Origin of the sequence: Rhodoplanes sp. P11 (genome assembly GCF_964266735.1) — a bacterium.
GTDB classification, from domain to species: domain Bacteria; phylum Pseudomonadota; class Alphaproteobacteria; order Rhizobiales; family Xanthobacteraceae; genus Rhodoplanes; species Rhodoplanes serenus.
In genome coordinates, this window is sequence record NZ_CAXWGY010000001.1 from 450,146 (window position 1) to 506,913 (window position 56,768).

Below are 56,768 nucleotides of genomic sequence, written 5' to 3' on the forward strand. Positions count from 1 at the left end.
CCGGTCGGATCGGTCAGCGCCGCCGAGTAGGAGCCCGAGATGTAGGGGATCTGGTCCTGCGCCACGAAGCTCGTCAGCGCCTCGGTGTCGGCGGTGCCCCAGCCGACGATCGCTGGCACCTTCTCGCCCGACCACTTCTTGTAGAGGGTGACGGCGCGCGGCACCTGATAGCCGTAGTCGGTGGTGTCCGCCTTGACCCGCTTGCCGGCGATGCCGCCGTTCTTGTCCACCCAGGCGAAGGTGTCGACCACCCCCTGGGCGAAAGGCTTGCCGACGTCGGCGGTGCCGCCCGAGAAGTCGGCGAGGTGGCCGATCAGGATGGCGTCGTCGGCGCGTCCCGTGCCGGCGGCGACGCACAGCAGCGCCGCGATCGAGGCGCTCAGAAGCGCAAGTTTGGCGATCATGGTTGGTTTCCTCCGAGGTTCTTGTGGCAGGTGAAACGAGCCGCCCGTCTTCTTCTTCAGTACGAGAACGGGTAGAGCTTCCAGTAGGCCTTGATCTGCCGCCAGCGGTGGGCGAGCCCGTCGGGCTCGAACAGCAGGAACAGCACGATCACCAGGCCGATGGCGATCTCGCGCAGGAACGAGATGTTGGTGCCGAGGTCGAGGGCGCGGTCGAGGGCGCTGCCGCTCACCGCGGAGGTGAGCCACTCCATCGCCTCGGGCAGCAGCACCATGAAGACGGTACCCATCAGGGTTCCCATCACCGAGCCGAGCCCGCCGATGATAACGATGGCGAGGAACAAGATCGAGCGGTCGATCCCGAACCCTTCGTTGGAGACGACCTCCTGGTAGTGGGCATAGAGCGCACCCGCGACGCCGGCGAAGAGGGCGGCGAGCCCGAACGCCAGCGTCCGGTACTTCGTCAGGTTGATGCCCATCATCTCGGCCGAAAGGTAATGGTCGCGGATGGCGACGAGGGCGCGGCCGTCCCGGCTGCGCAGGAGGTTGGTGACGAGCAGGTAGCTCAGCACCAGATAGGCGAGGACGACGTAGAGGTAATTATGGTCACCGCGGATCACCCAGCCGAACAGCGAGAACGGGGCGGCGGTCGCCGGCACCACGCCGCCGGTGAACCATTCGGCGCGGGCGAAGAAGTCGAGCAGGATGTACTGCGCCGCCAGTGTCGCGATGGCGAGATAGAGGCCCTTGAGGCGCGCCGCCGGCAGGCCGAACACGAGGCCGACCAGCGCGGTGACGACGCCGGCGAGGGGGATCGCGAAGAACACCGGCACGCCGAGTTTGCTCGACAGGTAGGCCGAGGTGAAGGCGCCGAAGCCGAAGAAGGCGGCGTGCCCGATCGAGATCTGGCCGGTGAAGCCGACCAGCAGGTTGAGGCCGAGCGCCGCGATCGCCATGTAGCCGATCTGGATCAGCAGACTGAGCCAGTATTGGGTGAGCACGAACGGCGCGCCGCACAGGACGACCACGGCGAGGAACGCGAGATTGCGCGACGTGGCGGTCGGGAAGATGGTGGTGTCGGCCGCGTATCTGGAGCGGAAGTCGCCGGCCGGGATCAGGCTCTGCATCGCCATGTCAAATGCTCCCACGCGGTGTTTCGGCCGAAGGAAGGAAGAACGAGCCCCACCCCCCGACCCCTCCCCGCCGTTCGCTGGTGCGAACGGGGTGAGGAGAGTGGAAGCGCTTCCGCTCCCCTCGCTCCTTAACGCCGAAGCGCGTCTGGTCTCCTCGCTCCAGAGAGCCGAGGCGTCTCGTCTCCTCTCCCCCGCGCGCCGAGCGCGTGGCGGGGAAGGGGCGGGGTGCGGGTGGAGGGCTTCCAACGGTAACGACTCTGTCGGATGTTCCGATCCGGCGCCCCATCCTCACACCCGCTCGATGTCCTTGGTGCCGAACAGCCCGTACGGCTTGATCATCAGGATGATGATCAGCACGTAGAACGGCGCGACCTCGTAGAGATTGCCCCAGTGCAGCCACTGGCTGTCGACGAAATGGGCGAGATTTTCCAGTATCCCGATGATGACGCCGCCGAGCACCGCGCCGCCGACGCTGTCGAGACCGCCGAGAATCGCGGCGGGAAACACCTTGATGCCGTAGCCCGACAGCCCGGACGAGACGCCGTTGACGACCGCCACCACCACGCCGGCGACCGCCGACACCACCGCCGAGATCGCCCACGCCATCGCGAACACGCTCTTGACCGAGATGCCGAGCGACTGCGCGACCTGCTGGTCGAACGCGGTCGCCCGCATAGCGAGGCCGTGCTTGGACACCGAGAAGAACCATGCCATGCCGCCCATCATGGCGATCGACACCGCGAGGCTCATCAGGTAGACGGTCTGGATCTGCAGGCCTAGCACGTCGATCGCCTGAGTCTGGAACACCGGCGGGAACGGCTGCAGGTTGGTGCCGAAGATCCATTTCATTAGCGCCTGGAACACGGTCGACAGGCCGATCGTGACCATGATGACCGAAATCACCGGCTCGCCGATCATCGGCCGCAGCACCAGCACCTGCAGCGCGATACCGAATAGCAGCATGAACAGAAGCGTGACCGGCATGCCGAGCCAGAACGGTACCTGGAAGCGGACGAGGAGCCCCCAGCACATCCAGGCGCCGATCAGCAGGAACTCGCCCTGCGCGAAGTTGACCACCTTTGTGGCCTTGTAGATCAGCACGAACGACATCGCGACGACGCCGTAGAGCGTGCCGACGATCAGGCCGTTGACGAGGAGCTGGACCAGGAGCGCGGTGTTCATTGCCTGTCACTCTGCCGCGACCGCGGCCACCGGGGCCGCCGCCGTTCCGCCCACGAGATCGACGACCGCCAGCCGCGTGCGGATGCGCTGCGTCGTGCTGTCCTGGAAGCGGATCACGGTGTCGACCGGAATTTCGCGGTCGCCGCCGTAGAGCGCCTCGATGATCGTGGCGTAGCGCTCGTTGATGACGCCGCGCCGTACTTTGCGGGTGCGCGTCAGTTCGTCGTCGTCGGCGTCGAGCTCCTTGTAGAGGAGGAGGAAACGCGCGATGCGCTGGTGCGGCGGCAGCGTCGCGTTGACGCCCTCTACCTCGGCGCGCAAGAGGTCGTAGACCTCGGGCTTGGCGGAGAGGTCGGTGTAGGTCGTGAAGGCGATGCGGTTCTTCTCGGCCCACTTGGAGACAATCGAGAAGCGGATGCAGATCATCGCGGCGATCGCCGACCGGCCGGCGCCGAGCACCACCGCCTCGGCCACGTAGGGCGAGAACTTCAGCTTGTTCTCGATGTACTGCGGCGAGAACTGGCTGCCGTCGGAGGTCTCGGCGAGATCCTTCTTACGGTCGATCACCACCAGCCGGCCGTTCGGATCAAAGTAGCCTGCGTCGCCGGTGTACATCCAGCCGTTGCGGATGTCGGCCGCGGTCGCCTCCGGGGCCTTGAAGTAGCCGTGGAACATGTTGGCGTGCCGCGCCACCACCTCGCCGAGGCCGTTCTTGTCGGGCTCGTCGATGCGGATCTCGACCTCGTTCGACATCGCGACGCCGACCGAGTCGGGATCGACCTCGCCGACGCGGTGCGTCACGTAGGCGCCGAGCAGCTCGGTCTGCCCGTAGATCTGGCGGAGCGGCACCCCGAGCGCGAGGAAGAAGCGGAACGTGTCCGGGCCGAGCGCGGCGCCGCCGGTCGCGGCCGAGCGCAATCGCGTGAAACCGAGCCGGTCGCGCAGCGCCCGGAACACCAGGATCTCGGCCAGCAGCGAGCGGTTTCCGCGCGCCTGCGCGGCGAGTCCGGCCTTCAGGCCGATCTCGTAGAGCTTCCGCTTGAGCGGCGTCGAATCCATGATGCGGGCGCGCACGTCGGCCGCGATCGCCTCCCACACCCGCGGCGCGAACAGCACGAAGGTCGGCGCGATTTCACGAAAATCGTGCATCATCGTGTCGGGTTCTTCGACGAAGTTCACCGTCATGCGCGACAGCAGCGCCTTCCCGAACACGTAGACCTGCTCCATGATCCACGGCAGCGGCAGCACCGAGACGTAATCGTCGCCGGGCTCCTTCGGGTCGCAGCCGAGATACGCGGCGGCGTGCCGGAGCGTGCGCACCGCCGACAGCATGGCGATCTTGGGCCGCGCCGTGGTGCCGGACGTGGTGCACAGCACGGCCACGGCTTCCCCCTCGGTCGCGTCGACCAGGCGGTCGTAGAGGCCGGGCTCGCGGGCGTGCCGGTCGCGGCCACGCTTCGCCAGCGCCTCGGCCGAGAGGAGCCGCGGATCGTCGTATTTCCGCATCCCGCGCGGGTCGGAATAGACGATGTGTTTCATCGAGGGCACCCGCTCGCCGACGCCGAGCAGCTTGTCGACCTGCTCCTCGTCTTCGGCGAACACCACCTTGGCCTCACCGTTGCTCAGGAGGTATTCGAGTTCGTCCTCGAGCACGTCGCGATAGATGCCGAGGCTCATCGCGCCGAGCGCGTGGGCGGCGATCTGGCCGGCCACCCAGTCGGGACGGTTGTCGCCGATCAGCCCGATGACGTCGCCGCGGCCGATCCCGAGATCGAGCAGTCCGAGCGAGAAATCGCGCACCCGGGCGTGGTAGTCGGCCCAGGAAAAGCTCTTCCAGATGCCGAGATCCTTCTCGCGCAAAGCGACGTCGTCCGGATTCTCGAACGCGTTGAGGCGCAGGAGCTTCGGAAAGGTGTCGGCCTGCGCGATGCGACTTGCGTAGTCGATCATGCGCCGACCCGTGCGTCGGTCTCGGCCGCCGTTTCGGCAGCGGGCGGGGCGGCGGCGCGCGCGCCCTCGTCGTCGGTCTCGCCCAGATAGGCGCGCTTCACGTGCGGGTCGGCGAGCACGTCGGCGGGCAGGCCCTCGGCGATCTTGTAGCCCAGCTCCAGCACCATCACTCGGTGCGAGATGTCGGCCACCACGCCCATGTCGTGCTCGATCATGATCACCGTCATGTCGAACTCCTCGTTGAGGTCGACGATGGTGCGGGCCATGTCCTCCTTCTCCTCGAGGTTCATGCCGGCCATCGGCTCGTCGAGGAGGATCAGGGTCGGCTCCAGCGCCATCGCGCGGGCGACCTCGACGCGCTTGCGCAGCCCGTAGGACAGCGTGCCGGCGACCGCCTTGCGGACCGACTGGAGGTCGAGGAAGTCGATGATCTCCTCGACCCGCCGGCGATGCTCGAGTTCCTCCTTGCGGGCGCCGAGCCAGTAGAGCGCCCCGGTGAGGAAGTTGTTCCTCAGCAGGTGATGGCGCCCGATCATGATGTTGTCGAGCACCGTCATGTGATGGAACAGCGCGAGGTTCTGGAACGTGCGGCCGATCCCGAGCGTCGCCCGCGCGTTCGGCAACTGCCCGGAAATATTGGTGCCTTTGAAGAGAATCTGACCTTCGCTCGGGACGTAGCGGCCCGAGATGCAGTTGACCATCGAGGTCTTGCCGGACCCGTTCGGTCCGATGATCGAGAACAACTCGCCCGGGGCGACCGAAAAGCCTACCCCGTTCAGCGCCCGAACTCCGCCGAAGCGCAGCGACACCCCGCGCACCTCCAGGAGCGGCGTCTGTGCCGTCATCCCTGTGCCCTCCTCCCGGCGGCCTCGGCGAGACACACGGGCGCATGGCCCGTTGGCGCCCCGGTGCCGCAAAACGCGTTTCTCACCCCTCGCGAACCTGATCGGTCCGTCTTCGGCGGCATGGCGCCGCTCTTGTGATCGTGGAGCCCGGTTGTTTCCCCGCGCTTTTCCAGATGGTGCCCAGCTTCGCGCCGGGAATCAAACTGTAAGAAGCAATTCGGAACTCATCCCATGGTCGCAGGTGCCCCGCGGTGCGGCACGGGTCGCCGCAGGTGTGCTGCGATGCAGCACGGGTCAGATGAACTGTTCACGACCCGACCGTTCTTTAGCTCGCGCCGGCTGACGGCGACGCTCCAGACCGAGTGGTGGCGGATCAATCTCAGCAACTTGGTCGGTTTCCGTGTCGATCCACCCGCGCCTGCCGGCGCGCTTTTCGTCACGCTCGCCAGCCGACGTTTCACACTTTCGGCACGAATTTCACTTGCAACCACCCCGGAAACTAACGCACGTTAGTCGGTAACACAAGGCCGGCGAACGGCCGTGAGGATCGCGGGGAAGGAGACTGATCATGTCCGACAGCCTGCCAAACCGCCAGCCGAACAGCCTGCCGGGCCTCGGCCTTCAAGGACTGGACTTCGGCCTCGGCGAGACCGCTGACGCCCTGCGCGCCGCAGTCGCCCGCTTCGCCGCGGACGAGATCGCGCCGCGCGCCGCCGAAATCGACGCGACCAACACGTTCCCGGCCGACCTCTGGCGCAAGCTCGGTGACCTCGGCCTGCTCGGCGTCACGGTCGAGGAGGAGTTCGGGGGCGCCGGCGTCGGCTATCTGGAACACGTCGTGGCGATGGAGGAAATCAGCCGCGCCTCGGCCTCAGTGGGTCTCTCTTACGGCGCGCACTCCAACCTTTGCGTCAACCAGATCCGTCGCAACGCTTCGCCAGAGCAGAAGCGCCGCTACCTGCCCCGGCTGATCTCCGGCGAGCACGTCGGCGCACTGGCGATGTCCGAGCCCGGCGCAGGCTCGGATGTCGTCGGCATGCGCCTGAAGGCCGACAAGCGCGGCGACCGCTACGTGCTGAACGGCTCGAAGATGTGGATCACCAACGGCCCCGACGCCGACGTGCTGGTGGTCTACGCCAAGACCGACCCCGCGGCCGGGCCGCGCGGCATCACCGCGTTCCTGGTCGAGAGGGGATTTGCAGGTTTCTCCAGCGCGCAGAAGCTCGACAAGCTCGGCATGCGCGGCTCCAACACCTGCGAGCTGGTGTTTCAGGACTGCGAAGTACCCGAGGAGAACGTGCTCGGCGAGGTCGGGCGCGGCGTCAACGTGCTGATGAGCGGCCTCGATTACGAGCGCGCCGTGCTGGCCGCCGGCCCGCTCGGCATCATGCAGGCGTGCCTGGATGTCGTGTTGCCCTACGTCCACGAGCGCAAGCAGTTCGGCAAGGCGATCGGCGAGTTCCAGCTGATGCAGGCCAAGCTCGCCGACATGTACACGGTGACGAACGCCGCGCGCGCCTACGTCTACGCGGTGGCGCGGGCCTGCGACCGCGGCCAGGCGACGCGCAAGGACGCGGCCGGCGCGATCCTGTTCGCCGCCGAGAAGGCGACCTGGATGGCGCTGGAGGCGATCCAGGCGCTCGGCGGCAACGGCTACATCAACGACTATCCCACCGGCCGCCTGCTGCGCGACGCCAAGCTCTACGAGATCGGCGCCGGCACCAGCGAGATCCGGCGGATGCTGATCGGCCGCGAGCTGTTCGACGAGGCGGCCTGAAGGGAGCACGAGGCGTGCCGGCGATCGACTCGACCCTCGACCCCACCTCTGCCGAAGCCCGCGCAAATACCGCAGCCATGCGCGCGCTGGTGGACGACTTGCGCCAGACCGCCGGGCGCGCCCGCCTCGGCGGCGACGAGGTCGCGCGCAAGCGTCACCTCGCCCGCGGCAAGCTGCTGCCGCGCGACCGCATCCGGGCGCTGATCGATCCGCTGTCGCCGTTCCTGGAGGTCGGCCAGCTCGCCGCGCACGGCCTGTACGGCGGCGAGGTGCCGTCGGCCGGCATCGTCACCGGCATCGGCCGCGTCGCCGGTCGCGAGTGCATGATCATCGCCAACGACGCCACCGTGAAGGGCGGCAGTTACTTTCCGATGACCGTGCAGAAACACCTGCGGGCGCAAGAGATCGCGCTGCAGAACCGGCTGTCGTGCATCTATCTCGTCGACAGCGGCGGCGCCAACCTGCCCAGCCAGGACGAGGTGTTCCCGGGACGTGATCACTTCGGCCGGATCTTCTTCAACCAGGCCACCATGTCGGCCGAAGGCATCGCCCAGATCGCCGTGGTGATGGGCTCGTGCACGGCCGGCGGCGCCTATGTGCCGGCGATGTCGGACGAGACCGTGATCGTCCGCAACCAGGGCACCATCTTCCTCGCCGGCCCGCCGCTGGTGAAGGCCGCGACCGGCGAGGTTGTCAGTGCCGAGGAGCTCGGCGGCGCCGACGTGCACAGCCGCACCTCGGGCGTCACCGACCACTACGCCGAGAACGACGCGCATGCTCTCGGCATCGCGCGCCGCATCGTCGCCAGCCTCAACGCGGTGAAGCGGCCGGCGGTCGAGCTGCGCCGGCCGGTCGAGCCGCGCTACGCCGCGGACGAGGTTTACGCCGTCGTGCCGGCAAATCTGCGCACGCCCTACGACGTGCGCGAGGTCATCGCGCGTATCACCGACGGCAGCGAGTTCGACGAGTTCAAACGGCTCTACGGCCCGACGCTGGTGTGCGGCTTCGCCCATGTCTGGGGCTATCCGGTCGGCATTGTCGCCAACAACGGCATCCTGTTCTCGGAGAGCGCGCAGAAAGGCGCGCATTTCGTCGAGCTGTGCGCGCAGCGCTGCGTGCCGCTGGTCTTCCTGCAGAACATCACCGGCTTCATGGTGGGCAAGCGCTACGAGGCCGGCGGCATCGCCAAGGACGGCGCCAAGATGGTCACGGCCGTCGCCACCGCCGCGGTGCCGAAGTTCACGGTAATCATCGGCGGCAGCTTCGGAGCCGGCAACTACGGCATGTGCGGCCGCGCTTATTCGCCGCGGTTCCTGTGGATGTGGCCGAACGCGCGCATCGGCGTGATGGGCGGCGAGCAGGCGGCCTCCGTGCTGGCCACGGTGCGGCGCGAGGGCATCGAGGCGCGTGGCGGCTCGTGGTCGAGTGACGACGAGGAAGCGTTCAAGGCGCCGGTCCGCGCGCAGTACGAGACCCAGGGCCATCCCTATTATTCCAGTTCGCGCCTGTGGGACGACGGCGTGATCGACCCGGCCGACACGCGGCGCGTGCTGGCCCTCGGCCTCTCGGCCAGCCTCAACGCGCCGATACCGCAGACCCGCTTCGGCCTGTTCCGGATGTAGGTAACGATGAGCAGCACCTTTCAAGAAGCGGTGGACGCGCGCGGCATCGCCAGGCTCACCCTCGACCGCCCCGATCGCCACAACGCCTTTGATGACGCACTGATCGCAGACTTGACGGCAGCGCTGCGCCGCCTCGGCAATGACGCCAGGGTCCGCGCCGTGGTGCTGGCGAGCCGCGGTCGCAGCTTCTCGGCCGGCGCCGACCTCGACTGGATGCGGCGGATGGCAACCCTTTCGTTCGAGGCGAACCTGAAGGACGCTCGCGGGCTGGCGGAGTTGATGCACACGCTCGACCGGGTGCCCAAGCCGACCGTGGCGTTGGTGCAGGGCGCGGCCTATGGCGGCGGCGTCGGGCTCGTTGCCTGCTGCGACGTCGCCATCGCCTCGGAACGTGCGAGCTTCGGCCTGAGCGAGGTCAAGCTCGGGCTGACGCCTGCAACCATCAGCCCCTATGTCATCGCCGCCATTGGCGCGCGCTGGGCCCGCCGCCTGTTCCAGACCGCCGAGGTGATTTCGGCCTTGCGCGCAAAGGATATCGGGCTGGTGCACGAGGTGGTGCCCGAGGATGCGCTGGAAGCCGCGGGCGAGACGGCACTGAGCGCGATCCTGCAGGGTGCGCCGGGCGCCCAGGCCGATGCCAAGGATCTCGTCTTCCTGTGCCAGGGGCGGTCGTTGGATGGCGCGCTGGGGGAAGAGACCTGCCGGCGCATCGCGTTGCGCCGCGCCTCCGGGGAAGGCCGCGAGGGCATCGCGGCTTTCCTCGACAAGCGCCCGCCCGCGTGGCGGCGCGAACCCTGAGGTGGCGCCATGTTCCGCAAAGTCCTCATCGCCAACCGCGGCGAAATCGCCTGCCGGGTGATCGCCACCGCCCGCCGGCTGGGCATCACGACCGTCGCCGTCTATTCCGAAGCCGATGCATCGGCGCGGCACATGCGGCTCGCCGACGAGGCGTGGCCGATCGGGCCAGCATCTGCCCGCCAGAGCTATCTAAATGCCGAGAAGATCCTGGAGGTCGCCCGCCGCTCGGGCGCCGAGGCGATCCACCCCGGCTACGGCTTCTTGTCGGAGAACGCGGCGTTCGCGGCGGCCTGCGCGGCGGCAGACCTGGTTTTCATCGGCCCGCCGGTGGCGGCGATTCGCGCCATGGGGTCCAAAGCCGAGTCGAAAGCGTTGATGGAGCGCTCCGGCGTGCCGCTAGTGCCCGGCTATCACGGCGCCGACCAGCACCTCGCGGTGCTCGAGGAGGCAGCCGAGCGCATCGGCTATCCGGTGCTGATCAAGGCCTCGGCCGGTGGCGGCGGCAAGGGCATGCGAATCGTCGCTTCACCGAGCGAGATCCAGGCCGCCATCAACGGCGCCAAGCGCGAGGCGCTCGCCTCGTTCGGCGACGACCGCGTGCTGGTCGAAAAGTACCTGACCCGGCCGCGGCACATCGAGATCCAAGTTTTCGCCGACACGCAGGGGCACACCGTCTCGCTGTTCGAGCGCGACTGCTCGATCCAGCGCCGGCACCAGAAGGTGATCGAGGAGGCGCCCGCCCCCGGCATGGATCCATTGCGGCGCAAGGCGATGGGCGAGGCTGCGGTCGCGGCGGCACGCGCGGTGGGCTACGTCGGCGCCGGCACGGTGGAGTTCATCGCGGAGGGCGACGCCTTCTACTTCATGGAGATGAACACGCGCCTGCAAGTCGAGCACCCCGTGACGGAGATGGTCACGGGCCTCGACCTCGTGGAGTGGCAGCTGCGCGTCGCGGCCGGCGAGCCGCTGCCGCAGGGTGCGGATCACCTCGATCTCCGCGGCCACGCCATCGAGGCGCGGGTGTACGCCGAGGATCCGGCGCGGGATTTTTTACCCGCGGTGGGGACGCTCGCCCACCTGCGCCAACCTTGCGAGGTGCCGGGCCGGGTGCGGGTCGACACCGGCGTCGTCCAAGGCGACCAGATCACCCCCAACTACGACCCGATGATCGCCAAGCTGATCGTGTGGGGGGAGGACCGCGTGACCGCTGTGCGTCAACTGGCAGTGGCGCTGGCCGAGTACGAGGTGGTGGGCGTCACCACCAATCTCGGCCTGCTGCGCACGATTGCGGCGCATCCCTCTTTCTCGGCGGGAGCGTTCGACACCAGCTTCATCGCCCGCCACGCCGCCGACTTGATGCCCGCGGCAGAGGACGACGCGCTGGATGCCGCGGTGTGGGCCGCGGCCGCGCTGACCACCGTACACGCGGAGCGCGCCGCCATCGCAGCGCAGACCGCGGCGAGCGGCGATCCGTGGTCGCCCTGGGCCGCGGGCGATGCGTGGCGGATGAACGGCGACGGCTATCAGGACCTGCACTTCCGCCACGGCGATGCTCCCGCCGTCGCGCTGCGCACTCATCCGCTCGGTGAAAGCGGTTTTCGCCTGCACCTGCCCAGCGGATCGGTCCAGGCGACGTTGGCCGAGGACGAGGCGGGGACGCGCGTCGTCCTCGACGGCGTGTCGCGGCGCTTCCGCGTGGTTCGCCGCGGCGCCGAGCTGACGGTGATCTTCTCCGGCCGCAATCACGTTCTGATGCAGGAGGATCCGCTCGCCCCGCCGCGCACTGACACGGCGGGCGCCGAGCGCGTCACCGCCCCGGTGCCGGGCCGGGTCGCCCGCGTGCTGGTCGAGCCCGGCGACGTCGTCGAGGCCAACGCGGCGCTGGTTGTGATCGAGGCGATGAAGATGGAAATCACGCTGCGCGCGCCGCTCGGTGGCACGGTCGCCGAGGTCCGCCACACCGAGGACGACATGGTCGAAGAAGGCACCGAGCTGGTCACCTTCGCAACAGATGCCGCCGCGGAGGCGGTGCCATGAGCTATCCGGCGCGGGTACGCGTGGTCGAGGTGGGTCCTCGCGACGGGCTGCAGAACGAACCCGGGATGGTGCCGACGGACGCCAAGGCTTCGCTTATCGAGGCCCTCGCCGATGCCGGCCTGACCAGCATCGAGGCCGGCAGCTTCGTGTCGCCGAAGTGGGTGCCGCAGATGGCCGACACGAGCGCGGTGTTGGCCCGGCTGCGCCCGCGGCCGGAGGTCGCGTACCCCGTGCTGGTGCCGAACCTGCAAGGGTTGGAGCGCGCCCTCGCCTGCGGCGTGCGCGAGATCGCGGTGTTCGGCTCGGCCTCCGAGAGCTTCGCCGAGCGCAACATCAACTGCTCGATCGCGGAGAGCTTCGAGCGCTTCACGCCGGTCGTGGAGCGCGCGCAAAACGCCGGCTTGAGGGTGCGCGGCTATGTCTCCTGCACGCTCGGCTGCCCCTACGAGGGCGAGATTTCCGCAGATGCCGTGGCCGAGGTCGCAAGCGCCTTGATCAAAATGGGCTGCTTCGAGGTCTCGCTCGGCGACACGATCGGCGTCGGCACCCCGCTTAAGGCCCGGCGGATGGTCGAGCGCGTGGCGACCGATGTACCACCCGAAAAGCTCGCGCTGCACTTCCACGACACCTTTGGCCAGGCGCTCGCGAACATCCTTGCCTGTCTGGAGCTGGGCGTTGCGGTGATCGACAGCGCGGTCGCCGGCCTCGGCGGCTGCCCCTATGCGCCGGGCGCCAGCGGCAACGTCGCGACCGAAGATGTCGTCTACATGCTCGGCGGCATGGGTATCGCGACCGGCGTCGATCTGCGCGCCCTCGCCACGGCCGGGCAACTCGTCTCGCGCCAGCTCGGCCGGGAACCCGCCTCGAGAGTGGCGCGGGCGCTGGCCGCCCGGCAGCCGCCCGAAACAAGCAAGACTCAGGGAGGATGCGATGGCCAAAGAGTCGATCCGTGAGGCGCCGAGCTACGTCAGTGGCACGGCCGAGGAACCGCTGCTCGGCTTCACGATCGGCGAAGCGCTGGACCGCGCCGCGGCAAGTTGGGGCGACGAGATCGCCCTGATCGCGCGGGGGCAAAACATCCGCTGGACGTGGCGCGAGCTCAAAGAACGCGCGGAGGCCTTCGCCGCGGGCCTGCTCGCGCTCGGCCTCGAGCGCGGCGAGCGCATCGGCATCTGGTCGCTCAACCGCGCGGAATGGACGCTGACCCAGTTCGCCGCGGCAAAGGCGGGGCTGATCCTGGTCAACATCAACCCGGCCTACCGATCGACCGAGCTGGAGTTCGCCCTCAACAAGGTGGGCTGCAAGGCCCTGGTGACGGCGACCGCGTTCAAGACCAGCGATTATTTGGGGATGGTCAACAAGCTGGCGCCGGAGCTGGCAGCCTCGGAGCCGGGTCGGCTGACCGCCGAGCGCCTGCCGCACCTGCGCATGGTGATCCAGATCGGAGGGCCGGCCGTACCGGGCACTCTCCTCTTCGAGGAGATCGGGACAAAAGGCGGCGCGGCCGAGCGCGACACGCTGCGCCACCTCGCCGGCCGGATTCAGTTCGACGACGCCGTCAACATCCAGTTCACCAACGCCACCACCGGCTCGCCCGAGGGCGTGACGCTGACCCACCACAACATCCTCAACAACGGTTATTTCATCGGCCGCGCCCTCCGGCTGACGAGGGCTGACCGCATCTGCATCCCGGTCCCGCTCTACCACTGCTTCGGCATGGTGATCGGCAATCTCGCGGCGCTGACGCATGGTGCCACCATGGTCTATCCCGGCGAGGGCTTCGACCCGCTGGCGACGCTGGAAGCCGTTCAGGCGGAAGGCTGCACGGCGCTCTATGGTGTGCCGACCATGTTCATCGCCGAGCTGGACCATCCCGAGTTCGCACGCTTCGACCTCGGCTCGCTGCGCACCGGCGTGATGGCCGGCGCGCCGTGCCCGATCGAGGTGATGCAGCGCGTCGTCGAGCGTATGAACATGCGCGAGGTCACCATCTGCTACGGCATGACCGAGACCAGCCCGGTGAGCTTCCAGAGCGCCGTCGACGATCCGCTGGAGCGGCGCGTCACCACGGTCGGCCGGGTGCATCCGCACCTCGAGGTCAAGATCGTCGACGCCGAGGGCCACGTGGTGCCGCGCGGCCGGCCCGGCGAGCTGTGCACCCGCGGCTATTCGGTGATGCTCGGCTATTGGGACGACACCGGGAAGACGGCGGAGGTGGTCGACGCGGCGCGCTGGATGCACACTGGCGACCTCGCCACCCTCGACGCCGAGGGCTTCTGCAACATCGTCGGCCGCGTCAAGGACATGGTGATCCGCGGCGGCGAGAACGTCTATCCGCGCGAGGTCGAGGAGTTCCTGTTCCGCCACCCCAAGGTCCAGGAGGTGCAGGTGTTCGGCGTCGCCGACGCCAAGTACGGCGAGGAGCTGTGCGCCTGGATCCGGCTGCGGGAGGGCGAGACGATGTCAGACGACGAGGTGCGTGCCTTCTGCGAGGGGCAGATCGCCAACCACAAGATCCCGCGCTATATCCAGTTCGTCGACGCGTTCCCGATGCCCGTCACCGGCCAGACCCAGAAGTTCATGATGCGCCAGACGGTGGAGGACCAGCTCGGCCTTAAGCGCGCCGAGACGGCGTGAGACGCTTTCCGGGTGATGGACTCAGGTATCCGGGAACGGTGGCGCCTGGATGACCTGGAGCGTCATGAATCGGGCCGAGGTTCTCGATCGAGTCCGGGTCCGCGTGCAGCCGATCACCGTGGGAAGCGGAAGACGCTGATCTGCTTGCGGAGGGCGGCCGGGCAGGCGACGAGTGGCCGCGAAAGGCGCCGAGCATCGATCGCAACGGACTTCTGTTCAGGCGGTCCGGACACCGGCAGGCCGCGTCGACCGGGGGTCGGCCGCCCCCGGCAGTCGGCCGATACAGCCGTGCAGCACCATGTGGGTGTGCAGCTCCACCACCTCGGCCTTGGTCAACCGGCCTTCCGGCTTGTACCAAGTGCAGGCGCCGGTCAGCATGGCCAGGATGGCGTAGGCGGTGACGCGGGTGTCGCGGATCTCGAACTCGCCGGCCGCCACGCCCGCGTCGAGTAGCGCGATCAGCCGACCCTCGTAGGCCCGGCGCATGGCGACGATCGTCGCGTAATGGGAGGGCTCCAGCGCGCGCAACTCGAAGTTGGCGATGAACACCTCCTGTTTTTTTTCCAGATGATAGAGGATGTGGTGGGTGATGAACGCGTAGAGGCGCTCGGACACAGCCGCCGGCGCGGCACCCAGCGCGGCATCGGTTTGCGCCAGCAGAGCCTCCATGTGCTCGCGGATCAGGTCGAACAACAGGTCCTGCTTGGTGCGGATATGATTGTAGAGCGAGGCGGCCTGGATCCCGACTTCGGCCGCCAACTCGCGCAGGCTCATCGCCTCGAAGCCGCGGCGATAGATCAGCCGTAGCCCGACGCGTCGGATGGCGGCAGCCGTGCGCTGCCCATTAGACCCGGCCTTGCGGCCCATCGTCCCTCCCCTCGGGGCTCCCTCGAAACGGACACCCCCACGCGGCCGAAGCCCGCAGATCGAGTCTAACACTTTGCACCCAAGGTTGACGACGGCGAGGATTTGCGTTGATCGGCAGTCCAGACGAAGGGGTCGGCATCGCAGGATGCAGACATCGCTGCGAAGGCACGTAGCCGACCGTCAACGGTCGTCACAAGAACACCGACTTGGCCGCGTTGCTACCCTGGAATTGGCGTCCTTTCGTTCCCGTCGCCCGCGCCGCTTGACCCTGGCCGCGCCAACCGTTGCACACCAAGTCCGAACCCTCGGCGGCGTCGGGCGCGCTTTCGCGGGCCTGGTCGAGGGCGAGATCGGCGTCCGCCAGCGAGAAGCCCGTCACCGACCCGTCGAAGTCCAGGTCGATCAAGGCTTGAAGCTCGATCGCCAGGATCTCGGTGTCCCACCCCGCGTTCAAGGCGAGCTTGTTGTCGGCGAGGACATAGGCGCGCCGCTCGCCCGCCGACAAATGGGACAGCTTGAGGGTCGGCACTTCCCCGAGTCCGAGCTGGGCGGCCGCCATCACCCGGCCGTGTCCAGCGATGATCTCGCCGTCGTCGCTGATCAGCACCGGGTTGGTGAAACCGACCGCTTGATGCTGTCGGCGATCTGCCGGACCTGCTTCTTCGAATGCCGTCGGGCATTTCCGGTATAGGGCCGCAGCGACGATGTCCGTCGCATCTCGATCTTGGGCGCAGAAACCGACACGGCACCACACTCCGAACAACGTGTACACATTGCGGCCGCCCATCGACCCGGCGGCCCCGGAGGACTCGATTCGCCTCTTGTTCCCGATTCGCACAGAATCAGAAGACAAACGCCACTATTCTAGAATTACAAAGCTGCCTGCACCACCAGCCGATCGGCGAACGCGCGACCGTCTCGACAAACCGTGACGCAAGTTCCGGCCAGATCGAATCCGAATGTCCGTTCTTCGGGCTGATCGAGCGCCTCGGCGGCGAGCCTCGCCCGCGCCTGGCCCTATATCACCACGGCGCTCCGCTGCACCGGCTGGAACGTCTTTCCCAAGCTCTCCACCCGCGGGTCGATCTTGTCGGCCGGACCGAGGTCGAGGATGAGCACATGATCGTGGTCGGTGCGGATGATCTCCTCCAGTCGCAGCGCCAGCTCGACGCGGCGACGCGCCGTCAGCCGGCACTGAAAGACCGAGAGCTGGAGCCAGCGGCCATAGCCATGCATCAGCTTGAACACCCGGCGCCACCGCTTCTCGTCGGCGATGTCGTAGGTGACCACATAGAGCCGCTCCTCGATCACCCTCGCCTCCCGCGGCCGAGATGGGCCGGCCCGCGCGATCCGGCGTCACGCGGCAACCGTCGCCGCTCTGCGTCGCCCGCATCGAGAACAGGCGACGCGGATGCGGAGATCGCGGCGCCCCCGGCCATCTCTCAGCGCACCAGATAGTGCGGATAGGCATCGATCTCGCCGGCGAGATGGCGACCGAGCAGCCGCGCCTGCACCTCGAGCAGCCGCCGCATCGCCACCCGATAGCCGAACACCGGATGCGTCACCTCCTGGTCGAGGCGGCGCTCGTAGGCGGCGATGAAGGCGCGCTTGGCGACCGGCTTCAGGTTGACGGCGGGGCCGGCGGCGTAGAAGCCGTCCGGCTTCACCTCGCCGTTGTTGATCACCTGGATGACGGTCGAGTCGGCGAGGATCGGCCGGAACGGCTCCATCATGTCGAGAGCGAGCGCGGCGCGGCCGAAGCGCGGCTTGTGATAGAAGCCGAGATACGGATCGAAGCCGACGCCCGACAGCACCGTGTGCCAGGTGCGGGTGAGCAGCGCGTAGGCGAACGACAGCATGGCGTTGACCGGATCGGCGGGCGGGCGGCGCGTACGCTTGTCGAACGCGAAGGCCGGAAAGCCGCGAGCGGTCTCGCCCAGCATGGTGTCGAACAGCCGGAAATAGCGCGCCGCCGCCTCGCCTTCGATCCCCAACAGCTCCGCCTCGGTCGGCACATGCAGGGCACGGTCGGCGAGCCGCGCCATCGCCTCGAGGGCGCCGTCGCGGACGGCCTCGTCGCCGGCCTTGAAGTTGCGACGCAGGAAGACGCGGGCGTTCCTGATCTTCGCCGCCACGAGGGTGCGCGAAAAGGCGAGCGCGCGGCGCTCGTCGAAGGCGGCGCGATACTGAACGATGCGCAGGCTCACATTGCGGTGGCCGGTCGACACCGTATGGCCCAGCACCCAGCCGCCCGCCGACGCCCAGGTGACCGGAATCTCCTCGCGCAGCAGCGCCGCGACGGTCGGCCCGGTCACCGACACCGGGCCGTGCAGCACCAAGGCGGAGACCTCGCCGATCGGCACCTCGGCCTTCTGCTCGTCGGTCTCGATCACCAGCGTCTCGCCGGATTTTCGCACCCGCGCGCCGGGCTCCTGCACATAGAGCGGCAGCGCCGCGTCGGCGGATGGGTTGAGCGGGCGCGGCGCCAGGCCCTTGCGGAAGAACGACACCTCGTCGGGCAGGCAGATGCCGGCGAGCGAGCACTTGGTGCATTTCGGGCTGTCGAGCAGCGGCGGCGGCAGCCTGCCGGCGGCGGCCGCGAGACGGAGCTGCGCGATCGCGGTGCGGGTTTCTCCGCGCAGCGCCTCGTCCAGCGCGACGCGCACCCGCTCGCGCGAGCCGGCGTACCAGATCGCGCCCTCGGTCACACGGTAGCCGGCGTCCTCCAGAATCAGCGCCTGGGCGCATACCTGCACGCGCTCCGGCGCGTAGGCACCCTCGGCGACATGCGGCCGCTTGCCCTTCTTGGTGTCGACCGGCGTGACGGTGCCGTCCTCGCCTTCCACCAGGTCCATCTTGGCGACGATGCCGAGCCTCTCCGAGGCAAGCATCACGGAGCGGACCGAAAAGTCGGGCTTGTCGTCGACGGCCTCGGCGGCCGGCAGCCGCCCGCCGCCGGCGTCGACACGCACATGGGCGCGGCGTCCCTGCTCGGTATCGTCCGAGTCGGCCCACTCGCCGTCTACCCATTCGAGGAACGCGAGCCGCGGGCAATAGACCCACTCGTTGACCATGCGCACCGGCACCAGCGGCGTCTCGGCCGTCGCCGGCGGCGCCGGCAGGTCGAACGAGAGCTGGGTCGCCATGACACACCCTTGGGTCGCAAAATCAGCCGACGACTCATTAAAGCGGGAGGCGCCGGCAGCGTCCAGCCCCCACCCCGCACATCAGTCGTTCGCCGCCTGGGCTACTCCACCCCCTCGAACGCGCCCATCCCGAAGTGACGGTGGCGCCCGAGGCAGAATGGACCTTCGACCGCCACCGCGAAAGCGAGTGTGGCGAGCCAGCCGCAACGGTCGAACTGAGGTGCCTCACGCCGCACCGTCCAACCAGCGGGCGCCTGGTGCAGCACTTCGATCCGCGGCGTCGGCAGGTCGGCTCGGCGGCATTCGCGAATCAGGTCGGCCGCGACGACGCTCTCCAGATCGCCGCCCTTGGGAAAGCGAGTGAGCAAATAAGGGGTCCGGCTTCGCCAGACCCGCCCCTGCGCCGGCACTGCCGCCGTGACGGCCACCACTGTCGCCGCGCGGACGCCGTTGCGCACGACGACGTGCAGGCTGCTCACCAGCCGGCCGACGTCGCGGGTTTCCCGCTCGGACGCCCCCGGCGGCACGATGATCTCGACGGCGTCGATGCGGCCATCACGGTCGGCATCGTACGGCACGATGAACAGATGCGCGGGAGCGCCTGCGCGAAGCACACCACCACTCGCGTCGTGACCGGACAACCAGCTCGGCAAGGCGTCGCCATGATCGACCCGCCATCGTCCCATCAGCGCGGCGCGAACCGCCTCGGCGAAGCTCAGCGCGTCGGTGGTCGGGATCGGCTGCGCCGTCTCGACGGCAAGCCGCCATCGCCGGGGCTGAAGCTCGTCGCGGGCCGGGGCCATCAGGCCGAGCCCGACGAAACGACCGTCCCCGATCACCAGCGGGGCCCGCACGGGCTCTTTCAACGCGATCTCCAGATGCCACAGGCGCGCGGCGTCGAACCGCGAGCCGGCCGAGAACGCCTCGGCGCGCGCACCGCGAGCCGAGAACGGCTCGCGCTGAAGACGGACGACTTCGGCACGGCGCAGCCCGGCATGCCGCAGCGCGTCGTTCACCGCCGCAGCCGCCGCTCCCTCGCGTTCGCGGCGCGCCGCTCCGCCGACACGGCCGGCTGCCCGGCGGATCGGCAGCGCCACCGGCGTGACGGTGCGCCACACAGTGGCGGCATCGCGCTCGGCATGACGGCCAGGACGGTAGTGGCGCAACATCGCCGTGTCGTCGGATCGCACCAGCGTGGCGGCGCGGTGGTCGACGACCTCGCCGGTGTCCGGGTCGACTCCGAGATCGAGGCCGGAGAACGCCCAGGCAACATCGGCGGCCGGGATCGGGCAATCGGGCGGCACCTCCACCAGAACGCGGCGGATCGACGGATCGGTCTGCGCCATGCCGATCGACGGCAACGGCACGATACGCACACGCTGTGGCTTGTCGGCCTCGCCGGCGCCGCGGCCGATCAGCAGACGCTCGACCTGTGCGGCTCGCGCCGATGTCGCATCGTGCAGGAGGCGCGCCGCCGCGAGATCGCGGAGCCGCGCCGCCAGCTCGGCACAGCGTTCGAGCGGCCACGGACGGAACGGGCGGCCGCTGTCCGGCGGTGCGGCGAGCTCGAACAGGACCCGGGTCGGCGGGCAATCGTAGGCGACCATGCGGAAGCGCGCCGGCGGCGCCTGGCGCAGTTGTCCGCTCACCTTCAGCCGGCCGGCGAACCCTTGGTGCCTTATGACCAAGGACTGGAGCGAGCCGCTGCTGGGACAGCGTAGCGTCACCCCCTCCCGGCCCCCCCTCGGGCGATGGACGGGGCCCGCATGACGGGCGAGGCGCTCCTCCAGTGTCTCGACGGAGACCACCTCGGCGCGGGCAAACGCCATGTCGACGCCGCGACCGAACTGATACAGGCGCGCAGCGATCCGGCCGATCGTCGCCAGCTCGGTCTCGGCAAGCCCCTCGACCGGCCAGGCGACGAGAAATACGCCCGGCGCCTCGAACAGCATCGGCTGCACCCGCTTCGGTGCGCGAATGCTGCCGATGCGGGCGGGATCGCCGCCCACCGTGTCGAGATCGTTGTTGGGAACGTAGAGCTTGACGGCTTGGCCCGGCCGGCTCCGCGGCACCGCGACGATCGGGGCCGGCGCACGCTCCAGCGCCTCCAGCGCAGCCTGCTCGGCCGGACCGATCGCCGCGCCGCGCGCTGCGGCGGCGACCAGCGCCTGGAACAGCCGGAACGGCGAAGGCGGCCATTCGTCCGCACCGTGCCAGCGCGCGTCGTGCAGCCTGATCTCGAACAGGAGAAAGCGACTCATCGTCATTATCCCGCGACGGCCTTCGTCTTCTTTGAGGCCTTCTTGCCGTCCGCCGTGCCGTCCGCGAGATCCGCCTTCGCGGCCTCCTTGTCGAAGCTCACTGTCCGGGCCTCGGCCACGCCGAATGTTTTCGCTCGTGCGGCCGCATAATCCAGAGCTTCACGTGACGTCAGTGCGACCGGAGACCGGACACCCTGGCGATCGACCACGACCCATGCGCCGTGGCTGGCCGGGTCCGGTGTCAGCAGACAGCCGACGCGCAGGAACCCGTCCAGCGGCTCGGCGGCGGCGACGAGGCACAAGCCGAGGATATAGCGGCGCAGGGCGTCGATTCGATCACCTTCGAGCCGTCGCAAGGCGATCAGATTGATGGTGACATCACGCCAGACGCCACCGCGGGCCACGATGCCGCCCGGCTGGTCGCTCGCCGGCACATGGACGAACCCGCGCTGCGCCAACGGGCTCTTGGTGTTTCCCTCGGCCTTGGCCTTGTCCTCCGCGTCGAAGACATCGAGCGCGGAGTAGTCGAGTGGCGGATTGTACTGAGCCGATCGCTTCAACACGTCGACGTCCCAGGCTCGAATCACGGACTGGATGATTCGTGGCAGCTTGGCGCCCTCGCCGCGGGAGTCCCACGCCCCGAAGACCAGCGAGGTGGGTGCCAGCCTGGCGATGGGCTCGGCATTGCCTCTCTGAAGCGACGCGAACGCCGCCTGAGCCTCGCTGCGCAGTGCCGTGGAACGCACCAACGCATCACCGAGCCGGTGGCCGGCATCGAGCACCGACACGCTCTTGCCGTTGCCGAGAACAACGTCGATCTGCGGCACCAGAGCCGACAGCGGCGGCGTCTTGAACAGCGGCTCCATCCGGTTGGCTTGAGCCCCGACCGAGTCGATGGTGGCAACCTTGGTGCCGTCCGAGAGCGGATCGATGTTGTAACCGACATCCGCATAGGTCGGCGGGAAGATCACGGGGGGCGGCCCTTCCCCGGTGTCCTCGACGGACCGCAGCTTCTGGCGTAGGTGCAGCGCCACCGGCCCGCGCGGATCATCCGCCCAGGTGTCGATCAGCTCGTGCGTCGGCGAGACCGGCTCGGTCATCGGGACATCTCCTCTTCGGCAAACGAGATTGCGCGAGCCTGGCCCTCTTGGCCGGGCCACAGAAGTCTCATCGAGAACCGTCGCGTGCGGAACGGCGCTGTCGCCCCGCCCAGTGCGGCGCGCGCGAACGGCGGCGGCACGACCTCACCGATCACGCCGTAGCGATAATGCAGCTTGTCGATGCGGAGCGGTCGCGCATGGGACAGACCGACAGCGGCGAGAACCTCGACCAGCGGGTAGCCGACGATGGCCATCGAAGGGTGGGCGTTCACCGTGAAGCCCAGCCCGATCGCAACATAGTCTTTCCGTAGATCGAAGCGCAGCGAACTCGATTGCAACGCCGATGCGTTGAACGGATCACTGATCGCCGCCGCGGTGACATCCTCAGGCCAGGCAGCGATCTGCTCGAGCATATCGCGAACGAGCGCCGCACCCGAGTAGCCGGCCATGCCGGCCCAGAACTTCAGGGTGTCACGCGAACTGCCATCAGCCCAGTGATCGACGACGAGACGCTCGGGACTCCCGCCACACGCAAGCATGGCGGGCAATGCACTCGGCGTATCCGGCTCGCGACAAGGGAAGACGCCCGCCTCCAGCTCGATGGTGTCGACGCCCGGCTCCTTTGCACGCAATGGTGAACCAGCCGGAACACAGGCCGACACGGTCGCTTGCCGCAGGAACGAGACGATGGCAGCCACCGGGGCCTTGGACCCGGCAGCAGTGAGCGCAAACCGCGCCAGCGTGTCGGTTTCCTCGTCCCACACGAATCCCCCTTCCGCTGGACCGCACAGGAGGTCGGCGGCCTCGAGGAAACCCAGGCACGCGAAGACCTGGCCCGGATTGAGGAGATCGACCGGAATGATGCTGGTGCCCATCAGGCTCGCTCCACGACGGTTCGCTTCACGGGATCGAGCGGCCGCCCCTTCGTCACATCGAGCCGGCGCGAGGCGCGGTGATCGGCGCCGCGCAGCAGCGCCTCCCACCAGGCGAGCCCCCAGGGTCCCCACCGGCGCTGCATTCGGGCGAAACGAAGCGCCACGTCTCGAGCATGATCGGCGGACACCGACGGCGGCGCCTCGTCGACGACCGCCGCGATCACGGGCCGCGCATTGCCATGATGAGACGCGATCAGATGCAGCACGAGGTCACGCGCCTCCTGCGAAAGAGTTCCGAGCACCGGGTCGCGCTCGGCTGCGAGCAGCGATCCGAACTCGTGACGATAGACGTGGTCCTCGATCTGGAGCAGGCGCCAATCACCGCGCCCCGTGAACTTTGCCAGTGGCTCGTCGCGGCCGGGACGGAAGCTCCGTTGGCCGGCATAACGCTGCCAGCGCACGCACGCCTTGCCGTCGTCGTGCCGGAGCGCCGCGTGCACCAGCACGTCGATCGACGACGGCGACAGGCCCAGGAGCGCGCCGATACGCTGCACCTCCGCCACGATGGCGGCCCGATGGTCCGTCAGCGTCTGCTGGCATGCGCTGATCTCGTTGCTGCGCCCGGGCTCGGCGATCCTCTCGGCGACGACGATCCCGTCGGGCCGGTCCTCGTCGTCGTCGACCAGAACGAGCCGGAACGTCTCTCGCCAGCCCTGCGGCAGCTCGTCGGCGAAGGTGAGCACACGATAGCCGATGTTCTCCATAATCGCTTCGGCACGCGCATCACCGATCCAATCGTTGTCCAGGCATGGCACGATCGTTTCGATGTCGTCGGCGGTCAGAAGACCGCTCTGGTCGAGCCCACCGAGACCCGCCCAGACGACCGCGGTGCCGAACCGTAGGTCGGCACCCAGGTCTTGCCGGCTCCGCTTGGTGAACAGGCACTTTGCCAGATCACCGAGCGTCCAGCCCGAGACCGGCTTTCCGCGCCGATCCAGCACGATCAGCGCCGGCGTGCTCTCGGCGACCAGCGGCGTGTCGGGACCTCGGCGCTCCATGGCCTTGTTCACACGGCTCTCGAGCACGTCCAGGACGACCGCAGTCTCGGCCTCCAGAGTTTCGTGGAGATGCGGTGGCGCCGCGTCGAAGAACGCAGCAGCCGTTTCGGCATCGAAGTCCCTACCGCCACGCCACGGCAGTCGTTCACGCCAGATCACTCGGGTCTGCGGCTCCTCGTCCTCGATCCAGCCGCGAAGCCAGGGCTGGATCTCCGGCCGCCCGGAATGATCATCGAGCGAGGTCATCGACCAGTCGTCGACCAGCGCGCGCGTAAGCGCCGGGTGCAGCGGCTCTGGCGTCGTCGCCGACTCGATCAGGGCGGGCTGTGCGGCCTTCAGCGCCACGAAGGCCGCCGGGCTCGCCTCGTGGCCCGCGCCATCGACATGCGGCAACGCCTCCAACGCTGCGCGCCAGCGAAGAACACGAGCGCTCGCGTCGGCATCGCTCTCCGTCTTGCTGCCCTTCGTCGGCGGCGGCACGACAACATCGATGAATGCGCATCGGCTGTCGCCGCCACGGCGGTTGACGCGGCCGAGCCGCTGGATCATGCGCTCGCAGGCGACGAGATCACAGACCATGTGGTCCGCATCGAGGTCGACGCCGACCTCGCCAGCCGAGGTCGCCACCAAGATCGTCGGCGTCACGGCGGGGCTCCAATCGTCGGCGACGTATCCAGACCGACGCAAGGCTTCGGCGAGTTCGGCGCGCTCGTGACCACGGCGGGCGCCCGTCATGAGCAGAATCGCGAGGCCGTTCTTCTCTTTCGCCTCGTACTTTCGGAGATTGGTCGCCACCGCCTGCGCGATCGTCCGGCTGTTGCAGAACACGACGACGCGGGCAGGCCCCTCCTGGAGGCGGGCGATGGCCTTCGTGGCCAGCACCTCTTCGAGCTTCCTTCCAGCCTGAAGATTGTCGAGATTCAGGAGTTTTCGCGCCTCCCGCCGCATCTTCACGACACCATGGGATTCGTCCTCTGGCGCCAGCCGGAAGACATCGCCGCGGCTGCGTCCGGTCGCCGAGAGTGACACCAGTCGCGAAGTCGGCGCCGGCAGTTCGACAGCAGGCTTGAAGGCCGGGTCGCCGACGATCGCACGCAGCAGGGCCTCGAACGCCGGGCACAGATGCGCCTCGTCCAGCACCAGCAGCGTGTCGTGGCCGATGAGCCCGGCATGGAACGGCCGCATGCCGCGGGAGACGCCGTAGCCCGAGAACAGCAGGCGGCTGCCGATCATGTCGACGGTGCCGACGACGATGCCGGGGCGCGCCGGATCGGCCTGCCATTCGCGGTTGTCGGCGTGCTCGCCCCGCAGCGTGCTGATGGCGAGCGGCGTTTCCTCGGGCGCCACGCACAGCGATCGCAGCGCATCGCGCACCGGGCGGGCGGGCGTGTCCGGCGCTGCCGACAGCACGGCCTTGCGCATCCGCTCGGCCGTGTCGGTCGCCTGGTCCACCACGGTCCGGCGGTCGACCACATAGACCAGCCGGCGCGGCAGGCTCGGTCGCCCGGCCGCGGCCTGGGCGGCGAGCGCCAGCAGCCAGATCGCCATCACCGAGGTCTTGCCGAGGCCGGTGGGCAGATCGAGCGCGTCGGGAATGCGGCCCGCGTGGAGTTCGGCGAACAACCGGCGCTGCCACGGCATGGGCGAATGCCCCGTCAGCGCCTCGAACCCGGAGTCGAAGAACAGACCGTCCGTCATCGCGGTCCCATCCCTGCAATCAATCACCGAGGCCGGCCGCGACAAAGACCGCGGCGCGAGCAATGATTAGCACACCCACCGGGCCATCACCCGAAGCGACTACACCATCCACAGACAAGATCGCCCGGGCCGAGCCGACGAGGCGAGACACCGACGTCCCGACGCCCGCCCGCATCGGAGCGGACCCGCGGCACGCGCCGAAATCTCGCGAATCGCGCTACAATCTCACATTCTCGATGGTCTCATAAACAAGATGGTATCAAATACTAGACGGACCAAGTCGTCAAGCTCGGCGGCGGCGGCGCCCCGCGGCGGCCGCGCGGCCGCGCCGGCGCCTGCCCCCGACCTCGCCGCGGGCGGGCCATCGCTGCGCTGGAGCGTCGAGCAGCGGCTGGCCTTCGTGGACGAGCGGCTGTTCTGGCTGGGTGAGGTCAACCGCACCGATCTGGTGCGGCGCTTCGGCATCTCGATGAGCCAGGCATCCGGCGATATCGCACGTTATCTCGCGAGAAATCCGCCCGGGGTCAGCTACGACAAGTCGGCCAAGCGCTACGTCGCGGACGCCGGCTTCGCGCCGGTGCTCGCCGCCCCCGATGCGACGCGACTGCTCGGCGAGCTGCGCCTGGTCGAGCTCGGCAGCATCGTGGTCGAGGATACGATGCTGGGCATCCTGCCGCCCTTCGCCGGGGCACCGTTGCCGGCACGCCCCGTCGACCCTCGCGTGCTGCGTGCCGTGTGGCACGCCATCCGTGATCACCTCGCCCTCTCGGTGAAGTATCAGTCGATGAGCCGGCCGATGGCGACCCGGCGCATCGTCGCGCCGCACGCGCTCGCCCACGACGGCTTCCGCTGGCACGTTCGCGCCCACGACCGCGAGACCGGCACGTTCCGCGACTTCGTCCTCGGTCGCCTCTCAGATCCGGAGCCCGCCGGCGCCGCCGACATGCGGCCCGACGACGACATCGACTGGCACACGATCGTCAAGCTGGTGATCGCGCCGCACCCAGGCCTGACGCCGGCCCAAGCCAAGGCGATCGCGATCGACTACGGCATCAAGGGAAAGACCGCGACGATTCCGGTGCGGCGCGCGCTGCTGTTCTACGCGCTCAAGCGGCTCGGGCTCGACGTGCCACCCGACACGCGGCCGCCGCACGAGCAGCATATCGTGCTGGTCAATCGCGAGGCCGTGCAACGGGCGCTCGCCTGACGGCCTCGACGGCGCGGCGCACGCCGCTGTCCGCAATCACCATTCCGTCAGTTCGCCGGCCGACGCGGGGCCTCTCCGCCCGGACCGCCGGCATCCGGCGAGAGGCCGGCAAGCACGGGGGAGAGGCTGTCGCTCCGGCATTCAGGAGGAGGCATCCACGCCGGAGTCGTCGCGCCGGTCGGCAGAGGATCAGACGCACGCGACACGAGAAGGAAAGCGCGATCACGGTCGGCGTTCCAGTGTCGGGCGACCGACATCGGCGTCGAGCCGCCTGTCATTCGCCGTCGTTCCGATCGTCTGACAGGTGTCGCGCCGACGACGATGACGACGTCGCGACGAGGAACCGGAGAGGACGGCGCGATTCAATAGATTGATGCAAGCGCGACGGCATCGTCGCGACATCGATCGACGGGAGTCGGACATGAACGGACTGCTTCGCCGCTACGCGGCCGCGATCGGGGACGCCGCCGGCCGCACGACATCGCGCAGCACCGCGAGTGATCGCATGAACGGGCTGGTCGGCCTCACGCTCGTCGTGCTGCTCACGGCCGTGACCGCCTCGATGCTCGTCGAGGCCGGCTCTCCGCTGGCGCAGCTGATCTGTTTGCCATTGGCTGCCGTCACGGTCGCGCTCACGGTGCTGATGGTTCTCGAGCTCGGCGCCGCGCTGCGACGTGAGGCTTGAACGGCCTCGGATCGTGAGCCGCCGCCGAACGGCGACCGCTCCCTCTTAGGCCTGCTCGCGGGCGGATCAGTGTGGATCGCCGGGGGCGGCGCTGCGGTCGCCGCTCCATTGCTCGCCGCACCATTGATGGACACATCATGGGTGGACACGCCTTGCGTCGATGCACCCTGGGTGGACGCACCGTTCGTGCGGGCGCTGGAATCGCTCGCCGGCGCGGCGGCCTCCTTGAGAAGCTCGGAGGGCCAGCGCGCCCGTCCAAGCTGGTGGCCGCAGGTGCAGGCGGTGCCGCGCAGGGCTTCGCGATCGACGATCGTGATCACGCCTCGCCGATATCGGATGATGCCGGCCGTCTGGAGACTCTGGGCGATGAGCGTCACCGTGGTGCGCCGGAGCCCCAGCATCTCGGCCGCGACCTCCTGGGTCACCGGGACAACGTCGCTTCTCGTCGCATCGGCCACCCGCGACAGCCAGCGGCTGAACCGAGCATCGGCGCTGTGGACCGCGTTGCAGACCGCACTTTGCTGCGCCTGAGCGAGCAGCCAACCACGACACATCGCCTCGACCCGGCGAAGCTCCTCGTCGATCCTGCCGGCGGCGGCAAACTCGCGCACCGGGACATGAGCCACGATGCCGCCGACCCTCATCACCGCCTGCGCGAACGCCGGCAGCTCGGCGGAGCCGTCTTGAAAGCCGACGGCACCCTCCCGGCCGACATTGCCGACCTCGAGAGCCACCCCGGGCTTGACCGGCACGACGAGGGAAATCATGCCGGAGATCGGAAAGTAGATGCGCTCCGGCCGCTCGCCGCGCTCCCACAGCACATGGCCCTCGCGGTACGGTCGGTCACGCAGCCACGGCGCGAGGCGCGCCCGAGCATCGGCCGACAGAGCCGCCAACACGCCGTTCGCGCATGCGCGCTCGAGCCGAGATGGCACGGGCCCGCCGGACGCGCGAAAGTCGCGCGTGACCATCGGTTCTATCATAACGACATCCTTTCGTGATGGTCACGAGCGCGGCTGTCCAGCATTCGCGATCTGTCTGGCAGGCGCGAGGCCGCCCGAGCGGCTCTGAGCCGTGTGAGGCCATCAGATGATAGCGCCGGAGGTCGAGGAGAGTTCCATCGCGGCCGGAAGCGTGTGTGGGTTGGCCGACTCTGGACGTCTCGCTATCAGGACCGAAGGGCGCGTTCGCGGCGAATACGTCGCGCCGTCCCGGCCGACCTCGGCCCAGCGCCGCCCTTCATATCTCCGCCGCGCTCATGCCCCCGCGGTCACGTCTTCGCCGGGCTCGATCCAGCCAGCAGCGTCGCGACCCAGCGACTGCCGTCGAATTGCGCGCAGACCGTCAAGGCCGCGATCACGATCGGCACGCCGATGAAGGCACCGGGCAGTCCCCAGAGGAAGCTCCACAGAAACACGGCGAGCAACACCACGAACGGCGATACGGAAAGGGCGTTGCCGGCGATCCGCGGCTCGAGATAGCTGCCGACCACGAACTGGATGGCGTTGAACCCGGCGAACAGGGCGAGTGGCGTCTCCCACGATCCGAAATGGGCGACCGCGAACAGGGTCGGGAACACCGTCGCGACGAACGGTCCGATGAACGGGATGTAGTTCAGCGCGAAGGCGATGACGCCCCATTCGACGGCGAGCGGCAGGCCGGCCGCGGCGGCCAGCCCGGCGACGAGCGCTCCCGTGATCAGGCTCATGACAGTGCGCACCAGCATGTAGGTCTGGAGCTTCGCGGCCGTCTCGCGCGCGGCGCGCTCCAGAGCGCCGGCGATCGTCTGGTTCGGCAGGGCCCGCAGCTTCGCGGCGACCAGATCGACCTCGAGGAGGCCCAGGATGGTGAACACCAGGGTGACGATCGCGAAGCTCGATATCGTCTGGAGGCGGGCCGCGACCGCCTGCACGGTGCCGAGCATCCGCCCCGGGGTGAGCAGATCTCCAAACACCCCGGTGACCGCGAAGCCGTGCCCTTCCAGCCACTCGGCGGCCTGCTGATACATCGCCTGGAAGCGCGCCGCATCGGCGATCAGCCAGCGCGCCGCGCGGCTGAACCCCCACGTCATCGCGGTGACGACGGCCGCCAGCACCACGGCGACGACGAGCACCGTGACGACGACGCCGAGGAGCCGCGGAATTCGCCGCTGCAAGGCCGACTGGAGCGGCCACACCAGCGCGATGATGAACAGGGCGAAGACGACGGGGGCGAGCACCGGCCAGGCGACGTGAACCGCGGTCAGCAGCAGAATGGCCGTGGAGAGGCCGAGCAGGGCCAGTTGGCCGCGCCGGCCGATCGGGGGAGACGACATGGGGGCAAGTCCGGGGATGCTTCGCGACGACGTCATGTGGTCGCCCCACGACGGTAGGACGAGCGCACGGCCGAACGCAACTCCACCGGACCGGGCGGAGTTCGAATCCCGTCGAACGGCGAGCCGGCGCCCACTTCGCCGGACAATGCTCTAACGATCTGCCACCGGGAAGAACGCCGCATCCTGCCGGCGCCGCAGCGTCGTCAGCGGCGTCTCGTCGACGAGGTCGAGGTCGTCGACCAGGATCGGCGCGTCGCGCCGCACCGCCCGTGTGAGCTGCCGATCGGCCGCCAGGTAGAACGGCGCCGGAGCGCCGCAGCCGAGCGGCGCCGCCGGGCGCAGCTCCGCCGTCACGCCCGCGACGGTGTGGTGATGTCCTCCCATCGCGAGGCGGGTGCCGGCGGCGAGATCCGTGGTGGCGACCGCGACGAGATCGAGGCGCGGCCAATGGTCGGCGCCGTAGCCGGAGACGCCGTGCAGCGCCGCGTCGAGCACGCTGGTGGCCGCCTCGAGGCCGAGCAAATGGCGCGGCAGCCACACCATCGCGGTGGCGCCGCTGCGGCTCACCACATGGCCCTTCTCCTGGAGCAGCGACCAGCTCGCGCGGTCGGCGCAGCGCACGACGACGAAGACGCCACCCGCGAAGCTCGCCTCGTCGGGCCGCCGCAGGCAGTGGAACACATCGATGCGGCGGCTGCCGGCAAGGAGGCCGCCGTCCTCGCGGCCGGCGAGCAGATCCGGCACTTCGAGCACCCGAGCGACCGGCGCATGGAGATCCGGCCGGTCCGGCGACAGGCCGGTCGCATTGGCCACGATGCCGAGCTCGCACAGGTCCGGCACCGCCCGCAGCGGAAAATCCGCCAGTGCGGCGGCCCGCACCGCGACCAGATCGGCCGCGGAGCGGCCGGCGACGCTCCAGTGATCGGCGAGCGCCGGCACCTGGCGTGCATGGCCGTTGCTGTCCACGCGCCCGGTCCCGAGATCGAAGACGAAGTCGTACTCGCTCGCCTTGCCGGCGGCGACGATGTCGAAGCCGAGCACCTCGGCCCACGACACGAGGCCGATCAGCAGGCTCGGCTGGTCGCCGTCGACGCAGGTGACCACACGGCCCTGCGCGGCCGCCTCGCGCACGAGCCCGGGGCCGACGACGCTGTCGACCTCCTTGGAGACCAGCGCGACATGCTTGCCGGCGGCGATCGCCAGCGCGGCGTGGCGAGCGCCCGGCTCGGGCCGGCCGGTCGCCTCCACGGCGACGTCGAAGGGCAGCTCGGCCACCAGCGCGAAGTCGCCGGCCGCCACGTAATCCCCGGCCGACCAGGCGGCGGCCGCCTCGGCCGCGGTGGCGCACGGCCGGATGCAGCGACGCTCGACCCCCGCCGCCGCGAAGGCGGCCGCGGCCGTCGCGGCATCGACGTCGACCGCGACGCGAGCGCCGAGCAGGCGCATCCGCTGGGCCTGCGCCAGGAAGGTGCGGCCGAAGCCGCCGGTGCCGACCACGCAGCATTCGACCGGGCGCGCCGCGCCCGCATAGAAGGTGTGGAGATTCATGCGTCGGCTCTCACGCTGTCGGTGCGGTTCAGTGGCCGGACCGTGCCGGCACTGCGGCGGGTTGCAGTCGCTCGAACGCCGCAGTGAAGAAATCCTCGGCGCCGAAGTTGCCGGACTTCAGCGCAAGGGCGAGATCGGTGCCGTCGAGCGTACGGGTCCACGGCACGCCGGGGGCGATCTCCGGGCCGATGCGCAGCGCCCGCACGCCGAGCGCCGCGACGACGGCACCGGAGGTCTCGCCGCCGGCCACCACCAGACGGGTGAAGCCGCGCGCCGCGAGATCGCGGGCGACGACGCCGAGCAGCTCCTCGACAATCGAGCCGGCCCGCTCGCGGCCGAGCGCCGCCTGCGCCCGGGCGACATCGTCGGGGTCGGCGCTGGAATAGATCATCACGGCCCGGTCGGCCGGCTGCCGCACCGCCCAGTCCACCACCGCGGAGGCGGCCAGACGTCCCGCCGCGAGATCGAGCGGATCGACCCGGAAGGCCGGCAGGCCCGCCGCGAGCGCCGCCGCCACCTGGCCGCGGGTCGCGGCCGAGCAGGAGCCGGCCAGCACCGCCTGCCGCCCGGCGGGCGCCGGCATGCGCTCCGCCGCATCCGCAGAGGGCGCGAAGCCCCACGCGGCCGGCAACCCCATGGCGACGCCGGAGCCGCCGGTGACGACGGCGAGATCGTGCACCGCCGCCCCGATGGTGCGTAGCTGCGCATCGCTGACCGCGTCGACGACGACGATCCGCTCGCCGGCGGCGCGCGCCCGCGCGAACGCGGCCCGGATCGCCTCGGCGCCCGCCGCGACGATCTCGTACGGAACCAGCCCCACCCGCAGCCGGGTCTGCCGTTGCAGCACCCGCACTAGGTTGGCGTCGCGCATCGGGGTGAGCGGATGGTCCTTCATGCTGCTGTCGCTGAGCAGCAGGTCTCCGACGAACAGATGGCCGCGATAGACGGTGCGGCGGTTGGCCGGGAAGGCCGGACACGCGATCGTCAGATCGCTGCCGGTGACGTCGAGCAGCGCCTCGGCGACGGGGCCGATATTGCCGGCGTCGGTGGAGTCGAAGGTCGAGCAGTACTTGAAGAACAGATGCGCGGCGCCGCGTTCCTTCAGGGCCGCGGCAGCGGCGAGCGACTGGGCCACCGCCTCGGCGGCCGGGATGGTGCGCGACTTGAGCGCCACCACGACGGCGTCGGCGTCGCCGAGATCGAGATCGGGCGCGGGGCAGCCCGTCGTCTGCACCACCCGCATGCCCTCGCGGGCCAGCATCAGCGCGAGATCGGTGGCGCCGGTGAGATCGTCGGCGATGCAGCCGAGGCGGAGAGCGGACGTCATCGGGCGTCTCCCATCGCGACCGCGGCGGCTTCCGCCGCCGGATAAGCAGCCATCCAGCCGAGGCCGTCCTCGGTGCGGCCGCGCGGCTTGTACTCGGCACCGACGAAGCCGTCCCAGCCGGCAGCCTCGAAGGCGGCGAGGATCGCCGGATAGGCGAGCTCGCCTTCGTCGGGCTCGGCCCGGCTCGGTACCGCGGCGATCTGGACGTGACCGACCAGTGGGCGGACGCGCTCGAAGCGGCGGATCACGTCGCCGCCGACGATCTGGACGTGATAGCAGTCGAACATGATCTTCACATTGGCGCGGCCGGTCGCCTGCACGATCGCGGCGGCCTGCTCGACATCGGCGAGAAAGTAACCGGGGGCGTCGCGCGGATTGAGCGGCTCGATCAGAATCGTCTTGCCGGCGGCGGCGGCCTTGTCGGCGGCGGCCGTGAGGTTCGCCACATAGGTCCGCTCGGCCGCTTCGCGCCCATCGGGCGCTACCACGCCGGCCATGCAATGCACGGCGGTGCCGCCGAGCGCCACCGCGTAAGACAGTGCGAGATCGAAGGCGGCGGCGAACTCCGCCTCGCGGCCCGGCACGGCGGCGAGGCCGTTGTCGCCGCGGGCGCGGTCCCCGACCGGCGTGTTGATGCCGAGCATCCGGACGCCTGCGCGGTCGAGCGCCGTCCGCAGGGTGGCGGCCGGCACCTCGTAGGGCCAGTGCATCTCGACCGCCGGAAAGCCGGCAGCGGCCGCGGCGGCGATCCGCTCCCCATGTGAACGATCGGCGAACAGGAAGCCCAGATTGGCGGAGAAGCGGGGCATCGACGGCCCTCTCGTGGGAGATGGGATTGCGGCGGACGTCAGTGATGGTGCGCGGGAGCAGGCGGGACGTCGTCGCCGGCGTCCCCGTCGGCGACCCCGGCGATCGCCGGGTCGAGGCCGAAGTGGTCGACGAGGTCGCGCACCTGCGCGGCATCGAGATGGCGGGGGTCGAGCGTGCGGGTGAGCAGGTGGAGCTTGGCGGTGTCCTCCAGCTCCTCGGTGGCGTAGACGGCGGCCTCGAGGTCGCGGCCGCTGACCACCGGGCCGTGGTTCGACAGCAGCACGGCGCTGTAGCGTCCGGCCAAGCCACGGATGGCGCCGGCCACGGCCGGGTCGCCCGGCCGATAGTAGGGCACGAGCGCGGTGCGGCCGACTCGCATCAGATAATAGGCGGTGAGCGGCGGCAACACGTCGGCCGGATCGAGGCCACGCAGCATCGATACGGCGACCGAGTGGATCGAATGCAAGTGCACGATGGCACCCGCCTCGGTTCGGGTCTCGTACAGGGCCGCATGCAGCGGCAGCTCCTTGGTGGCCTTGTCGCCGGAGAGGAGCCGGCCATCGGCGTCGAGCAGGCTCAGGCGGGCGGGATCGAGCCAGCCGAGCGAGCTGTTGGTCGGAGTGGCGAGCCAGCGACCGTCGCTCAGGCGCGCCGAGATGTTGCCGGACGACCCGGACGTCAGACCGCGCTCGAACAACGATCGTCCGAACCGGCAGATCGCCTCGCGCAGGACCGCTTCCTCGCTCATCGCTCGTCTCCGTGTGACGGGACGGTCGACGCGCATGCGGGACGGCCGCCCTTTCCGCATCCGCCGCCGGCCACCGCTGGCCGCCGACGGCGACGCGCTCGAACCTGCATCACCGCGTCGCTCGACGCGGCCTAGACCTCGTTCTTCACCCGCTCCCAGGTTGCGTCCATGTGATGAGCCAGCGCGCGGGCGAGACCATCGGCGTCGCGGGCGCGCAGCAGAGTGACGAACTGCTCGTGCTCGGTCACCGCCTGGGCCCAGTTCTCCGGCCCCTGATGACCGAGATAGCGAACGCGGCGCAGTCGCGCCTGGATGATCCCATGCACATCGACCAGCGCCTCGTTGCCGGAGATGCGGACGATCGCCGTGTGGATCTCCTGGTTCAGCTTGAAATAGGGCAGCCGGTCGCGCGCCTCGTACATGGCCACCATGCGGGCATGCATGGCCGCCACCTCGGCGATCTGGGACTCGCTCGCATGCGCGCAGGCGAGCCGGCCCGCCAGCCCTTCCAGCTCGCCCAGCACGATCAGGCTGTCGCGGATGTCCTTGGCGGAGAACTGGCGCACCACCGCGCCGCGCCCGGGCGACAGCTCGATCAGCCCTTCGCTGGCGAGATACTTCAGCGCCTCGCGCAGCGGCGTCCGCGACACGCCAAGCTCGCGACCGAGGTTGCTCTCGTGAATGCGCGTGCCGGAAGCCAGCGTGCCGTCGACGATGAGATCGCGGACGCGCGACACGACGGCGTCGTGCAGCGTCTGCCGGACGATGGGGCCGCGCTCGTCGGGCGCCCGTGCCGGACCCGTCCCGTCGGTCGCCTGCTCGTCCGTTCGCCCGCTCACGCCTGCCGGCCCCCTGCTCCGTCCGCCGTCCACCATCCCGGCGGGCATTCCCGCTACCCGAAATCGACGCCGCCGAGAACTCCTGCCCGACCACGCCTCGCGGCTCGGATCAATACCAAAGCTCCGCGTATTGTACAACCGTATTCTGCATACAGCATTCTTGCTGCAAGTAGGCTGACATGCTACAGGGGACAGGCAGCCCGTTTCCGGGAACCCGCCGAAGGACCCGTCCGATGAATGCCGCGTCCGCCCCCTCGCCCCGCCCGTCCCGCCCCACCATCGCGCTGGCGATGGGCGATCCGGCCGGCATCAGCCCCGAGCTGCTGGCGAAAGCCTTGGCCGAGCCCGACATCACCGCGGCGGCCGGCCTGGTGATCTTCGGCGACCGGCGCATCCTGGACGGTGGCGCCACGGTGGCCGGCACCCGGCTCGACATCGACGTGGTCGACGATGCCGAGGCAGTCCCGGCGGCACCGACGCGGCCCGTGCTGGTCGATCTGAAGAACCTCGATCCCGCCGACGTGATGCCGGGCGAGGCGACGCTCGCGGGTGGCCGCTTCGCCACCGACAACTTCCGCCGCGCGCTGCGCCACGCGGCCGCCGGCCGCGCCGACGCCGTGGTGTTCACGCCGTTCAACAAGAAGGCGATGCGCCTCGCCTATGCGGGATACGACGACGAGATCCGCTTCATCGCCGACGTGCTCGCCTTCGACGGCCCGGCCCGCGAGTTCAACGTGCTCGAGGAGGTGTGGAACGCCCGCGTCACCTCGCACCTGCCGCTCGCCGCCGTGTCGGCGGCGATCACCGGCGAGGCGATCGTCCGCAACCTCGCCCTCACCGATGCCTGCATGCGGGCGGCCGGCTTCGCGCGGCCGCGCATCGCGGTCGCCGGCCTCAATCCGCACGCCGGCGACGGCGGCAATTTCGGGACCGAGGAGATCGACGTCATCGAGCCGGCGGTGCGCGAGGCGGCATCCAAGGGATACGCGGCGAGCGGCCCCTATCCGGCCGACACGGTGTTCGTGCGCGCCCGACGCGGCGAGTTCGACGCGGTGCTGACCATGTATCACGACCAGGGCCAGATCGCCATGAAGCTGATGGGCTTCGACCGCGGCGTGACGCTGTTCGGCGGCTTCCCCTTCCCGATCTGCACGCCGGCGCACGGCACCGCCTACGACATTGTCGGGCGCGGCATCGCCGACATCGGCGCCATGCGCCATGCGACCCTGCTCGCTGCCCGGATGGCGACGAGCAACGCCGCTCCCGCGGCCGCGACGGAGCCCGCAGCTTCCTGACCCCTCTCCGCCGCCGGCACGGTCGGCGCGTCCGGCCGGCGGCCGTGTCGAACGGAGGACCACGATGCGCAAGTGCCTGCTGATCACCGCCGCCCTGCTGGCGAGCCTGCCGGCCGGCGGGGCCGCCGCGGCCTGGCAACCGAACCGGCCGATCGAGTTCGTCGTGACCTCCGCGCCCGGCGGCGGCACTGACAACTTCGCCCGCGTCGTCCAGGCGATCATCACCAAGTACAAGATGGTCGAGCAGCCCATCGTGGTGGTGAACAAGGGCGGCGGCAGCGGCGCCGAGGGCTTCGTCTACGCCAAGACGCAGGCGAAGGACCCCTACAAGCTGACCTTCGGCACCAACAACGCCTACCTGCTGCCCTACGTGGCCAAGCTCGGATACAAGCCGGCCGAGCTGACCCCGGTTGCGACCCTCGCGGTCGACGAGTTCCTGGTCTGGGTCAACGGCGCCTCGCCCTACAAGGACGTCAAGAGCTACATCGAGGCCGTCAAGGCCAAGCCCGGCGTGTTCAAGGCGAGCGGCAGCCAGTCCAAGGACACCGACCACATCCTCACCAGCATGATCGAGGATGCGACCGGCACCAAGTTCATCTACGTGCCGTTCCAAGGCGGCAACGCCACCGCGGTGCAGCTCGCCGGCGGCCATGTCGATTCCAACGTCAACAATCCGAACGAGAACGTCGGCCACTGGAAGGCCGGAACGGTGCGGCCGCTCTGCGTGTTCAGCCCGACCCGTCTGCCCGGCACCGCCAAGGTGGCCGACGACAAGGCGTGGTCCGACATCCCGACCTGCCGCGAGGCCGGCATCCCGATCGACCAGTTCCAGATGCCGCGCACCGTGTGGCTTCCGCCGGGCGTACCGGCCGACGCCGTGACGTTCTACGCCGATATTCTCGAGAAGGTGACCAAGACGCCGGAATGGAAGGAGTGGACGGAGCGCAACCTCCAGACGCCGCGCTTCCTCGCCGGCAAGGCGTTCACCGACTTCATCGCCGAGGACGATGCCAAGAACCGCAAGGTGCTCGAGGCGCAGGGCTGGATGGTGAAGTGATCGTTCGGGCGGGGCGGCGGCGCCGCTCCGCCCGACACCGCCGGCTGTCAAATCCGTCGCCGCGCCGCCCGTCCACGCTTGCGGCCCTTTATCCGGCCTGGAGATCGCCATGGCCTCTCGTTTCCACGCCGAACTGGCGACCGCGCTCGGCACGGCGGCGTTCGGTGCCGTCGTGGTGGCCGGCGCCATTGAATACGGCATCGGCTGGGACAGCGCCGGGCCCGAGCCCGGCGCCTTCCCGTTCTATGTCGGCCTCCTGATCATCCTGGCGAGCCTCGCCAACGGGGTGCAGGCGATCGCGCATCATCGTGCGCTCGCGACCGCCGGCTTTCTCGACGGACCGCACGCGCGGCGGGTGCTGATCTTCGTGGCGCTGTCGGTGGTCTTCGTGATCCTCGCGACGCTGCTCGGCCTCTATGTGGCGGCGGTGCTGTATGTCGCCGCGGCGGCGTGGTGGCAGGGCGGCTATCGGCCCTGGATCGGCGCCGCCTGCGGTATCGCGACCGCGCTGTTCTTCTACGTCGTGCTCGAAAAGGCGTTCCAGGTGCCGCTGCTCAAGGGACCGCTGGAAGCCGCGCTCGGCATCCACTGAGGGGGCCGCGATGGACAACATCGCCTCGCTGTTCTACGGCTTCGGCGTCGCCCTGTCGGCCTATCACATCGGCCTGATGATCGTCGGCGTGCTGCTCGGCATCCTGGTCGGCGTGCTGCCGGGCCTCGGCGCCCCCAACGGCGTCTCGCTGCTGCTGCCGCTGACCTTCGCGATGGACCCGGTGGCGGCCATCATCCTGCTCACCAGCATCTACTGGGGCGCGCTGTTCGGCGGCTCGACGACGTCGATCCTGTTCAACATCCCGGGCGAGCCCTCCTCGGTGGCCACCACCTTCGACGGCTACCCGCTCGCCCACAAGGGCGAGCCGACCCGGGCGTTGAGCTTCGCGTTCCTGTCGGCCGGCTTCGGCGCCCTCGTCGGCGTCATCGTCATCACGCTGCTGTCGAGCGCGGTCGCCCGCTTCGCCCTCAAGTTCTCGTCGCCGGAGTTCTTCGCCGTCTATCTGCTCGCCTTTTGCAGCTTCGTCGGGCTCGGTGGCGCCTCGCCGTTCAAGAGCATCGTGGCGATCGGCTTCGGCTTCGCGTTCGGCGCCGTCGGCATGGATTCGGTGTCGGGCAGCCTGCGCCTCACCTATGGCTTCGACGAGCTGCTCGCCGGCATCAGCTTCCTGGTCGCGGTGATCGGCCTGTTCGGCATCGGCGAGCTTATCCTGACGGTCGAGCAGGGCCTGGAGCTCGCCGGCATCCGGGCCCGCATCAGCCCACGCGACGTGCTCTCGGCCGCGCTGGCGATGCCGCGCTACTGGGTGGCGCTGCTGCGCAGCGCCGCGGTCGGCTGCTGGATGGGCATCACGCCGGGCGGCCCGACGGCGGCGTCGTTCATGAGCTACGGCCTCGCCAAGCGGTTCTCGCGCAACCGCGACAAGTTCGGGACCGGCGAGCCGGAGGGCATCATCTCGCCGGAGACCGCCGACCACGCCGCCGGCACCAGCGCCATGCTGCCGATGATCGCGCTCGGCGTGCCGGGCTCGGCCACCGCGGCCGTGATGATGGGCGGCCTGATGATCTGGGGCCTCAATCCCGGCCCGATGCTGTTCGTCGAGCGGCCCGACTTCGTGTGGGGCCTGATCGCCAGCATGTATCTCGGCAACGTCGTCGCCGTCATCCTGGTGCTCGCCACGGTGCCGCTGTTCGCCTCGATTCTGCGGGTCCCGTTCGCCCTCATCGGTCCGGTGATCGTCGTCATCTGTTTCGTCGGCGCCTACACGGTCGGCAATCACACCTTCGACCTGTGGCTGGCGCTCGCCTTCGGCCTCGTCGGCTACGTGTTCAAGAAGCTCGACTACCCGATCGCCCCGCTGGTGCTCGCCATGGTGATCGGCGACAAGGCCGAGGATGCGTTCCGCCAGTCGATGATCATGTCGGGCGGCTCGCTGTCGATCTTCTGGTCGAACGGGCTGGTCGCGACGCTGACCTGTGCGGCCCTCGTGCTGCTGTTCTGGCCGCTGATCGCCGCCGGGCTGCGCCGGCTGCCGGGCCTCTTGTCGATCCGCCGCGGCACGCCCGCCGCCTGACCCGTGCCGCCACCGCGACGCGGCGGCGGCGGGCCGGCGGGGGTATCATCCTGTTTCCCGATGATCAGCTCGCCGTCATTCCGGGGCGCCGCGCAGCGGCGAGCCCGGAATCCAGCGGCAACCTCGGAGTTCTCGGCTGGATTCCGGATAGCCGCTTCGCGGCTTCCGGAATGACCACCGAATCGATCGGCCGGATCTCGTATCAGTCGCCGAAGGTCCACGAGCGCGGCGCCGCCGCGGTACCGTGCTTGAGCATGTGCTCCAGGAGGATCAGCGCGTCCGCGGTCATCTCGGCGTCGAGCAGCGCGCCGTGGCGGTCGTCGCGGACGCTGGCGTCGAGGGCGAGACGATCGCACACCGCGGTGAGCGAGGTCGACGCGCCGGGAAAGAGCTGGGCATAGAGCCGCTGGGTGCACACGAAGCGATCGTCCGTGTAGGCACTCTCGCCCCACGCGATCGCCTTGGCGCGGGCAAACTCGTAGTCGAGAAAGTCGCGCTCGTTGCGATACGCATGGGCGACGATCGGCGCCTCGCCGACGAACTCGCGCAACTGCGGCAGGATCGCAGTGAACCGTGGCGCCCCCTTGAGGTCGGCGGGACGGATGCCGTGGATCTTGATGGCGGCCGGATCGATCGGCGCATCGGGATTGACCAGGGTGCGCCATGTCTCGCCCTTGCTCCAGCCGTCGCCGTCGCGCCGCAGCTCGACGAAGCCCACCTCGATGACGAGCCCCGGGGCCCGCCAGCCCAGGGGCTGCTTGCGGATGAAGCCGACATCGGGAGCCCGCTTGCCGGTGGTCTCCGCATCGAACGCCACCAGCCGATCGAATCGGTCGAGAAATCCGGGCTCGTGCATCAGGCTCTCCGCGGGCGTGACGGCAGTTCTTCGATACCGTCGGCGATGGCGGCGGAACGCCGCATCGCATGACCATCATACCGCGGGCGGGAGCGATCGCCATGTCGTCTTGCAAAGATGCGCAGCGACAAGGTAGCCGAGTGTCGATCGCCACAGCGGCGGGTTGCCGCGTGTTGAGCGAGATCAACAAGCACGGCCGAGACACGCTGTAGATGTCCAGCCCGTCGGCGCTCGCTTCGCGGCGGGCGCGGATTGAAAAGGGTGCCCCCCAAGGGGATGATGGTGAGCAGCCTGCGCAAGGCGTTCTCGACCGCGGCGACGTTCTCGACCGCAGACGCTCTCGACCGCAGCGACGTTCCGGATCTCGCGGCTGCGTTCTGGATCTCGCGGCAGTGCGGCAGACACCACCCTTCTGTCCTGCGTTCCCCTTTCCGCCAGCCTCTTCTCTATCATCGTGATCCGCGAGCCCTGTCGGCTCGACCCACCCGCTCATCCGGCCCGTGACTTCAATCAACAAGGAGACAGATCTTGGCCCGCATCGAAAAGGATTTCCTCGGCGAACGTGAAATCCCGGCGGAGGCGTATTACGGCGTCCAGACGCTGCGCGGCAAGGAGAACTTCCACATCACCGGCGTGCCGATGTCGCGCGAGCCGTACTTCGTCCAGGCGTTCGGCCACGTCAAGAAGGCCGCCGCCATGGCCAACCGCGATCTCGGCGTGCTGGACGGGCGTATCGCCGACGCCATCATCGCGGCCTGCGACCGGGTGATCGCCGGCGACATGAACAACCAGTTCATCACCGACTTCATCCAGGGCGGCGCCGGCACGTCGACCAACATGAACGCCAACGAGGTGATCGCCAATCTGGCGCTCGAGTATCTCGGCCAGCCGAAGGGCGACTACCAGACCGTCAACCCCAACGATCACGTCAACTTCGGGCAATCCACCAACGACGTCTATCCGACCGCGCTGCATCTGGCGCTGATCATGCGGTTGCGCAGCTACGCCGATGCGCTGCGCCGCCTTCAGGACGCCTTCTTCGCCAAGGCGAAGGAGTTCGACCGTGTGCTGAAGATGGGCCGTACGCACCTCCAGGACGCGGTGCCGATGTCGCTCGGCGCCGAGTTTCACGGCTGGGGCACCACCATCGGCGAGGAGGTGCAGCGCATCTCCGAGGTGATGCAACTCCTGCACGAGATCAATCTCGGTGCCACGGCGATCGGCACCTCGGTGACGGCGGCGCCCGGCTATCCGGCGCTTGCCACGCGGCATCTCGCCGAACTCACCGGAATCGACTTCATCCTCGCCGCCGACCTCGTCGAGGCGACCTCTGACACCGGCGTCTATGTCCAGCTCTCCGGCGTGCTCAAGCGCACGTCGAGCAAGCTCACCAAGATCTGCAACGACATCCGGCTGCTCGCCTCGGGGCCGCGTTGCGGCTTCAACGAGATCGACCTGCCGCAGCTCCAGCCGGGCTCGTCGATCATGCCCGGCAAGGTCAACCCGGTGATCCCCGAGGTGGTCAACCAGGCCGGCTTCCTGGTGATCGGCCTCGACACCACCGTCACGCTCGCCGCCTCCGCCGGCCAGCTCCAGCTCAACGTGATGGAGCCGGTGATCTCCTTCGCGCTGTTCCTGTCGATCCGCACCATGGAGAACGCCGTCAACAGCCTGCGCACCCATTGCGTGATGGGCATCAAGGCCAATGCCGACCGCACCCGCGAGATGGTGATGAACTCGCTCGGCATCGTCACGCTGCTCAAGCCGGTGCTCGGCTACAAGCAGTGCGCCGAGCTGGCGCGCGAGGGCTATCAGCAGGGCAAGTCGCTGCACCAGCTCGTCGTGCAGGAGAAGAAGCTGATCACCCAGGAGAAGTGGGACGAGATCTTCTCGTTCGAGAACCTCATCGATCCGGAGTTCATCCGGTGATCCGAGCCGCGGCCGCAGGACCACCCAACTCCGTTTCGGAAGAGTGACATGACAATCTCGATCCTGATGCAGTTCGCCGTCGTGCTGGCGGCGATCTGGGTCGGCTCGCGCCAGAGCGGTGTCGGGCTCGGCCTGTGGGGCGCCGTCGGCCTCCTGGTGCTGATGGTCGGATTCGGCGTGACGCCGACCTCACCGCCCGTCGACGTGATGCTGATCATCATCGCGGTCATCATGGCCGCCTCGGTGATGGATGCGGCCGGCGGCATCGACTTCCTGGTGCGGATCGCCGAGCGCATCATCCGGGCCAATCCCAAGCACGTCACCATCGTGGCGCCGCTCACCACCTGGACGTTCACGTTCCTGGCCGGCACCGGCCACATCGTCTACCCGCTGCTGCCGGTGATCTACGAGGTCGCGCACCAGAACGGCATCCGCCCCGAGCGGCCGATCGCGGTGGCCACCATCGCGTCCCAGCAGGCCATTACGGCGAGCCCGGTCGCCGCCGCCACCGCGGCGATGATCGGGCTGTTCGCCGCAAGCGGCACACCGCAATGGGGCCTGCCGCAGATCCTGATGATCTGCGTGCCGTCGACCCTGATCGGCGTGCTGGTCGCGGCGGTGGTCTCGACCTTCCTGGGCAAGGACCTGAAGGACGATCCGGAGTATCAGGCGCGGCTGAAGGCCGGCACCATTCCGGCCCCCAAGGCGCCGGGCGAGCGGCCGCCCGTCACCCGCGAGGCGCGCGTCTCGGCGCTGGTGTTCCTGGCCGGCGTCGGGCTCGTGGTGCTGTTCGGCTTCGTGCCCTCGCTGCGCATGCTGCCCGGCGGCGACAAGCCGGTGCCGATGCCGATCACCATCGAGATCGTCATGCTGGCCACCGCCGCCGTCATGCTGGCACTGACCCGCACCAAGGTCGACGAGGTGCCGAAGACCGCGACCTGCCGGGCCGGCATCGTCGCCGTGGTGGCGATCTTCGGCCTCGCCTGGCTCGGCGACAGCTTCATCGCCGCCAACAAGGACGTGATCGTGCCGGCGATCGGCCATATGACCGAGGCGGCGCCGTGGGCCTTCGCGTTCGGCCTGTTCTTCGCCTCGGTGCTGCTCTACAGCCAGGCGGCGACCACGCGGGCGCTGATGCCGCTCGGCATCGCGCTCGGCATCCCGCCGCAGTTCCTGATCGCGATGTTCCCGTCGGTCAACGGCTACTTCTTCATCCCGACCTACGGGTCGTTGATCGCCGCCATCAACTTCGACCTGTCCGGCACCACCCGGATCGGCTCCTTCGTGCTCAACCACTCGTTCATGATCCCGGGCGTGGTGGCGACCGGCACCGCGGTCGCTTCCGGCCTCTTGATCGCCAGGCTGGTGTTCTGAGGCGAGCGGACGCGCCGCGGCGACGAGCTGCGGCGCGTCCTGTACAAATTCTCGCTTAAGGCGATATCGGACGCCCGCGCGCGGCGGCTCGCGACCGACCTCCCGGAAACTCCTGATGGCCCGCGTCACGGGCAATGCTTAAATCTTCTTTGCCATCCGGCTGTCCGCGTCGGACGGTCCGGATGCATCCGGAGGTTGGAATGAACGAGGATCGGAGCGGCGTCCTGGCTGGCCTCGCCGTCTTCGCCGGCGCCATTGGTGGCCTGTTTCTGGTCGCCCGCGTCACCCACTTCATCTTCGCCGTGGTCAAGGACCCGGAGCGGCTGATGGCCGTAAGCTGGACGCAGGCCGGCATGGTCGTGCTGGCCCTTCTGCTCGCGGCCTGCGTGGTGGCGCTCGTGCGCTCGATGCGGGGGCGGCGCCATCGGCCGCATGGTCCGTCATCGCGCTACGCCGCGTCGCCCTACTCGGGCCGGGCGGCCTGACGGAAGCCCGCCCGCGCGCGCAGGGACATCGGCGCAGGGACATCGGCGCGGTGACGACACCGCGCCGGAGCCGCCGATGGCGAATCAGAACGGCTGCGACGAGAGCGCCGCGCGGCCTCCGGCCATTCCATAAGGCCCGGCCGACACCCCGGACGGCGCCGTCGCGGGAAGGCTGCCGTCGATGGCCCGGCGGACGACACGACGGACCTCCTCGTTGGTGAGGAAGAGGTCGTGATTGATCACGCCGAAGCCGCGCTCGGAGGCGTCGATGACGCGGATGCCGAGCCGCTCGAGCTGCGCCTTCTCGGCGGCACCGACCCGGGTGACGCCGCCGGCGATCAGCCGCGACACCGCGAGCGCGCGGTCGTTGGTGGCGGTCACCACGGTGATCTTGCCGGCGAGGCCGCCGATGCGTCCGACCGACGAGGCGAACACGTCCATGTCGATATCGGGCGACGCGAACACCACCGCGCCGATCCGCATCCCGAGGTCGTCGCCGCGGCGGGCATGGACCTGGCGGAGCGCTTCGAGCGTCAGCATGGTGCCGATGCTGTGCGCCACGATGTGGATGCGGCCGACCGAGGGGCTGACGATCAGGCGGTCGAGCACCTGGTCCAGCGCATCGCGCGACCACATGGCGCTCTCGCGGTCATAACCGTAGTCGAGCAGCTTGGCCCGCGACGGCCACGAGAACAGCATGGTCGCGCCGCGGAAGCTGATGCCGTCGGAGAGCCGCACGGCGTCGAGCGCCGCCGTCTCGAAGGTGGTGTTGTAGCCGTGCACGTAGACGAGCACGTCGCGGCCGGTCGGCATGCCGAAGAACAGGTCGTCGACCTGCCCCACCCGGTCGATGCCGGCGAGCTTCCAGTCCGACAGCCCGACCGAGGCGAGCGAGAAGCGACCGCCGTCGGGCGGCACCAGCCGGCCCCGGCCGACCGTGAGGGCGGCCCGCTCGGTGCCGAACCACGGCGCGCGGCCGAGGTCGACGGGGCGACGATTGGTGGCGACCAGCAGAGCCGGCTCGGCCGTCAGGGCGGAGGCATCGTGGCGCGGCGCATCGGCGCCGAGGCCGGCGCAGCCGCCGAGCGCCAGCGTGGTGCCGACGGCGGCGAGCGCGCGCAGAGCCGTCCGGCGCGACGGCGCGGTGTCGTTCTCGAGCATGAAATTTTCCCGCGTCCCGGGCGCGGCGCCGTCCGGCGCCCGCGACCGTTCCCGCCTCTTCCCTGAGCGGCGATCAGGGCGAGAGCAGGGCGACGGCGAGACGGGCGGTATCGGACGACGTTCGGCCGCACCAATTCCGCCGCTCTCGATCCCGCCACTCCCGATTCCGCCGCTCTCCCGGAGAACGGCGGCCGGTCCTCTCGCTCACTGGAGCGGTGGGGCGTACTGGATGCCGCCGGTGGTCCACAGGTGGTTGAGGCCGCGCGGAATGCCGAGCTTGGTCGCCACCCCGACATTGCGCTCGAACACCTCGCCGTAGTTGCCGACATGGCGGACCACGCGCACCACCCAGTCGTTGGTGAGGCCGAGCCGGGCGCCGAGATCACCGTCGGTGCCGACCAGCCGCCGGATCTCCGGCTTCTCGGACTTCTGGGCGCGGTCGAGCGTCTGCGCCGTCACGCCGAGCTCCTCGGCATTGACCATGGCGAAGTGCACCCACTTCACCAGCAGCGCGAAGCCGTCGTCGCCCTGGCGCACCGCCGGGCCGAGCGGCTCCTTGGAGATCACGTCGGGCAGGATGACGTGGTCGGCGGGCTTGCCCAGGCCGGCGCGCTCGGCGTGGAGCTGCGATACGTCGCTGGTGATGGCGTCGCAGCGGCCGCCCTCGTAGGCGTCGACCGCCTCGCGAATGCTGGTGGCGACCACCATCGTGGCTTTGACGTCGTTGGCCTTGAAGTAGTCGGCGGCGTTGCTCGCGTTGGTGGTGCCGCTCTGGGCACAGACCTTGAGGCTGTCGAAGGCGAGCGGCGATTCGGCCGGCTGCGATTTGCGCACCATGAAGCCCTGGCCGTCGTAGTAGGTCACCGCCGGGAACACGATGCCGAGGCTCGCCTCGCGGGCGAGCGTCCAGGTCGAGTTGCGCGACAGGATGTCGATCTCGCCGCCGCGCAGCGCATCGAACCGCTTGTCGGCGTTGAGCGGCACGTAGCGGACCTTGGCGGGATCGTCGAAGATGGCGGCGGCCAGCGCCCGGCAGAAGTCGACGTCGAAGCCGGTCCAGGCACCGCCCTCGCCCTTGGCCGAGAAGCCGGCGAGGCCCTCGCTCACTCCGCAGACCAGGCTGCCGCGATCACGGATCGCCTTCAGGGTGACGCCGTCGGCGAGGCGCTTCGGCGCCGCGGCGGCGGACTGGCCGGGCGCCTGAGCCATGGCGGTGCCGAGGCCGAACGCGACGGCGGCCGCCAGGGCGGCCGAAAGGATACGAACGAACGACATGGCTACAGCTCCGGCGCCTGCTTGACGACGACCTTGGTGCCGACCGGGATGCGCTCGTAGAGGTCCATCACATCGGCATTGACCAGGCGGAAGCAGCCGGACGAGACGGCGTGCCCGATGGTCTGCGGCTGGTTGGTTCCGTGGATGCGGTAGACGGTGCCGCCGATATAGAGCGCCCGCGCCCCCATGGGATTGCCGGGCCCGCCGGCCATGAAGCGCGGCAGATAGGGCTGGCGCTCGATCATCTCGGGCGGCGGCGTCCAGTCGGGCCACTCGGCCTTGCGCACGATGGACTTGAGGCCCTGCCATTGGAAGCCGTCGCGGCCGACCCCGATGCCGTAGCGCAGCGCCCGGTTGTTGCCCTGGACCACGTAGAGGAACCGCTCGGAGGTGTGCACGATGATGGTGCCCGGCGGCTCGGTGGTGCGGAAGAACACCATCTGGCGTTGGAGTGCGGGCGACAGCTGCTCCTCGTCGGCGGTCGGCTCGTAGCCGGGCTGATCCTCGATGCGCAGGGTCTCGGTCGGCGTGGACCGCCAGGACTGCGCGAGCGCCGGCGCTGCCGCGATGGCCAGCAGCGCGGCGAGAACCAGGGCCGGAAGGGCGGCAGGTCGGTGCACGGCGATCTCCCCCGATGCGAATGCGTCGTCCCGAGCCGGACCACAGGATTGAAGCAGAAATCCGACCGCAGCCCCCTACCACAGCCGCGAGTGGCGAGGCTAGGCCGGGCGACCCTCCGCGTGCAGCACCAGGATGTCCCGGACGGTGCGGTTGAGCGGGGTCGGCACGCCGACCGTGGCGCCGAGATCGACCACCCCGCCCGACAGCCACGGCAGCTCCAGCCGCCGGCCGGCAGCGAGGTCGTGGAACATCGAGGCCACCATGCCGTCCGGCAGGGTGTCGATGAAGGCGAGCCGGTCGGCCGCGAACCCGTCCGGAAGGGCGACGCCGTGGCCGCGGCCCACCGCCACCACCTCCTCCATCAGGCCGAGCAGCAGCGCCCGGGTATGGGGGTTCCGGCGCACCGGCCCGATCGGGCTGCGGGTCGCGCAGGTCGACGCCGACAGGCCGACTAGGAACACGAATTTCTGCCAGATCTCCCGACGGATATCGGTGGCGATCTCGGCCTTGATGCCGCCCGCCAGGCAGGCCGCCAGGAAGCGCTCGGCGCGCGCCGAGCGCGACCCGTCGAACTCGCCGAACACCAGCCGCTGCATGGTGCCGGTCTGGGCGATGACACCGGGACGGGCGATGGTGGTGGCGATCTGGGCAATGGCCCCCATCAGGGGGGCGTCGCCCAGGATGGGCCGCAGCATGTCGTCCTTCTGGACGCCGTTCTGAAGCGACAGAACGGCGGTGCCGGGGCCGACGATCGGCACGATGGCCCGCGCCGCCGCCTCGGTGTCCCACAGCTTGACGGTGAACAGGACGATATCGACCGGGCCGATCGAGGCGGGGTCGTCGGTCGCCTGGACGGTCGGCAGGACGAACGGGTCCTCGGGGCTCTCGATGGTGAGCCCGTCGGCGCGCAGCGCCGCCAGGTGGGCGCCGCGGGCCACGAACACCACGTCGGCGCCGCCGCGGGCGAGCCGCCCCCCGAAGAAACCGCCGAGCCCGCCCGATCCCATCACCGCGATGCGCATGGTCGTCCCCTTGCTGCCGCGACCGCCCCGCCGAAGGCGGCGGCCGTCGCCCGCTCTACTCCATCGGGCAGGCTCGCGACAGGGGCAGCCCCTGTATCCCGCCCCGGCACCCGGCCGATCCAGACGGCCGGCCCCGACCGCCGAGGGCGGTGAAGCGATCGTCAACGTCCCTTCGCGGTTGCGAGGGACGTGTTCTTGAACCCTTAAAAGTTCTGACCATATTCTGGGATGTCCGCCGACCGGCAGGCCCCCAGGGCTGCCGGGGAGCGGACTGGGGCGCCGCAAGGGCTCCATGACGCAAAGTCGCTGAACAGGACTTTGAGACCATGTCGCGTGTGTCTTCGCTCTCCAGCCCGTTCCTTCTCGGATTCGACGAGATCGAACGCGCGCTCGACCGAGTGACCAAGGCGGCCGACGGATATCCGCCCTACAACATCGAGCGGATCGCCGGCGGCGATGGGCAGCCGGAACGGCTTCGGATCACCCTGGCGGTGGCCGGCTTCACCAAGGATCAGCTCGACGTCACGGTCGAGGAAAGCCAGCTCATGATTCGGGGCCGGCAGCAGGAGGACAAGACACGCCAGTATCTGCATCGCGGCATCGCCGCGCGCCAGTTCCAGCGCACCTTCCTGCTGGCTGACGGGATGGAGGTATTGGGGGCCGACCTGAGGAACGGCTTGCTGTCGATCGATCTGGCGCGTCCGGAACCGGCGCGTGTCGTCCGATCGATCGCCATCACGCAGCAGGACTGAAGGTCACCCGAGGTCACGCACAGGACTCGGCAAAGACACGAGAACAGGAGTCGAGGGCCATGAACGAACACACTCCCCGCCCCACCGTCATCTCGCCGGAGGCACTGGCGCATCTCGGCGACGGCCGCATCGCCTACGTGAAGGCGATCCGCTCCGAGGATCTGCCGGCGCTGTTTCCGCAGGCCCCGCAGGTGGCCCCGGGTCTCCAGCTGTTCGCGCTGCACGCCGCCGACGGCACCCCGATCATGATCACCGACAGCCGCGAGGCGGCGGTCGCCAATGCCTGGAGCCACGAGCTCGAGGCGGTGAGCGTGCACTGACTGACAGGCTCGCGCGGCGGCGCCCCCGCGCCCGCCGCGACAGACATCGAACAGCCCAGACCGATGAGGATGCCCGGCCGGCGTGCCGGGCATCGTGCTTTCAGACATCGCGCCGCATGAACACGCGGGCGCTCTCGTCGAGCCCCTTGGCGATGTGCCGGCACCGAATCTCGCGCAGGGCCGGCGACAGGGCCGCCTCTTCCAGCACCACGAATCCGAGACGGCGGTAGTAGGGCGCATTCCACGGCACGTCTCGGAAGGTCGACAGCAGCAGAGCCGGCCATCCCTGCTCGGCCGCGAGCGCGGCGATTCGCTCGATCAGGGCGGCGCCGATGCGGCGCCCCGCCTGCGCCGGCAGCACGTCGAGCTCCTCGATATAGCCCTGGCCATCGACCGGGCGCGCCATGACGAAGCCGATCGCGCCAACCTCCGGGTCGGTGGCGACGAACAGCCGCCCGGCTGCGATCCGCTCGGCCAGGACGGCCGCCGGGGTCGGCTCGTCACCGGCCACCGCGGCGAACCGGGTGGCGAGGAACCGGGTGGCGGCGCCCGCCTCGATGGTCCGAAGCTGGTCGATGTCGGACGCGACGCCGGGGCGAATCACCACTGCGCGAGGATCGCTCATTGCTGGATTGCACCTGTGGGCGCCCGATCGGGGCTCACCCTACGGCCGAGCCCACGACGAAACGTCGGCCGGCGCACCGTCGGCCCGCGTCAGGCCACCGGCGGCGGCATGGCGAGCACGGCGTAGAGCGCCTCGCGATCCTGCGAATCACGCAGCATCCGGGTGATCTCCGGCTCGCGCAGCATGCGGGCGACGCGGGCGAGCGCCTTCAGGTGATCGGCGCCGGCGCTTTCGGGGGCGAGCAGCAGGAAGATCAGATCGACCGGCTGGCCGTCGAGCGCCTCGAAATCGATCGGGCGGTCGAGACGCGCGAACAGGCCGAACAGCTTCTCCAGCCGCGGCAGCTTGCCGTGCGGAATGGCGATGCCGCTCCCGATCGCGGTCGAGCCCAGCCGCTCGCGTTGCATCAGCACCTCGAGAATCTCGCGCTCGGTGCGGCCGGTGAGATCGGCGGCCCGCTCGGCGAGTTCCTGGAGAGCTTGTTTCTTGGTGTTGACCTTGAGCGCCGGGATGACCGCTTGCGGCGCGACGAGATCGTTCAGCGGCATGACCGGTCCGATCAGGGAATAAGGCGCTCGGCGCGCCCCCGGAGGGGGTGCGACGGCGCGCGGACGATACGGAGCCCTCCCCGGCGCGTCAATAGGGCCCCCGAAGCGCTGCGGCACCATGGACGACTGCCCCGCGGGGCGGCCTGCCCTGCACCCGGCACACGTTGACTTTCCCAAATGCCGGCAGAACCTTGGCACGCCAACAACCAACAAGAGGCTGGACGATGCCGACTCCCATGCTGCCGCGTGACCGGATCGACTACTCCGCCATCGTGGACCGGCCCCCGTTGAAGCTTCCCGGCGGTGCGCGAGTGGTGGTCTGGACTATTGTGAACTACGAGGTCTGGGACATCGGCCGGCCAATGCCGCGCCAGGTGCTGCCGCCACCGACCGGCGTGCCGCTGCTGCCCGACGTGCCGCATTGGAGCTGGCACGAATACGGCGTGCGGGTCGGAGCCTGGCGGTTCTTCTCGCTCTACGAACGACTCGGCATCCGCCCGACCCTCGCGGTCAACGCCCGCGTGTGCGAGGACTATCCGCGCATCGCCGAGGAGGCCCGCCGGCTCGGCTGGGAGTTCATGGGCCACTGCTACGACCAGATGCCGACCCACAAATGGGACGATCAGGCCGGCATGATCGGCCGCTCGCTCGACATCCTGGAGACCTTCTCGGGCAAGCGCCCGGTCGGCTGGCTCGGCCCGGGCCTCACCCAGACGCTCGACAGCCCCGACCTGCTCGCCGCCGCCGGCGTGAAGTACATCGCCGACTGGGTCCACGACGACGAGCCGACCGAGATCCGCACCACCCACGGGCCGCTGGTCACCCTGCCCTACACGGTGGAGATCAACGACATCTCCCTGATGGCGGTTCAGCACCACGAGAGCCGCCACTTCCTCGACCGCGCCATCGATCAGTTCGACCGGCTCTACGCCGAGGGCAAGGACCGCGCCAAGATCATGGCGGTGGCGATCCATCCCTACATCAGCGGCCAGCCGCACCGGATCAAGTATCTCGAGCAGATCTACGATTACGTGAACAGGTTCGAGGGCGTCCTGCACTGGAACGGGGCGCAGATCCTCGACTGGTACGAGGGCGTGCGCGGCGCCCGCAAGCAGGCGGCGGAGTAACGGCCCCCGACCGATCGGCGCGCCGGGGCAACCGCTGCCCGGTGAGGTGAGGCGCGCCGGGGCAACCGCTGCCCGGTGAGGTGAGGCGAGGCGGAGCGGCGATTGCCCGACGGGACCCGGCGTGCGATCGTCGCATCTCCCCCACCTCATCGATGCGCCCGGTGCCGCGGCGATGCTCTCCGCCCTTCCGTCTTTCGACCAGATCGCGGTGGCGCTCCCCGCCGTCGCCCTCGCCTATGTGATCTTCGGCATCGCCGGCTTCGGCACCGCGCTGATCGCCGCCCCGGTGCTGGCGCATGCCATGCCGGTCGCCGCTATCGTGCCGATGCTGGCACTGCTCGACTGCGCCGCCGCGATCGTCAACGGCGTGCGCATCGGCGGCGACAAGGTGGCACGCGACGAGCTCGCCCGGCTGGTGCCGCTGATGGTGCTCGGCAGCCTGGTCGGCGCCTGGCTGCTGCTGATGGTTCCGCCGCGGCCGATGATGCTGGCGCTCGGTGCCTTCGTGGTCGTCTACGCCATCTACGGTCTCGTCGCGCCGCCGCCGCGCGGGCCACTGCCGCCCGCCTTCGTGCTGCCGTTCGGCGGCATCGGCGGCATCGCCAGCGCGATGTTCGGCAGCGGCGGCTTCATCTACGCCATGTATCTGGGCCGGCGGCTCGCCGACAAGGACGCGGTCCGCGCCACGCAGAGCGCGCTGATCGGACTCAGCACCTTCACGCGCGCGGTGATCTTCGCGCTCGCCGGCGTCTACACGGACGGACGGCTGGCGCTGCTTGCGCTGCTGCTGGTGCCCGCCATGCTGCTCGGCACCTGGATCGGCCACCGGGTGACGCTGCGGCTGTCGCGCGAGCAGTTCCTTCGCGTTCTCTATGTCGTGCTGATCGGCTCGGGCGCCGCGCTGGTGCTGCGCGCGGTGACCGGCGGCTGAACCGACGAGGCACCGGCCGTCATGACGCGACCGAGGCGAAGCCTCGTCCCGCCGCGGCCAGCTCGACCACGAGCGGGGCCGGTGCGTGCGACGCCTCGCCGGTCTCGGCCGCGATGGCGGTGAGGCGGTCACGCACCCGCGGCAGGCCGATCGCATCGGCCCAGTGCATCGGACCGCCGCGATAGGCCGGGAAGCCGTAGCCGTTGACCCAGATCACGTCGATGTCGCCGGCGCGCCGCGCGATGCCCTCGGCGAGAATCCGGGCGCCTTCGTTGACCATCGGGAACAGGAGCCGCTCGACGATCTCGTCGGCCGTGAAGGGGCGCCGCGTGATGCCGAGCGTGGCCGATGTCGCCACGATCAGCGCCTCCACCTCGGGATCGCGGATCGGCGTGCGCGAGCCGGGCTCGTAGCGGAAATAGCCGCGGCCGGTCTTCTGTCCGAAGCGGCCCGCCTCGCACAGGCGGTCGGCGATCTCGGCGCGCGCGCCCTGCGCCTTGCGCATCCGCCAGGCGATGTCGAGACCGGCGAGGTCGCCCACCGCACACGGCCCCATCGGAAAGCCGAACTCCGTCAGGGCGGCGTCGATCTCGTAGGGCAGCGCGCCGGCGAGCAGCAGGCGCTCGGTCTCGGTGGTGCGCACCCGCAGCATGCGGTTGCCGACGAAGCCGTGGCAGACGCCGACCACCACCGGCACCTTGCCGAGCGTACGGGCGATCGCCACCCCGGTGGCGAGCACCTCGGGATCGGTCTCGGCGGCGCGCACCACCTCGACCAGCCGCATCACCGTCGCCGGGCTGAAGAAGTGCAGGCCGAGCACGCGGCCAGGACGGCGCGTCGCCGCCGCGATGGCGTCGATGTCGAGATAGGACGTGTTGGTCGCCAGGATGGCGTCCGGCGCGATGGTGTCGAGCGCCGCGAACACGTCGCGCTTCACCGCCATGTCCTCGACGGCGGCCTCCACCACCAGCTCGGCGCCGGCGACGGCCGCCAGATCGGTCGCGGTGGTGAGCAGCGCCCGCCGCCGCTCCATCTCGGCCGCTGTCAGCTTGCCGCGCTGGACCGCAGCCGCCCACGTTTTCTCGATGGTGTCGCGGCCCCGCGCGAGACTCTCGGCCGAGACGTCCACCATGACGACCGGAAGGCCCGCATTGGCGAAGCAGGCGGCGATGCCCGCCCCCATGGTGCCGGCTCCGATGACGGCGGCGCGGCCGATGCGGCGGGCCGCCACACCGGCCGGCAGATCGAGCCGCATGGCCGCCCGCTCGGCCGCGAACAGATGACGGTAGGCGGCGGACTGCGGCCCGTCGCGCAGCGCCACGAACAGCGCCCGCTCGCGGGCGATCCCCTCCTCGAACGGCAGCGTCACGGCCGCCTTCAGCGCCTCGACGGCGGCGGGTGGCGCCGCGCGGCCGTCGGGACGGCCGGCATGCTTGGCCGCCAGCGCGTCGAGCCCGGCCGGATCGGCCCCATAGGGGGCGATCGCCTCGCTCCGGTCGCGGGTGCGCGGCGGCTGGCCGCGCGCCGCCGCCTTGCGCGCGAACGCGACGGCGGCGGCATCGAGATCCGGCACGATGGCGTCGACCAGCCCGCGGGTCTGCGCCTCCTCGGCGCCGATCGGCTCGCCCGAGAGCACCATGGCGAAAGCGGTCTCGGGGCCGACCAGGCGCGGCAGCCGCTGGGTGCCGCCGGCCCCCGGGATCAGGCCGAGCTTGATCTCGGGCAGCCCGAGCCGGGTGGCCGCGAGGGCGACCCGGTAGTGGCAGCCGAGCGCGATCTCCAGGCCGCCGCCGAGAGCGGTGCCGTGCAGGGCGGCGACCACCGGCTTCGGGCATGTCTCGATGGCCTCGATGACGTCGGGCAGATAGGGCTGCATCGCCGGCTTGCCCAGCTCGGAGATGTCGGCGCCGGCCACGAAGGTGCGCCCGGCGCAGCGGATCACCACAGCACCGATGCGGGAATCATCCTGCACCGCAGCAATCGCCGCCAGGAGACCGGCCCGCACCTCCGCCTTGAGGGCGTTCACAGGCGGATTGTCGATCGTGATCACCGCGACGTCGCCGTCGCGCTCCAGGCGGACCAGATCGGTCACAGGCATCCTCCGGGGCGGGTGTCAGGGGTTCGCAGGGCCGGGCCGCGGCGGCGGCACGCCGGCTCCGCCACCCTGCATAGCGTTGCGCCAGGGCACCCGTCCAGAGGGGCGAGGAAACCGGCCCGAGAGGGCCTTTGTTACGCCGACCGAACCGCGATGCCGCAGGCCGCACCGGACCCTGGGCCGCATCGGGTGCCGCATCCCGACATCGCAGCCTTGCATATCTGGTCTGCCGCCGCGGTTGACGTCCTGACAACGTCGTGATGACGTCGCGTCAACGCTCCAGACAACAAGGGGGTTTGTATGCAGGGTCGAACGCCGAAGACGCTCGGGCTCGCCATCGTCGGCGCCGGCCGCGTCGGCCTGTTTCGCGGCGAGGTGGCGACGCGGCATCCGTCGGTCGGCTGGATCGGCATCGCCGAGCTGAATCCCAACCGGGCCGCCTCGGTGGCCGAGAAGATCGGCGCCGACTACGTCACCAACAGTCATCGCGAGCTGCTGGCGCGGCCCGAGGTCAACTGCGTCATCATCGCGACCGACGAGCATCTCCATATCGACCCGATCATGGCGGCGGTGGAGCGCGGCCTGCCGATGCTGATCGAGAAGCCGCTCGCCACCGATCTCGCCGCCTCGGCCCGTGTGCTGGCCGCGATCGAGACGGCCGGGCTCGACGCCGTCGTCGGCTACACCCAGCGCTTCCGGCGCCGCTGGCTGGCCGCCAAGGAGAAATGCCGCAGCGGATCGCTCGGCGAGATCGAGCTGGTCACCTCGCGCGCCTTCATGAATCGCCTGGTGGCGATCGACAACTACAAGCGCACCGACGATCCCTCGACCATCTCGCCACTGGTCATCTCCGGCACCCACGCGCTCGACATCTGCATGTGGTGCCTGGACGCCAAGACGCCGACCGAGGTCTACGCCCGCTCGGTCGACAAGGTGCTGGGGCCGCTCTACCAGGGCATCGACGCCACCGCCGGCATGATCATGTTCTCGGACGGCACCGTCTATCACCTCAGCATCTCGTGGGCGATGCCGGTGACCTGGCCGGCCGCCGTCTACAGCCTGGAGGTCGGCATCGCCGGCACCACCGGCGTGCTCACCATCGACGACACCCACCGCGACATCGTGCTGGCGGTGTCGAAGCCGCAGTCGGAGGGCTACAATCCCGACGAGAGCCGGCTGGTCGACTTCATGGGCAGCTATCCGCCCGGCGACATGGCGATGGGCGAGCTGCGCGGCCCGATGGCCGAGGAGACCGTGTCGTGGCTCAACCGCATGGCGCTCGGCATCCCGACGGTGGCGGCGACCGCCGCCGAGGCGCACCGCAACCTGATGCTAACCAAGGCGCTCGATCTGTCCGCCAAGCTGAAGAAGCCGGTGCCGCTGCCGCTCGATCCCGCCGTCCTCGCGGCGGCGGCTTGACGTTCGTCGCAGAGCCTGCGGCCCCCGCCGCGGCGGCCTGATGTTCGCTCGCCGATCCTGCGGCCGCCACGGCGGCCGGCCTCGCATTCGTTTCCGTCCCGTTTCGCCAATCGATACTGGAGGATCAGAATGAATCGTCGCCAAGCCGTCGGATTTTTGCTCGGCGCCACCGCCGCGGCCGCCATCACCGCGCTGTCCGCCGCCGCGGCGGCCGAGGACCCGGCCAAGTATCCGAGCCAGCCCATCCGGGTGATCGTGCCGTTCGCGCCGGGGGGCGCCTCCGATTTCGCCATGCGGCTGTTGCAGCCGGCGATGTCGCAAGCGCTCGGCCAGCAGATCGTGATCGAGAACCGCGCCGGCGCCGCCGGCAATGTCGGCATGGACGTCGCGGCGCGCGGCGCGCCGGACGGCTACACGGTGTTCTTCGGCAATGTCGGCACCGTGTCGATCAACCCGACGCTCTATCCCGACATGACGGTGAAGCCCGACAAGGCGTTCGTCGCCGTGTCGGTCGCCTCCGAGACACCGAGCGTCTACATCGCCAACCCGAAATTCCCGCCGAACACCGTCAAGGAGCTGATCGACTACGCCAAGGCACGGCCCGGCAAGGTCAACTTCGCGTCGCCCGGCAGCGGCAGCGTCGACCGGCTGGAGATGGAGCTGTTCCGCAAGGCCGCCGGCCTCGACATGAATCACGTTCCCTACAAGGGCGGTGCCGGCCCCGCCGTCGCCGACATTCTCGGCGGCCATGTCGAGCTGATGTCGGTGACGCTGCCGTCGGCGATGCCGCACATCAAGTCCGGCCGCGTCAAAGTGATGGCGATCACCAGCCGGGAACGCAATCCATCGCTCCCCGACGTGCCGACCGTGGTGGAGCTCGGTTAT

At 69.5% G+C, this 56,768-nt stretch carries 48 protein-coding genes (2 of these 48 running past the window's edge); 20 read left to right on the forward strand and 28 right to left on the reverse strand.

The annotated features are described in order from the left end of the window. The 5 genes from ACFQUV_RS02085 to ACFQUV_RS02105 form a co-directional block, all read right to left on the reverse strand. Positions 1 to 404 carry the start of an ABC transporter substrate-binding protein gene (locus ACFQUV_RS02085; RefSeq protein ID WP_129610386.1) on the reverse strand. Its footprint begins 880 nt before the window's first position, so the window shows 404 of its 1,284 coding nt (coding positions 1-404); the start codon lies at positions 402 to 404; its stop codon lies off the left edge, out of view. A gap of 56 nt (positions 405 to 460) precedes the next feature. After that, positions 461 to 1,534: a branched-chain amino acid ABC transporter permease gene (locus ACFQUV_RS02090; protein ID WP_129610384.1), complete on the reverse strand. Its 1,074-nt coding sequence runs from the start codon at positions 1,532 to 1,534 to the stop codon at positions 461 to 463. Positions 1,535 to 1,822: 288 nt separating this feature from the next. Continuing rightward, complete coding sequence (locus ACFQUV_RS02095; RefSeq protein ID WP_129611627.1) at positions 1,823 to 2,716, reverse strand: branched-chain amino acid ABC transporter permease; 894 nt, start codon at positions 2,714 to 2,716, stop codon at positions 1,823 to 1,825. A 6-nt stretch (positions 2,717 to 2,722) separates the two neighbouring features. Beyond that, entirely contained in the window at positions 2,723 to 4,666 is a 1,944-nt protein-coding gene (locus tag ACFQUV_RS02100) for a long-chain fatty acid--CoA ligase (RefSeq protein ID WP_129611628.1), read from the reverse strand. Further along, positions 4,663 to 5,511 carry an ABC transporter ATP-binding protein gene (locus ACFQUV_RS02105; RefSeq protein WP_129611629.1) on the reverse strand — a complete coding sequence of 283 codons (849 nt, stop codon included), beginning with the start codon at positions 5,509 to 5,511 and terminating at the stop codon, positions 4,663 to 4,665. Before ACFQUV_RS02105 ends, ACFQUV_RS02100 begins: the two co-directional genes overlap by 4 nt. A gap of 568 nt (positions 5,512 to 6,079) precedes the next feature. On the opposite strand from ACFQUV_RS02105, the gene ACFQUV_RS02110 reads away from it, so the two are divergent. The 6 genes from ACFQUV_RS02110 (at position 6,080) to ACFQUV_RS02135 (ending at position 14,382) form a co-directional block, all read left to right on the forward strand. Next, entirely contained in the window at positions 6,080 to 7,288 is a 1,209-nt protein-coding gene (locus ACFQUV_RS02110) for an isovaleryl-CoA dehydrogenase (protein WP_129611630.1), read from the forward strand. Positions 7,289 to 7,365: 77 nt separating this feature from the next. Then, entirely contained in the window at positions 7,366 to 8,910 is a 1,545-nt protein-coding gene (locus ACFQUV_RS02115) for a carboxyl transferase domain-containing protein (protein ID WP_280176775.1), read from the forward strand. 6 nt (positions 8,911 to 8,916) lie between these two features. Continuing rightward, positions 8,917 to 9,708 carry an enoyl-CoA hydratase/isomerase family protein gene (locus ACFQUV_RS02120; protein ID WP_129611632.1) on the forward strand — a complete coding sequence of 264 codons (792 nt, stop codon included), beginning with the start codon at positions 8,917 to 8,919 and terminating at the stop codon, positions 9,706 to 9,708. A gap of 9 nt (positions 9,709 to 9,717) precedes the next feature. Next, the gene (locus ACFQUV_RS02125) at positions 9,718 to 11,745 is read left to right on the forward strand and encodes a biotin carboxylase N-terminal domain-containing protein (protein WP_129611633.1); all 2,028 of its coding nucleotides are present in this window, start codon (positions 9,718 to 9,720) and stop codon (positions 11,743 to 11,745) included. Next, on the forward strand, positions 11,742 to 12,698 hold the full coding sequence (locus ACFQUV_RS02130) for a hydroxymethylglutaryl-CoA lyase (protein WP_129611634.1): 957 nt from the start codon (positions 11,742 to 11,744) through the stop codon (positions 12,696 to 12,698). The genes ACFQUV_RS02125 and ACFQUV_RS02130 overlap by 4 nt, the downstream gene beginning before the upstream one ends. Continuing rightward, complete coding sequence (locus ACFQUV_RS02135; protein ID WP_129611635.1) at positions 12,676 to 14,382, forward strand: AMP-binding protein; 1,707 nt, start codon at positions 12,676 to 12,678, stop codon at positions 14,380 to 14,382. The genes ACFQUV_RS02130 and ACFQUV_RS02135 overlap by 23 nt, the downstream gene beginning before the upstream one ends. Positions 14,383 to 14,598: 216 nt before the next feature. Here ACFQUV_RS02135 and ACFQUV_RS02140 read toward each other — a convergent pair whose 3' ends face one another. The 8 genes from ACFQUV_RS02140 to cas3u form a co-directional block, all read right to left on the reverse strand. Then, entirely contained in the window at positions 14,599 to 15,249 is a 651-nt protein-coding gene (locus ACFQUV_RS02140) for a TetR/AcrR family transcriptional regulator (RefSeq protein WP_129611636.1), read from the reverse strand. A gap of 190 nt (positions 15,250 to 15,439) precedes the next feature. Further along, positions 15,440 to 16,021, reverse strand: coding sequence for a ParB/Srx family N-terminal domain-containing protein (locus ACFQUV_RS02145; protein WP_207211622.1), 582 nt, complete (start codon positions 16,019 to 16,021; stop codon positions 15,440 to 15,442). A gap of 245 nt (positions 16,022 to 16,266) precedes the next feature. Next, the gene (gene cas2, locus ACFQUV_RS02150) at positions 16,267 to 16,560 is read right to left on the reverse strand and encodes a CRISPR-associated endonuclease Cas2 (protein WP_207211623.1); all 294 of its coding nucleotides are present in this window, start codon (positions 16,558 to 16,560) and stop codon (positions 16,267 to 16,269) included. Between the two features lie 131 nt (positions 16,561 to 16,691). Further along, positions 16,692 to 18,395 carry a CRISPR-associated endonuclease Cas1 gene (cas1, locus tag ACFQUV_RS02155; protein ID WP_129611637.1) on the reverse strand — a complete coding sequence of 568 codons (1,704 nt, stop codon included), beginning with the start codon at positions 18,393 to 18,395 and terminating at the stop codon, positions 16,692 to 16,694. Between the two features lie 101 nt (positions 18,396 to 18,496). Next, positions 18,497 to 20,656, reverse strand: a complete 2,160-nt coding sequence (csb2, locus tag ACFQUV_RS02160; protein ID WP_378394061.1) for a type I-U CRISPR-associated protein Csb2 — start codon at positions 20,654 to 20,656, stop codon at positions 18,497 to 18,499. 5 nt (positions 20,657 to 20,661) lie between these two features. Beyond that, entirely contained in the window at positions 20,662 to 21,756 is a 1,095-nt protein-coding gene (gene cas7u, locus ACFQUV_RS02165; protein ID WP_129607238.1) for a type I-U CRISPR-associated RAMP protein Csb1/Cas7u, read from the reverse strand. Then, a complete protein-coding gene (cas8c, locus tag ACFQUV_RS02170; protein ID WP_129607239.1) occupies positions 21,753 to 22,631 on the reverse strand; it encodes a type I-U CRISPR-associated protein Cas8c in 879 nt (292 codons plus the stop codon). The genes cas7u and cas8c overlap by 4 nt, the downstream gene beginning before the upstream one ends. Continuing rightward, positions 22,631 to 25,387, reverse strand: coding sequence for a type I-U CRISPR-associated helicase/endonuclease Cas3 (gene cas3u / locus ACFQUV_RS02175; protein WP_129607240.1), 2,757 nt, complete (start codon positions 25,385 to 25,387; stop codon positions 22,631 to 22,633). Before cas3u ends, cas8c begins: the two co-directional genes overlap by 1 nt. Positions 25,388 to 25,640: 253 nt before the next feature. Here cas3u and ACFQUV_RS02180 point away from each other — a divergent pair, with 253 nt between their 5' ends. Further along, a complete protein-coding gene (locus ACFQUV_RS02180) occupies positions 25,641 to 26,594 on the forward strand; it encodes a WYL domain-containing protein (protein ID WP_129607241.1) in 954 nt (317 codons plus the stop codon). Positions 26,595 to 27,035: 441 nt separating this feature from the next. On the opposite strand, the gene ACFQUV_RS02185 is transcribed toward ACFQUV_RS02180, so the two are convergent. From ACFQUV_RS02185 to ACFQUV_RS02215, 7 genes are all read right to left on the reverse strand, one after another. After that, complete coding sequence (locus tag ACFQUV_RS02185) at positions 27,036 to 28,250, reverse strand: Crp/Fnr family transcriptional regulator (RefSeq protein WP_165363735.1); 1,215 nt, start codon at positions 28,248 to 28,250, stop codon at positions 27,036 to 27,038. Between the two features lie 299 nt (positions 28,251 to 28,549). After that, the gene (locus ACFQUV_RS02190; protein ID WP_244601414.1) at positions 28,550 to 29,593 is read right to left on the reverse strand and encodes an AI-2E family transporter; all 1,044 of its coding nucleotides are present in this window, start codon (positions 29,591 to 29,593) and stop codon (positions 28,550 to 28,552) included. 150 nt (positions 29,594 to 29,743) lie between these two features. Further along, a complete protein-coding gene (locus ACFQUV_RS02195) occupies positions 29,744 to 31,141 on the reverse strand; it encodes a flagellar biosynthesis protein FlgA (RefSeq protein ID WP_129607244.1) in 1,398 nt (465 codons plus the stop codon). Between the two features lie 28 nt (positions 31,142 to 31,169). After that, a complete protein-coding gene (gene otnK, locus ACFQUV_RS02200; protein WP_129607245.1) occupies positions 31,170 to 32,468 on the reverse strand; it encodes a 3-oxo-tetronate kinase in 1,299 nt (432 codons plus the stop codon). Further along, positions 32,465 to 33,277, reverse strand: coding sequence for a hydroxypyruvate isomerase family protein (locus tag ACFQUV_RS02205; protein WP_129607246.1), 813 nt, complete (start codon positions 33,275 to 33,277; stop codon positions 32,465 to 32,467). Before ACFQUV_RS02205 ends, otnK begins: the two co-directional genes overlap by 4 nt. Positions 33,278 to 33,315: 38 nt before the next feature. Further along, the gene (gene otnC / locus ACFQUV_RS02210) at positions 33,316 to 34,026 is read right to left on the reverse strand and encodes a 3-oxo-tetronate 4-phosphate decarboxylase (RefSeq protein ID WP_129607247.1); all 711 of its coding nucleotides are present in this window, start codon (positions 34,024 to 34,026) and stop codon (positions 33,316 to 33,318) included. A 131-nt stretch (positions 34,027 to 34,157) separates the two neighbouring features. Further along, a complete protein-coding gene (locus tag ACFQUV_RS02215) occupies positions 34,158 to 34,865 on the reverse strand; it encodes a GntR family transcriptional regulator (protein ID WP_371851650.1) in 708 nt (235 codons plus the stop codon). Between the two features lie 233 nt (positions 34,866 to 35,098). Here ACFQUV_RS02215 and ACFQUV_RS02220 point away from each other — a divergent pair, with 233 nt between their 5' ends. The 4 genes from ACFQUV_RS02220 (at position 35,099) to ACFQUV_RS02235 (ending at position 39,343) form a co-directional block, all read left to right on the forward strand. Further along, entirely contained in the window at positions 35,099 to 36,160 is a 1,062-nt protein-coding gene (locus tag ACFQUV_RS02220) for a 4-hydroxythreonine-4-phosphate dehydrogenase PdxA (RefSeq protein ID WP_378394068.1), read from the forward strand. 64 nt (positions 36,161 to 36,224) lie between these two features. Continuing rightward, positions 36,225 to 37,217: a tripartite tricarboxylate transporter substrate binding protein gene (locus tag ACFQUV_RS02225; RefSeq protein WP_129609399.1), complete on the forward strand. Its 993-nt coding sequence runs from the start codon at positions 36,225 to 36,227 to the stop codon at positions 37,215 to 37,217. A gap of 109 nt (positions 37,218 to 37,326) precedes the next feature. Then, positions 37,327 to 37,809, forward strand: coding sequence for a tripartite tricarboxylate transporter TctB family protein (locus tag ACFQUV_RS02230; RefSeq protein WP_129609400.1), 483 nt, complete (start codon positions 37,327 to 37,329; stop codon positions 37,807 to 37,809). Positions 37,810 to 37,819: 10 nt separating this feature from the next. Next, a complete protein-coding gene (locus tag ACFQUV_RS02235; RefSeq protein WP_129609401.1) occupies positions 37,820 to 39,343 on the forward strand; it encodes a tripartite tricarboxylate transporter permease in 1,524 nt (507 codons plus the stop codon). A 202-nt stretch (positions 39,344 to 39,545) separates the two neighbouring features. Here ACFQUV_RS02235 and ACFQUV_RS02240 read toward each other — a convergent pair whose 3' ends face one another. After that, complete coding sequence (locus ACFQUV_RS02240; protein ID WP_111384625.1) at positions 39,546 to 40,199, reverse strand: exonuclease domain-containing protein; 654 nt, start codon at positions 40,197 to 40,199, stop codon at positions 39,546 to 39,548. 528 nt (positions 40,200 to 40,727) lie between these two features. Here ACFQUV_RS02240 and ACFQUV_RS02245 point away from each other — a divergent pair. The 3 genes from ACFQUV_RS02245 (at position 40,728) to ACFQUV_RS02255 (ending at position 43,987) form a co-directional block, all read left to right on the forward strand. Continuing rightward, complete coding sequence (locus tag ACFQUV_RS02245) at positions 40,728 to 42,128, forward strand: aspartate ammonia-lyase (RefSeq protein ID WP_111384626.1); 1,401 nt, start codon at positions 40,728 to 40,730, stop codon at positions 42,126 to 42,128. Between the two features lie 48 nt (positions 42,129 to 42,176). After that, positions 42,177 to 43,502: an anaerobic C4-dicarboxylate transporter family protein gene (locus ACFQUV_RS02250; protein ID WP_111384627.1), complete on the forward strand. Its 1,326-nt coding sequence runs from the start codon at positions 42,177 to 42,179 to the stop codon at positions 43,500 to 43,502. 200 nt (positions 43,503 to 43,702) lie between these two features. Next, positions 43,703 to 43,987: a hypothetical protein gene (locus ACFQUV_RS02255; RefSeq protein WP_129609402.1), complete on the forward strand. Its 285-nt coding sequence runs from the start codon at positions 43,703 to 43,705 to the stop codon at positions 43,985 to 43,987. Positions 43,988 to 44,071: 84 nt separating this feature from the next. Here the strand turns inward: ACFQUV_RS02255 and ACFQUV_RS02260 are convergent, their stop codons facing one another. The 4 genes from ACFQUV_RS02260 to ACFQUV_RS02275 all read right to left on the reverse strand — a co-directional run bounded on the left by ACFQUV_RS02260 (position 44,072) and on the right by ACFQUV_RS02275 (position 48,066). Next, positions 44,072 to 45,148 (reverse strand): alpha/beta hydrolase, encoded by a 1,077-nt coding sequence (locus ACFQUV_RS02260; RefSeq protein WP_129609403.1) that lies wholly within the window; start codon positions 45,146 to 45,148, stop codon positions 44,072 to 44,074. 204 nt (positions 45,149 to 45,352) lie between these two features. Further along, complete coding sequence (locus ACFQUV_RS02265; protein WP_129609404.1) at positions 45,353 to 46,423, reverse strand: amino acid ABC transporter substrate-binding protein; 1,071 nt, start codon at positions 46,421 to 46,423, stop codon at positions 45,353 to 45,355. A gap of 2 nt (positions 46,424 to 46,425) precedes the next feature. After that, complete coding sequence (locus ACFQUV_RS02270; RefSeq protein WP_371851710.1) at positions 46,426 to 47,049, reverse strand: L,D-transpeptidase; 624 nt, start codon at positions 47,047 to 47,049, stop codon at positions 46,426 to 46,428. 93 nt (positions 47,050 to 47,142) lie between these two features. Beyond that, positions 47,143 to 48,066, reverse strand: a complete 924-nt coding sequence (locus ACFQUV_RS02275) for a ketopantoate reductase family protein (protein ID WP_129609406.1) — start codon at positions 48,064 to 48,066, stop codon at positions 47,143 to 47,145. Positions 48,067 to 48,392: 326 nt separating this feature from the next. Here ACFQUV_RS02275 and ACFQUV_RS02280 point away from each other — a divergent pair, with 326 nt between their 5' ends. Then, positions 48,393 to 48,818: an Hsp20 family protein gene (locus tag ACFQUV_RS02280; RefSeq protein WP_111384632.1), complete on the forward strand. Its 426-nt coding sequence runs from the start codon at positions 48,393 to 48,395 to the stop codon at positions 48,816 to 48,818. Between the two features lie 59 nt (positions 48,819 to 48,877). Then, positions 48,878 to 49,138: a DUF1150 domain-containing protein gene (locus tag ACFQUV_RS02285; protein ID WP_111384633.1), complete on the forward strand. Its 261-nt coding sequence runs from the start codon at positions 48,878 to 48,880 to the stop codon at positions 49,136 to 49,138. 100 nt (positions 49,139 to 49,238) lie between these two features. Here ACFQUV_RS02285 and ACFQUV_RS02290 read toward each other — a convergent pair whose 3' ends face one another. Both ACFQUV_RS02290 and ptsN read right to left on the reverse strand, forming a co-directional pair. Then, entirely contained in the window at positions 49,239 to 49,763 is a 525-nt protein-coding gene (locus ACFQUV_RS02290; protein WP_207211490.1) for a GNAT family N-acetyltransferase, read from the reverse strand. 89 nt (positions 49,764 to 49,852) lie between these two features. Further along, entirely contained in the window at positions 49,853 to 50,311 is a 459-nt protein-coding gene (gene ptsN / locus ACFQUV_RS02295; RefSeq protein WP_111384635.1) for a PTS IIA-like nitrogen regulatory protein PtsN, read from the reverse strand. A 224-nt stretch (positions 50,312 to 50,535) separates the two neighbouring features. On the opposite strand from ptsN, the gene ACFQUV_RS02300 reads away from it, so the two are divergent. Then, complete coding sequence (locus ACFQUV_RS02300) at positions 50,536 to 51,438, forward strand: polysaccharide deacetylase family protein (protein WP_244601603.1); 903 nt, start codon at positions 50,536 to 50,538, stop codon at positions 51,436 to 51,438. Between the two features lie 172 nt (positions 51,439 to 51,610). Then, entirely contained in the window at positions 51,611 to 52,369 is a 759-nt protein-coding gene (locus ACFQUV_RS02305) for a sulfite exporter TauE/SafE family protein (RefSeq protein ID WP_129609407.1), read from the forward strand. Positions 52,370 to 52,388: 19 nt separating this feature from the next. On the opposite strand, the gene ACFQUV_RS02310 is transcribed toward ACFQUV_RS02305, so the two are convergent. Next, positions 52,389 to 54,461: a 3-hydroxyacyl-CoA dehydrogenase NAD-binding domain-containing protein gene (locus ACFQUV_RS02310; RefSeq protein WP_165363924.1), complete on the reverse strand. Its 2,073-nt coding sequence runs from the start codon at positions 54,459 to 54,461 to the stop codon at positions 52,389 to 52,391. A 303-nt stretch (positions 54,462 to 54,764) separates the two neighbouring features. On the opposite strand from ACFQUV_RS02310, the gene ACFQUV_RS02315 reads away from it, so the two are divergent. Continuing rightward, the gene (locus tag ACFQUV_RS02315; protein WP_129609409.1) at positions 54,765 to 55,883 is read left to right on the forward strand and encodes a Gfo/Idh/MocA family protein; all 1,119 of its coding nucleotides are present in this window, start codon (positions 54,765 to 54,767) and stop codon (positions 55,881 to 55,883) included. 129 nt (positions 55,884 to 56,012) lie between these two features. Beyond that, on the forward strand, positions 56,013 to 56,768 hold the 5' portion of the coding sequence (locus ACFQUV_RS02320) for a tripartite tricarboxylate transporter substrate binding protein (RefSeq protein ID WP_129609410.1). The gene runs 246 nt beyond the window's last position; 756 of the gene's 1,002 nt are visible here — the first part of the coding sequence; it begins with the start codon at positions 56,013 to 56,015; its stop codon lies off the right edge, out of view.

What these genes read in the sequence shown, in the direction of transcription:
- ACFQUV_RS02220 (WP_378394068.1), top strand. Translation starts at nt 35,099, where the DNA reads ATGAATGCCGCGTCCGCCCCCTCGCCCCGCCCGTCCCGCCCCACCATC.
- ACFQUV_RS02315 (WP_129609409.1), top strand. Translation starts at nt 54,765, where the DNA reads ATGCAGGGTCGAACGCCGAAGACGCTCGGGCTCGCCATCGTCGGCGCC.
- ACFQUV_RS02195 (WP_129607244.1), bottom strand. Translation starts at nt 31,141, where the DNA reads ATGAATCTCCACACCTTCTATGCGGGCGCGGCGCGCCCGGTCGAATGC.
- cas8c (WP_129607239.1), bottom strand. Translation starts at nt 22,631, where the DNA reads ATGGGCACCAGCATCATTCCGGTCGATCTCCTCAATCCGGGCCAGGTC.
- ACFQUV_RS02280 (WP_111384632.1), top strand. Translation starts at nt 48,393, where the DNA reads ATGTCGCGTGTGTCTTCGCTCTCCAGCCCGTTCCTTCTCGGATTCGAC.
- ACFQUV_RS02305 (WP_129609407.1), top strand. Translation starts at nt 51,611, where the DNA reads ATGCTCTCCGCCCTTCCGTCTTTCGACCAGATCGCGGTGGCGCTCCCC.
- ACFQUV_RS02300 (WP_244601603.1), top strand. Translation starts at nt 50,536, where the DNA reads ATGCCGACTCCCATGCTGCCGCGTGACCGGATCGACTACTCCGCCATC.
- cas7u (WP_129607238.1), bottom strand. Translation starts at nt 21,756, where the DNA reads ATGACCGAGCCGGTCTCGCCGACGCACGAGCTGATCGACACCTGGGCG.
- ACFQUV_RS02265 (WP_129609404.1), bottom strand. Translation starts at nt 46,423, where the DNA reads ATGTCGTTCGTTCGTATCCTTTCGGCCGCCCTGGCGGCCGCCGTCGCG.
- ACFQUV_RS02095 (WP_129611627.1), bottom strand. Translation starts at nt 2,716, where the DNA reads ATGAACACCGCGCTCCTGGTCCAGCTCCTCGTCAACGGCCTGATCGTC.
- cas3u (WP_129607240.1), bottom strand. Translation starts at nt 25,387, where the DNA reads ATGACGGACGGTCTGTTCTTCGACTCCGGGTTCGAGGCGCTGACGGGG.
- ACFQUV_RS02135 (WP_129611635.1), top strand. Translation starts at nt 12,676, where the DNA reads ATGGCCAAAGAGTCGATCCGTGAGGCGCCGAGCTACGTCAGTGGCACG.
- ACFQUV_RS02205 (WP_129607246.1), bottom strand. Translation starts at nt 33,277, where the DNA reads ATGCCCCGCTTCTCCGCCAATCTGGGCTTCCTGTTCGCCGATCGTTCA.
- ACFQUV_RS02290 (WP_207211490.1), bottom strand. Translation starts at nt 49,763, where the DNA reads ATGAGCGATCCTCGCGCAGTGGTGATTCGCCCCGGCGTCGCGTCCGAC.
- ACFQUV_RS02225 (WP_129609399.1), top strand. Translation starts at nt 36,225, where the DNA reads ATGCGCAAGTGCCTGCTGATCACCGCCGCCCTGCTGGCGAGCCTGCCG.
- ACFQUV_RS02115 (WP_280176775.1), top strand. Translation starts at nt 7,366, where the DNA reads ATGCGCGCGCTGGTGGACGACTTGCGCCAGACCGCCGGGCGCGCCCGC.
- ACFQUV_RS02105 (WP_129611629.1), bottom strand. Translation starts at nt 5,511, where the DNA reads ATGACGGCACAGACGCCGCTCCTGGAGGTGCGCGGGGTGTCGCTGCGC.
- ACFQUV_RS02235 (WP_129609401.1), top strand. Translation starts at nt 37,820, where the DNA reads ATGGACAACATCGCCTCGCTGTTCTACGGCTTCGGCGTCGCCCTGTCG.
- ACFQUV_RS02275 (WP_129609406.1), bottom strand. Translation starts at nt 48,066, where the DNA reads ATGCGCATCGCGGTGATGGGATCGGGCGGGCTCGGCGGTTTCTTCGGG.
- ACFQUV_RS02125 (WP_129611633.1), top strand. Translation starts at nt 9,718, where the DNA reads ATGTTCCGCAAAGTCCTCATCGCCAACCGCGGCGAAATCGCCTGCCGG.
- ACFQUV_RS02255 (WP_129609402.1), top strand. Translation starts at nt 43,703, where the DNA reads ATGAACGAGGATCGGAGCGGCGTCCTGGCTGGCCTCGCCGTCTTCGCC.
- ACFQUV_RS02230 (WP_129609400.1), top strand. Translation starts at nt 37,327, where the DNA reads ATGGCCTCTCGTTTCCACGCCGAACTGGCGACCGCGCTCGGCACGGCG.
- ACFQUV_RS02240 (WP_111384625.1), bottom strand. Translation starts at nt 40,199, where the DNA reads ATGCACGAGCCCGGATTTCTCGACCGATTCGATCGGCTGGTGGCGTTC.
- ACFQUV_RS02090 (WP_129610384.1), bottom strand. Translation starts at nt 1,534, where the DNA reads ATGGCGATGCAGAGCCTGATCCCGGCCGGCGACTTCCGCTCCAGATAC.
- ACFQUV_RS02185 (WP_165363735.1), bottom strand. Translation starts at nt 28,250, where the DNA reads ATGGTCACGCGCGACTTTCGCGCGTCCGGCGGGCCCGTGCCATCTCGG.
- otnK (WP_129607245.1), bottom strand. Translation starts at nt 32,468, where the DNA reads ATGACGTCCGCTCTCCGCCTCGGCTGCATCGCCGACGATCTCACCGGC.
- ACFQUV_RS02250 (WP_111384627.1), top strand. Translation starts at nt 42,177, where the DNA reads ATGACAATCTCGATCCTGATGCAGTTCGCCGTCGTGCTGGCGGCGATC.
- ACFQUV_RS02120 (WP_129611632.1), top strand. Translation starts at nt 8,917, where the DNA reads ATGAGCAGCACCTTTCAAGAAGCGGTGGACGCGCGCGGCATCGCCAGG.
- csb2 (WP_378394061.1), bottom strand. Translation starts at nt 20,656, where the DNA reads ATGAGTCGCTTTCTCCTGTTCGAGATCAGGCTGCACGACGCGCGCTGG.
- ACFQUV_RS02285 (WP_111384633.1), top strand. Translation starts at nt 48,878, where the DNA reads ATGAACGAACACACTCCCCGCCCCACCGTCATCTCGCCGGAGGCACTG.
- ACFQUV_RS02180 (WP_129607241.1), top strand. Translation starts at nt 25,641, where the DNA reads ATGGTATCAAATACTAGACGGACCAAGTCGTCAAGCTCGGCGGCGGCG.
- ACFQUV_RS02260 (WP_129609403.1), bottom strand. Translation starts at nt 45,148, where the DNA reads ATGCTCGAGAACGACACCGCGCCGTCGCGCCGGACGGCTCTGCGCGCG.
- otnC (WP_129607247.1), bottom strand. Translation starts at nt 34,026, where the DNA reads ATGAGCGAGGAAGCGGTCCTGCGCGAGGCGATCTGCCGGTTCGGACGA.
- ACFQUV_RS02100 (WP_129611628.1), bottom strand. Translation starts at nt 4,666, where the DNA reads ATGATCGACTACGCAAGTCGCATCGCGCAGGCCGACACCTTTCCGAAG.
- ptsN (WP_111384635.1), bottom strand. Translation starts at nt 50,311, where the DNA reads ATGCCGCTGAACGATCTCGTCGCGCCGCAAGCGGTCATCCCGGCGCTC.
- ACFQUV_RS02130 (WP_129611634.1), top strand. Translation starts at nt 11,742, where the DNA reads ATGAGCTATCCGGCGCGGGTACGCGTGGTCGAGGTGGGTCCTCGCGAC.
- ACFQUV_RS02110 (WP_129611630.1), top strand. Translation starts at nt 6,080, where the DNA reads ATGTCCGACAGCCTGCCAAACCGCCAGCCGAACAGCCTGCCGGGCCTC.
- ACFQUV_RS02140 (WP_129611636.1), bottom strand. Translation starts at nt 15,249, where the DNA reads ATGGGCCGCAAGGCCGGGTCTAATGGGCAGCGCACGGCTGCCGCCATC.
- cas1 (WP_129611637.1), bottom strand. Translation starts at nt 18,395, where the DNA reads ATGGCGACCCAGCTCTCGTTCGACCTGCCGGCGCCGCCGGCGACGGCC.
- ACFQUV_RS02190 (WP_244601414.1), bottom strand. Translation starts at nt 29,593, where the DNA reads ATGTCGTCTCCCCCGATCGGCCGGCGCGGCCAACTGGCCCTGCTCGGC.